A 52258-nucleotide genomic window follows, 5' to 3' on the forward strand; every position below is an offset into this window, starting at 1 on the left:
AATATACTGCTTTTTTTAATAACGCCTATGAGAAATAGTATTATAAAAGGATCAAAATGAGCTTATTTAGGTTTTTTATTGCAGCGGGGGGGGCGCTTTGTTTATGCGCGGCTACTTTAGCTGCACAGGATGATAGCGAAGGTGGCTCCCAAAATTTAGGGCAGATCAATGTTACGGGAAACGTAGAAAGCGACCCGCTTACCAAAAAAGTCGGCGAAACTAAAAAGAGCGCCAAGCAACTCGCCAAAGAGCAAGTTAGCGATAGCAGAGATATGGTTCGTCACGAAACCGGCGTTTCAGTTGTCGAAAGCGGAAGATTCGGTGCTAGTGGTTATTCGATCCGCGGAGTAGATGAAAACCGTGTAGATATAAGTATTGATGGACTTCGCCAAGCAGAAACGTTAAGCTCGTAAGGTTTTAAAGATCTATTTGAAGGATATGGAAACTTTAATAACACTAGAAACGGCGTTGAGGTTGAAAACGTAAGACAGGTAGATATCACTAAAGGTGCAGATTCGGTAAAAAGAGGCTCGGGCGCGCTAGGTGGCTCAGTAGCGTTTGAGACAAAGGATGCGAGAGATTATCTAACGGAGAAGGATTGGTATTACGGGTTTAAGCGCGGGTATCAAAGTGCGGATAGACAAAACTGGCAAAGCCACGCAGCTGCAGTTCGGTTTAAATGGTTTGATCTCTTGGCTATTCACACCGATAGAGAAGGACATGAACTAAAAAACTGGGGATATAAAGACTATGACCCAACCGTCATCAGAAAGGTTAGAGAAAAACCTGATCCTTATAGAATTTACAAAAAAAGCACATTGGTAAAATTTGGCTTTCAGCCTACCGATACTGATAGATTTAGCCTAGGATACGATAAATCCAATATAAAATCGGAAGGAATAGATTGGTCAAATCAATTTGCTCTTTACAATACGCAAACTCCTTGGGGAGCATTGACTAACGATATACGACATACCAACGATAGGAGCGAAAGAAAAAACTATTCGTTCACTTACGAAAATTTCGACGAAACGCCTTTGTGGGATAGCTTAAAATTTAGCTATAACAAGCAACATATTAAGTTAAAAGCAAGAACAGATGAGTATTGCGAGGGTGATAATTGCGCGGGAAATTCAAATCCATCCGGTCTTCATATAAATGAAGACGGAAAAATGGTAGATAAATATGGAGGGGAAGTAAAGACATGGCTAAAGTGGGGATTTATGCCTACGTTAGTAGATAGCCAGTTTGATTTTTCGGATCCGGATAATCCAAAAAACGAATCCCATATATTAGATATGAATGCATATAGCAGTTATAAACCTAATGATGATGCCTATATCAATTGTGATGAATATGATTGCTCTAAAGGTATGACTCTTTTTGATACAAATAGTGGTACATATAAAACATATTCAATAAATAAAGTAACTACGCCTTATAGTAAAGGCAATTACGGCAAATTATCACCGGTTGGTTCGGATGAGATACTTTTACCTAGCCAAAACGGATACGTAGAAAATAACTGGAAGGATAGAGATTTAAACACCAATACTAAGCAGTTTAATCTTGATCTTACAAAAGACTTTCATATAAAAAGCACAGAACACTCTTTAAGTTATGGAGGGCTTTATAGTAAAAGCGATAAAAGTATGGTAAATAGGGCGGGTTATTCTCCTCAAAATAAACAATGGTGGGCTAAATACTTTGCAGGAGTTAGAAATACTAATCCTAAGTTTCCCATATTAGGCACTTGGTATCCAGATAAATGCCAATCATATACCAATACCTCTGCCTATAATAACGCTTGCGGTCACGAGGATGATCCTTTTAGCTTCCTTATTCCGGTTGAAACCAAAACCGGAGCGCTTTATGTGGGAGATGACTTTCGTATAAACGATGTTTTAGCCTTTGATCTTAATTATAGGTATGATAAGGTTAAACACAATCCATCATATACCCCAGGCGTTACGCCAAAAATTCCAACTGATCTATTTATCGGAATGTTTGTTCCTTATACTCCACTTCCCGGTACGCCGTCTAGTGATGAGATAAAGGCGCATAAGAATGCAAATGCAGAAGCCAACGCCGTATATTTAGCTTCTCAGAAGAGAAAATATTCGGCAAATTCATATTCTTTAGCTACAAGCATCGATCCACTTGATTTTTTCAGACTTCAACTTAAATATGCAAACGGATTTAGGGCGCCTACTTCGGACGAAATTTACTTCACTTTCCAGCACCCTGATTTTTCGATATATCCGAATTTGGATTTGAAAAAAGAAACGGCAAAGACTAAAGAGATTGCCTTTACGCTTCATAATTCTCCAAGCTTCGTTACATTGAATTTATTCCAAACGGATTATAGGAATTTTATAGATTTACAGTATAAGGGGGAATTCCAGCTTCCTTATGGAAACGGTGGAAGTACAATGCCTGCCTCTGTGTATCAAAACGTAAATCGTCCGAAAGCGAGGGTTAGAGGAATAGAGATCGAATCGAAGCTATTTTTGGATCAAATTTGGCAGCCTCTACAGGGCTTTCATATAGGATATAAGCTAAGTATTCAAAAAGGCAGAATGGATATAGGTCACGGCAAAACCGATACGCCGATGAATGCGATCCAGCCGCGAACGGCGGTTTATAGCGTAGGCTATCAAAGCCCGGGCGATAAATACGGCGCGGATCTGTTCGTAACTGCGGTAGCTGCGAAAAAGGCGAGAGATACCTACAATATGTATTGGTACGAGCAGTATCTAGGCGGCAAAATCGTAAACGGCAAACCCGTAAGAAATAGCGAGGTGGAATGGAGGAGCGGCGGATATACGACGCTCGATTTCGTAACCTACGCCAAGCCGATCAAATATCTGACGCTTCGAGCGGGCGTTTATAATATAACCGATCGCAAATATATCACTTGGGAAAGTGCCAGATCAATAAGGCCTTTTGGAACTAGCAATCTGATAGATCAAGAAACAGGACTTGGCATCAACCGCTTTTACTCGCCGGGTAGGAACTATAAACTCACATGGGAGTTTCAGTTTTAAAAATTTAACCAGGTGTTTGATGTCTTATTAAAACGAAAGCTTTTGGAATCAAAATTTATAGATTTATTAGTAAATTTAAAAAGGATGGCTATAGTAAATCATTTGGTATCATTTAGATTTCCGAATTTTATGTGGCGTGTAAATTTCAAATTTTACGTGACGCGGCAACCCAAAAGATTCTGTCTGTGATGATGTCAGCTTTATAATTTTGCAATGACGTTTGCGGTCTCTTTCAAAATCAAGATAGAGAATTTTAATTTTAACTGCGGTCTATATGAAGCCTTTAGCTCGCGAAATTTCTCTACCGTTAACTTGTAGAGCTCCGATCTCCGTCGCGCCATTTCGCGCAATGTAGTTTTAAAAAATTTTATTTAAATAATCCAGACTACTTAGCCGCCGAAAAACGAGTGATAAAAACCAAGCGCAGGCTTCAGGTAAAATTTGCGCGGAATTTAAAAATATTTTAAAATTTGAAAATTTATAGAATTGAAATTTAAAGATAAATTTTGACCGAACTGATCGGTCAAAATTTGATTAAATTTTAGCGCCGAGCGCGCAAAAAGGGATTATTTATAAGCCTTAATCGCTTTGTCTAGGATTTTCTCCGCTTCCGCGGCGCCTGCGAAATCCTTCACTTTGACCCATTTATTCGGCTCTAAAAGCTTGTAGGTTTCGAAGAAATTTTTGATCTTATCCAGCGTCGCTTTAGGCAGATCGGAGACCCCTTTGATGCCTTCATATCGCGGATCGATCTTGCTAACCGGCACGGCAAGCAGCTTCTCGTCTATTCCGCTTTCGTCCTCCATCATCAAAACGCCGATTAAGCGGCACGGGATCACACTACCGGCGGCAAGCGGGTATTCGTTTAGCACCAAAATATCCGCAGGATCGCCGTCATCTGCCAAGGTATTGGGCACGAAGCCGTAATTTGCGGGGTAAAACATCGCGCCGTAGAGCACGCGATCTACGCATAGCGCGCCGCTTGCTTTGTCGATCTCGTATTTGATGTTAGAGCCGTAAGGGATCTCGATTACCGCGTTGATTTTATCGGGGTTTGAGCCCACTTTTATCTTTGAAAGATCCATAGTTTTCCTTTATTTAGAATTTAAAATTTTAATATTTTTTACGTCTATCGTCGTTTTAGTAAAATCTTTGTCGATCTCGCCGCTAATTCGCACGAGCGTATTTTCATCCACGCTCACGCCGCGCCAAACGTCATCATCGATCTCAACCTCGATGCTATCGCCGTTTTGATCCACAAATCTATAATGCTCGTGTCTGAGTTGAGATTTTATCCTGCCGTCGATCGTGACAAAAGAATCATCTCTTAATTTAAGCGCTTCTTTGACGCTTGACGGTTGAGTTTGCGCCGCGGAGCCGCTTGGCACAAACCCGCCCGCGCCGAATGCAGCCGCACATAAAGCCATGCTAAGTAAAAATTTTCTAACCATATCTATCCTTAAATTTTAATCTCTGTATCCGCAAACAGATCTGAAATTTCATTAAATTTAAAAGCCGCTCATATTTAACGCTCGCATTAAATTTGCGGCGCGAGCTTTTAAATTTACGCTTAAAATTTGGCTATTTAGCGCGACGGCAAGCTATAAATTTAAAGGCGCACTCGTACTAAAAAGCGCGTCTTAAATTTAAGCCGCCATCCAAGCGCGCTAGCCTAATTTTTCGATCTGCGCAGCGATTATAGCGTTTATGTCCGCTACGATCTCCTCGACTGTGCGCTCGCCGTTTACGCTGTAAAATACGCCCGCGTCGCCGTAAAATTTACGGATATCCTCGATCGGCTCTGAAAATACCGCCATGCGGTTTTTAAAGACCTCCTCGTTATCGTCTGCTCCGCGAGCGCGTCCTAAAACACGCTCCTTGGCGATTTCCTCGCTAACGCACACTTCGATGACTGCGCTAAGATTTACATCATCGTCGCCTCGCAGCACCTCGTCTAGCTTATTCATCTGCTCGACACTCCTTGGATAGCCGTCGATGATGATGAAGTCTTTAGGCGAGCTTTTAATCGCGCTAACGATAGCATTTACGACGATATCAAGCGGCACGAGATTGCCTTTAGAAATGAAGCCATCTATCTGCCTGCCCAGAGCGCTGCCGCTTGCTACCTCGGCGCGTAGCAGATCGCCCGTGGAGTAGTGCTCGATGCTTTGATTCATCTGAGCGATCATACTCGCATCGGTCGTTTTGCCGCTGCCAGGAGCGCCGATGATTAAAAAAAGGCTTTTCATTTTTGCTCCTTCTTATGAAGCCTAAGACCTAGCTCGCGAAGCTGCTCGTCTGTAACGACGCTAGGGGCTTTGGTGAGCGGACACTGCGCGCGCTGCGTTTTAGGAAACGCGATAACCTCGCGAATACTGCTTGAGCCGGTAACCAGCATCATCAGCCTGTCAAAGCCGATCGCGATACCTCCGTGCGGAGGCGCGCCGAAGCTTAGCGCATCGAGCAGGAAGCCAAATTTCTCCCTCTGCTCCGCAGGCTCGATCTTAAGCAGCCTAAAGACCTTTTCTTGAATGTCCGCCTTATGGATCCTGATACTGCCGCCGCCAAGTTCGATGCCGTTTAGCACGACGTCGTAGGCAATCGAGGTAATATCCTCCAAATCTGGCTCGTCGGGATTGTTCGGCATCGTGAAAGGATGGTGCATCGCAGAGTAGCTGCCGTCGTCGTTTTGCTCAAACATAGGGAAATTTACGACCCACAAAAACTCAAGCCTGTTCGGATCTATGAGACCGAGCTCGTTTGCAAGGAAAATTCTAAATCTGCCCATATAATCAAGCACGATTTTCTTTTTACCCGCGCCGAAAAATACGACGTCGCCGACCTTTAGCTCGCAGCGCTTGATGAGCTCGTCCAGCTCGCTTTTTTCAAAGAATTTTACCAGCGGCCCCTTTAGACCGTCCTCTTTTACTTGAATGAACGCAAGTCCCTGCGCGCCGAATTTTTTCACGTATTCTTCAAAACCCTGCATCTGGCGCTTGCTAAATTTCAGATCGCCGCCCTCGACTTTGAGCGCTTTTACGCGGTTGGCTTTGCGGTCTTTGGCTAAATTTGAAAAAATTTCATTGCTCGATTTTTCAAAAATATCGGCTACGTCGATGAAAGGCATATCGTAGCGCAGATCGGGTTTATCGCTGCCGTAAAGCTCCATCGCGTCCTTATACTCCATATGTCTAAAAGGGGTAACGATCTCGCGGCCGCAGGATTTAAAAATATCCTTTAAAACCTCCTCGGCTACGCTCATTACGTCGTACTGGGTATTAAAGCTCATCTCGATATCGATCTGCGTAAATTCCGGCTGGCGGTCGGCGCGCAGGTCCTCATCGCGAAAGCAGCGCGCGATCTGGAAGTATTTATCAAAGCCCGAGCACATCAAAAGCTGCTTGAAAAGCTGCGGACTTTGCGGAAGCGCGTAGAAGCTACCCGGATATACGCGGCTAGGCACCAGATAATCCCTAGCGCCCTCAGGCGTCGCGCGCGTTAAGATCGGCGTTTCGACCTCCACAAAGCCTAGCCTATCAAGAGCATTTCGCGCGGCGATCGCAGCCTTGGAGCGCATCTTAAATTTATCGAAGCTTCCCTCGGCGCGTAGATCCAAAAAGCGGTATTTCAGCTTCGTTTCTTCATTGACGCTTTTATCGCCGATTACGAAAGGAAGCGGCTTGCTCGGATTTTCGATCTCTAAGCTTTCTACTACGACTTCGATGTCGCCGGTTTTTAAATTTGGATTTTCCAGCCCTTCGCCGCGAGCTCGGATCTTGCCGACGGCTTTTAGGACGAATTCGTTTCGCACGGTATTTGCTACCTCGTATGCCGAGTGGCTATCTTTGGGATCACAGACTAGCTGTAAAAGCCCGCTTCGGTCGCGCAAATCTATAAAAATCACGCCGCCGTGGTCGCGGTAAGAATTTACCCAGCCGCACACGGTTACACTTTTGCCGATATCGTTTTTACTCAAATCGGCGCAATAATGACTTCGCAAATTTACTCCTTTAAAATTATTTGTAAAACGCAAGTATAGTTAAATTTTGCTTTTACAAAGCTAATTTTTTATAAAATAAAACTATGGAAAACAAAATTCATAAAAACCTTAAATTCGCGGGGCTAATAGCCAAAAAATCAGAAGAGATTAGCCCCGTCGTGGAGCAAATTTGCGAAATTTTAAAAGCGCAAGGCATCGAGCCTTTGATGCAGCAGGATAGCGCCGAATTTTTCGGTTTTAAGCCGTATATGCTTGCAGAAATTTTAAAAAAGACCAATTTTTTAATCAGCCTCGGCGGCGACGGCACGCTCATCGGGCTTGCGAGGCTGCTGAGCGATAAAAACGCCTTTATTTTGGGCATCAACGCAGGCACTCTCGGGTTTTTAACGGACGTGCAGCCTAGCGAATTCGCAAAATTTTTAAAGGAATTTTTGCGCGGCGAATACGAGATCGAGCGCCCGTTTTTACTCGAAGTGATACTGGAAAACGGCAGCGGTAAAATCGTCCGCAAGACGGCATTTAACGACGTCGTAATCACCCGCAGCCACATATCCTCGATGGCGAAGATCGATGCGTTTTTAAATAGAAAATATTTCAACACCTACTACGGCGACGGCGTGATCGTAAGCTCCGCCGTAGGCTCGACCGCGTATAATATGAGCGCGAACGGATCTATCGTCTATCCGCTGTGCGACGTGTTTTGCGTCACGCCAATCTGCTCGCATAGCCTGACGCAGCGGCCTTTGATCCTTCCAAAAGAGTATCTCGTAAGTTTCAAAAACGCCGGAAGCTCCGAAGTTAGCGTCGTCATCGACGGACAAGACGTTTTTGATATGGCGGAATTTCACAGCGTAAGCGCTAAAATTTCACACGCCAAGGTAAATTTAATAAAACGCAGAAGCTACGATTATTTCGACGTTTTAAAAGCCAAACTCAGATGGGGGCACGGCGGATGCTAGAAAGAATTTATATTAAAAATAATCTGGGTTTTTGCGAGAGCGAGCTTAGTTTTGGCCCAGGACTTAGCGTATTTACAGGTATCAGCGGCGCGGGTAAATCGGTATTAATAGGCGCGATTTTAGCGGTGTTCGGTCTTAACGAATGCGAGGCTGAGCTCATAGAAGCGGACGTAGAGCATCAATTTGATATGGAAAATTTCGGCTTGATAAACGATACGCCAAATATTTTTCGCGTCCTAAAAGAGCGTAACTTGCGATACTTTATAAATTCCCAATCGGTCTCGAAAAAAAATCTAAGCACGATCGCCGGCGAATACGTGAAATTTTTAGGCGCGAAAAACGCCGGCGAAATGAGTAGCGACAGCTTGCTAAAACTACTTGATTTTATCGCCGCGAAAAAAGATGCGGTGCACGCGCAAAGCCTATCGGAGCTTCAAAGCGCCTTTGCGGAATTTATCCGTACAAAAAAGCAGCTGGATGAAATTTTAGATCAAGAGCGCAAGATTGAGGAGTTAAAGGAATTTGCTCGCTTCGAGATTGAAAAAATCGAGCGCGTATCGCCTAAGATCGGCGAATATGAGAAGCTTTTGCAGATCAAAAAAAAGCTTAGCAAAAAAGATAAGATCGAGGAGCTTTGGGCTAGGGCACAGGGCGTTTTTGAGCTGGAACGCAGCGTCATCGAAGCGCTAAGCCTCAGTGGACTGGATAGCGCGTTTTTTGAGGATGCGATGAACGAGCTGCGGCTAAAGCAAGAAAGTTTAAATTTAGATGAGCTCGAAAACATCGACATAGAGAAAATTTTAGATCGTATCGAGGCTCTTAGTGCGCTAAATAGGCGCTACGGAAGCGTAGAAGAGGCTTTAGCTACGCTTGAAGCGCGCAAGAAAGAGCTTGAGCATTACGAGCAATTAAGCTTTGAAAAAACCAAGCTACAGGCGGAATTTAAACGCCTTAGTGAAAGCACCGCTACCCTTGCTGAAAAAATCAGCGAGGCCCGCAAAGGCGCAAAAAAACGGCTCGAGGATCTGATAAATTCCTATCTAAAGCAGCTTTATATGGACGGAGTGGAGCTTAGTTTTAAACCCGCGGTTCTTAGTGAGCGCGGCACGGACGAAATTTGCGTCAGCTTGTGCAAGACGGAATTTAAAAATTTAAGCTCAGGCGAGACGAACCGCCTACGCCTTGCTTTCATCGCGGCAAGCTTGGAGCTTACAAATAACGGCGAGGGAATTTTAATCTTAGACGAGATTGATTCAAATTTAAGCGGAAAAGAGGCGATGAGTATCGCAAACGTGCTGGTAAAAATTTCAAAATTTTATCAAATTTTTGCGATCTCTCACCAGCCGCAGCTTAGCTCAAAGGCTGCGTCACACTTTTTAGTAAGCAAAACGAACGGCAAATCTAGCGTGAGATTATTAAGCGAAAATGAGAAAATAACAGAGCTAGCTCGTATGATAAGCGGCGAGACGATTACTGCAGAAGCCCTGGAATTCGCTAAAAAGCTAAGGCAAAGCTGAAGAAATTTTAAGCTTAAGTTTAAATCTGAAATTTTTCGCTACAATACCGCGTTTAATTTAAATTTAAGTGTGATTTTGCAAAACGACGTAAAATCCGCTTCGAAAAATTTTATCAAGTGAGTTTTATGATTATAGATACACATTGCCATTTAGACGATGCTAGTTTCGACGCTGATTTGGACGCGGTGATTGAGCGCGCCACGATTGCAGGCGTGCGCAGCATCATCATTCCCGGTGCCGATGTAGCAGACCTAGATAAGGCATGTAAAATTTCGCATGCACGGGATAATGTGTATTTTGCCGTAGGGGTGCATCCATACGAGATAGATTCTTTCGATATGGAGGTGCTGAAGCGGTATGCTGACGATCCCAAATGCGTGGGCGTTGGCGAATGCGGTCTTGATTACTTCAGACTTAAGCAGCAAGAGAGCAAGGAAACCAAAGCCTTAGAAATCTCCCGCCAAAAAGACGCCTTCATCTCACAAATCGATCTAGCAACACAACTTCAAAAACCACTTATAGTCCATATCCGAGAAGCAAACGAAGATAGCTTCGGAATTCTAAAAGATCGTGCCGGCGATTTATGCGGCGGTGTTTTGCACTGCTTCAATGCCAGCAAGCTTTTGCTAGGTCTTAGCGAATACGGATTTTACTTCGGTATCGGCGGAGTTTTGACATTCAAAAATGCAAAAAACTTAGCTGAGATCTTACCGCAAATTCCGCAAGAGCGCCTTTTAATCGAGACGGATGCACCATATCTAACCCCGCATCCGCATCGCGGCGAGCGCAATGAGCCTGCATTTACGAGACTCGTGGTAGAAAAAGTCGCGGAAATTTTAAGCCTAAGCGTAGAAGAGGTCGAAGCAATAACGACTCAAAACGCCTGTAGGCTTTTTGGCGATAAAATCAAAGGAGAGATATGAAAGCCATAAAATTTATACTGCTAGCCCTACTTTTAGTGGGCGAAGCGTTTGCGAGCCAGCCCGGTCTGATGCGCGCAAATCACGACTATATTTTAAATCAATTCGGCATCGAAAATAACGAATCGAGCAAAAACGTAGTCGCGGGCATATTCCGTGCGATCAATGCAAGCGATCGCAAGCAGTTTAAGCATATCGTGACTTCGCAGTCGCACAATGCCTACTTAGTCAAATCCGAGGTCGATAACATCGAAGCTCCGGAATTCTTATTGTATTTGGCAATGGTAGAATCTCATCTTAAAAACACCGTAACTTCGGGCGCTAGCGCAGGTGGTATGTGGCAGCTGATGCCGGCAACTGCGAAAAATTTCGGTCTTAGAGTAGATAGCGCCGTAGATGAGCGTCGCGATCCCGCAGCCTCTACGGATGCTGCGTTTTCGTATATTTTGCATCTGAAGCAAAATTTTGGCAAGTGGTATTTAGCGCTAATGGCGTATAATTGTGGCGATCAAAAGCTTAAAAATGCGATTGCAGCTACTGGCAGCGATGATCTGGATCGCTTGCTAAAAAGTCCCGCACTTCCTAATGAGACTAAGAATTTTATCAAGCGCATTATTAAATACGCTTACATTGCTCAAAATGAAAATATGCGTAAAATTCTGCTTTTTGAAAGCGAGCCGTGGGGGCTAAAGCGTATCGCAGTAGCTCCGGGCACAAAGCTAAGCGCGGTTGCAAAACAGATCGGAATTTCGCCGTCACAAATGCAGGATTACAACGCGCATATTAAAAACGGAATTTCGCCGCTTAACGGCAAGTACTTTTTTTATATCCCACAAAGCAAATATGCAGAATTTGTCGTAAATCAAGGCGCGTTTCAAGCGTATGAACCACGTCTGAAACAGTGCAAGCCAGGACGCGTGTTAGCAGGTTTGGCGAACGAGCTTAGCCTCAAAGACAAAAACGAAATAGCGCTAAATAATATAAAATTCAACAAATAAGATCGGATCGCAGGTGTCGTACCAGAAAATCGCTCTTTTTAGTGCGCTTTTTGCGCTGATTCTTGCCGGTTGCTCGTTTCGCACCGCACCGTCGTCTAGATCGTCTGCGGGCGGTGCGGGCAAGATCGGCAAAAACTCTCCTGCCACCATGCGCCCTTATAAAATCAACGGCAAAACCTACTATCCAGAGCAAGTAAGCGTCGGTGACACTCAAATCGGCATCGCCAGCTGGTATGGGCCGAATTTTCATGGTAAATACACCTCAAACGGCGAAATTTACGATATGAATGGCATGACCGCCGCGCACAAAACCTATCCAATGAATACTATGGTAAAGGTCACGAATCGCGACACCGGCGCTACTGCAACCGTGCGCATCAACGATCGCGGCCCATTCGTGGATGGTCGCATCATCGATCTTAGCAAAACAGCTGCCAATTTAGTAGGCGTATTTGCCAAAGGTACGGCGCCTGTAAAGCTCGAAGTAGTGGGTTTTTATGGGCGCACTATTGCTAAAGGCTCGCCGAAAGCAACCATCGTCGGCGGAAATTTTATGGTGCAAATCGGTGCGTTTAGAAACAGAAGTGGCGCACAAATTTATCAGCGCGATTACCACGGCACAGCGGGATATCCTGCGATCATCAAAGAATTTAGCATAGATGGCGCGCCGATTTATCGCGTCTTTTTAAGTGGATTTAAGAGTGAGGATGAGGCGAGAGATTTCGCGCATAATGGCAAGTTTACTGGAGCTTTCATCGTAAGGGAGTAGCAGTTTTATTTGACGGCTTTTACTTTCGTTTTTTTGCTTGATAAGGGCTTTGTTAAATTTATTTGTGAGCTACTTGCAGTAAAATTTCCCGTCATCTAATAGTTATCTGCTTTAGCTGCGGCGAAGTGCGAACTACTTGCAAGCTATTCGTAGCAAAAAGTGCGCCTGCCCGCTTGAGCTTTGTTTTTTAATAGGACGCCGCAGCTGATAAAATTTTATATTGCTAGGGGATAAAGCATGCAAAAATATCCGGAAGTTTATAGTTTAGAAAAGAGTTTGGCTATACTTGACAAATATAAAGACGAGCTGAGCGTAGAACAATACGAGCAAAACGATCTATCATCTGCAACCACGCGATAGAGGGTATGTTTGCAAACGAGCAAGATATAATCGATCTTATCAAGGTCGATAAGGGAGAAAAAACGCCCGATGAGATAATAAACGAATATAAAAAAGAGTGGGGCGTTTTATAGCGCAGTAGAAAATATTAAATTTGGATGGCGAAATATCAGAGGTATTTTGACGCAGCTCATCGTCTGCTTGAATTTTAATCGTGCAGAAAAGTTACAACTTCATGCTCTTTTGGTAAATTCTCTCTACCTCTAATACCGCGATTACCATATTCCGTTAGAGCTTCCTTTAAAATTTTATAAAGCTCGTCCAATGGAATTCCGTCAATACTAGAATTTATATTTTCTAGCTTATATTTGATAAAAAATGGATTATCGACTAGCATTTTACTTGTGGTTTCGTCATAAATTCGCCTTATATCAAGCTCGATATTTTTATCTTTATAATGAAGCAACCAAATATCTTCACCCTTGTAGCCATCTCGCGGATCCGGCATAGATGCCAAACATACATGAATAAGCCAAGCATCTCTTTGCCTATCGATAACCCAATTCATCCAATCGGTATCATTATCCTGGATTGGGTATGTGTAATTGTGTTTCATCAGTAGCTCGTTCATATTGCTTAAAATATCATATTGCTTCAAGTCCTCTTTCGAAATATATTCTGCTACAAACGCCATCTAGCCCTCCTTGAGAAATTCTATAATTTAAATTTAATCACTCGTATACAGACCGAACAAAGACGAGAGCTCAAATTTAACGTCTTTGTCGCTCAACAATTTATTATTCGGCACTGCAATAATGCCCGATTTAAACCTATACAATATATACTTTTTAAATTTAAATCCGTTGAGCGCCAAGAAAATGAAATGATGTAGCATGGTGATTAAAAAGAATATTGGACTTACCAAATACCTAACCATTCTCTTTCTCCTATTTTTTATATCTTTGATCCATATATTCACGTCTTGCTCATTGTATGGTATCAACGCCCAAGTTACCGATACTAGATCATCTTTTTGCATAATTTCGGTCTTAAATTTCATATGTTCGTCTATATGGTCGAATGAAATTTTATCATCATAAAATTTTGTAAAAAACTTATTACAAAATTCTTGATAGGCTATTTTTATCTCCCAAAAAATACTAAATAAAATTCCGAAAATCCCTAGCGTTAATGACGCCCTTCTCATCATCTCTTTATGCTGATCCAGCTCCGGCGTTAAATTTAGCAAGACAAAAGACAAGAATATAAGCACGCCCATGATTTTATTTGATATAGTAAGCCTAAAAAAGTAGTCGTTTTCTATGATTATCGGCTCTTTGTCGAAGTCTTTCATAATATCCCCCTGTTTTAAAATCGCGCATAATTTTATCTTAACGGCGCTTTGCGAGGGATTAAAATTCCAGCCTTGCCGCACCTCATTAAATTTTTAAAATTATATTTCTTATGCATATGCCGATTATTCAAAGACAAACTTCCCGCCCGTTTTCGATAGAATTTTAAAATTTCGATTTAAATTTCTAGCCCATGCAGAAAATGCGCTTTAATCCAAAAAGCATAGAAAAACGCAGCCTTGCACAGAAATTCAGGCACTTTGGCGCTCGTCGCCTCTTTTAAATTTAGCGTCCAAAAATACGCAGAATTTCACGCCGTATAGGTAGAAAATCCAGCTTATGTAGATCCACAGAAAGAAAAATAGCGCGACCGAAAACGAGCCGTAGATGCTAAGATAGGTTTTGTTATAAAAGACGTATTGCGCAAAAACCAGTCTTGAAAGCCACCATAAAATCGATGCTACGAGCGATGAGGCAAGCACCGCTTTTGCGCGGATCTCTCGGTTGATCGCCGTAGCATAAGTAATCGCAAAGATCCCCCAAACGATTAAGTAGGGTAGAATTTTAAGCAAATTTATCCAGCTCGTAAACTCGGTTTTATTTAGTAGCTCCTGGAGCTCGCCGCTGATATAAAACGACGCTCCAAGCCCCACAGGAGCGAGCGTCATCAGCGTCCAGTAGGTGCTTAGGCTCTTAAAAAAGCTTCGCTCGGGCGAATGCGAAATGCGCGCAATTATCGCTTCAAAGTCCCCGAAAAACAGCACCGACGTAACTAACACTGCGCAAAAGCCGGTTACGCCAAGGCTTAGCCCGTTTGCCATAAATTCCTCGATATAGTGTGCCATGCTCGCTTGATTTGCAGGCAGGAAGTTTGAAAAGATAAAGCCCATAATCTTATCGTAGTAGCCTTTGAAGCTTGGTAGCTGCATAAAGACGCTAAGCGAGACCATCAGCACCGGCAGTAGCGCCAAAATCGTGTGAAAGCTAAGACTTGATGCATGGTGCATGAGCTCGGTATCGTAGAGGCGGAAGAAATTTTTGAGTCGGTTTTGCACTTGCATAAGCGCGGGTATTAGTTTTTTCATACGGGTGATTTTACATTAAAATTTTAGAATTTCATATAAATTTGCGCAATTTTTCTTTTGTATCGCGGTATATCGTCTATGAAATTTAAAGCTAAAAAATGCGACTACAAATATATAAATTTATATCTCGAATTTAGTCTAAATTTAGGAAAATTTTTCTAATATGCCGAAAAATAATATTAAATACATCCATAACGAAAGGAAAATAATGGAACGAAGGAAAACGATGAAATTTAAAATTTCATTAGCGGCATGTATGTGCCTACTATGCAGCAGTTTGGCTGCAGCGCAAAGTGGCGGTAATTCTGCGCCTGAAAAGTCGCAGAATATGGGCGTAATCGAGGTAAATTCCGTCGGCGATAATATCAGCGAGAGCGGTATCGACGAGGGCTTTTTGAGCAAAAACGTGCAACAAGGCCTGCTTGCGGGCAAGCGCGCACTTGATCTTCCCTATCAGATCAACACGATCAGTAAGGAGATCATAAATCACCAAGGCGTCACCGGCTACGAGGAGGCGGTCAAATACTTCCCCTCCGCGCAGATTCAGATGCGCGGCGGCGCTACGGTCGGACGCCCGCAGACACGCGGCTTTGAAGGCAGCGTCGTAGGCAACAGCTTCTGGGACGGCTTTTATACGGTTTCGACGACGGCGATTCCGATGGCGATGTTTGAGAGCTTTCAGGTGCAAAACGGCGTCGCAGGCTCGCTCTACGGCGCACAAAACCCGGTTGGCATTTTCAGCTACACGCGCAAGCGCCCGGTAAAAGATCAATACATAATTTGGAGCGATTATATGTCGCGAAGCAACCTAGGTCTTGGTCTTGATCTATCCGATAAATTTGAAAAATTCGGCTACCGCGCGGTATTTTACGGATCAAACGGCGACAGACAGCCAAAGGGTTCAAATTTACAGCGCCGCTTAGCCAGCGTCACGATGGAATTTTATCCGACGGGCGATCTAACGTTTGAAACCGCAGCGAGCTATTACGAGCACAATACCAAGGGCTTTGCAGGGCAGTTTGCTCTGGGCGTGCGAGACGGCAAGATCGTAGACGGCATGGAGCTTCCAAAGGCGGTGGATTCCTCAAAACGCGGTCTTGGGCAGAGCTTTGGAGGAATGCATCTAAAAACCACTACCGCAAGCGCGAAATTTAAATACTCACCGACGGATAGGCTATATTTCGAGGGCGGCTTTCAGTTTCAGCGTGCCGATCGTGATACTCACGGCGTCGTAAACTACATCTTGCCTAGCACGCATCCGCAATATACGAAGCCGGGTGATTATTATACTCAACACAGCGGCGGTGCTACGGCGGCATATAGATTTGACCTACCGAGCGGCTATCTCAAGGCAAACACGCAGTTTAATACGGGCGATATTGAGCATGATCTTAGCGTACAGACCAACGGATACCACTGGACGCAGGATAGATATAAAAACGCGAGCACCAACTACACCTCGCCTACCATCGGCAATATCTACGATCCTAAAATTCTAAATTACACCGGTGCTAAGCGCGGAAGCGGGCTATATCACTACGCTGTTTTGGATATGTATAACGTCTCGGTGCTAGATGATATCACGATAAACGATAAATTTGACGTGATGTTGAGCGCATCTAAGGCGTGGATGAGGCAGGAATCCTACAATACCCGCCAACAAAGACTTGTTAAAGCCTACAGCGATTCGGGCTATAGTTGGGCGGGCAGCTTGATCTTTCATCCGATAGAGGATGCCAGCATCTATTACACCTACGCAGATAGCTTACAGCAGGGCTCTACCTATGTTTATAAGAGTGGCCCGCATAACGGCGAGGTCGCCTCTACATCTCCGTATCGCTCCAAGCAGCACGAGATCGGCGCTAAAATTCGCGTAGCCGATATGATCGATTTTAGCGTAGCGTATTTCGATATCCGCAGACCTATCGCGTATCTAAATAGCTCTACGGGGATTTATGGCATAAACGGCGAGCAGCGCAACCGCGGATTTGAGTTTATGAGCGGCGGACGAATTACGCAAAATTTAAGCGTGCTGGGCGGCTTTACCTACATCGATCCAAAGATGCATAACGTAAGCATCGCGGGTGCTAACCGCAAGGTCGCAAACGGCATCCCTAAGCTCAACGCAAATTTGATGTTTGATTACGTGATCCCGGGCACCGATAAGCTTGCGATCAGTACGAATTTCCACTACACCGGCAAGATGTATCTAGACGATCTAAATACCCAGCACACGCCTAGCTTTTTCGTTACCGATCTTGGTATCAGATATACGAGCGAGCATCTTTTGGGCGATAAGACCACGCTGCGCTTCAACGTAAATAACGTATTTAATAAAAAATACTGGGCGGGAATGTATCCTGCGAGTGCTGACGGTGCGGGCGGACTTAACGTAACTAGCGTACTAGGCTCGGCAAACGGCGTAACGCTGGGCGAGAGCAGAAGCTTTATGCTCTCTGCGGAGGTGAAATTTTAAAATCTAGCGGGTTTAAAATTTCTACTTCGGCGGCGCGAATGGTTATAGCGCCGCTTTTAAATTTATGAAATTTTATCGCCCTAAGCGGCGAGATTAAATTTAACGAGGCTTGGTTTTAATTCATTTTAAAATTTAAGCCTCGCTTTTGGAATTTTAAACCTTGATTTTAAAATTTCGATCTTAAAATTTTAAGTCGCCGCGCCTCAGCTTGCCTGCAAAAATTTATCCGCGCGCGGTTTAAAATTTAGCCGTTTTTGGTTATAATCTTTGCAAAACCACGAAACGGAGAGCAATGAAACAAGTTTTAATCATCGCAAGCGGAAAGTTTGCGCGCCATTTTTTATCCAAAGTTTGTAAAATCAAAGATGTCATCAGATCATATCGCGTCATAGCTAAAAATACGGATGCTGTGCCCGCAGAGCTTGAAAACGAGTCAAATTTTTCGGTCGAAATTTTTGATCCTACTAGCATTGAGCGGTTGCGCGTGGTGCTAGCAGAAGAGGAATTTGACCGCTGCATAGTGATAATGGAGGATGAATTTGACACTAAAGTAACGCTTGAAAATTTAAAGACGCTCGCTCCGGATTTAGAGCTTTATGTGGCCGATTTTTGGGGACTTTTGCGCGAAAATAAAAATGAAGCTCACGTAAAAATCGTAAATACCCTCGCGCTAAATTCCTCGCGCTTCATCGGTTTTTTGCCTGATAGTCCCGTTTTTGCTGATAATATCGGGCTTGGACGCGGAGAGATAATGGAGGTAAAAGTGCCCGTAGGAAGCTCGTTTGCGTATAAAAAAATCAGCACGCTTTCTAATGCCAAATATCAAATTCCGATGATCTACCGCCACAATAATTACATCGTAACGACGCCCGGCTCGCGAATATATCCGAATGATACGATCTTAGTCGTTGGTGAGCCTAGCGCGCTGCGAGCGGTATTTGCTGAAGTAAAAAAGCAAAGCGGGCAATTTCCATCGCCGTTTGGGCTAAATATTTTCGCGCTAATCGATATGAAAAAAATGAGCGGCGACGAGATAGCTAGGACGGTTAGGGCGCTTGAGTTTTTGGATTTGCATATTAGAAATCATAAAATTTATCTGCGAATTTTAAATCCTCTGCTAAACGACGCTTTTGGCGAGCTTAAAGCTCTGTGTGAGCGGGATAAATTTGAAATTCTCATCGATTACTCGGGCGAGCTAAATTTAAAGCGCGACGTGAGCGAAAATAAAGCGGGTTTGGTAGTTTGCTCAAGCGGAGTTTTCGAGGCGAAAAAAGCAGCACTTAAAGCGCTTGAAATTCCGGTGTTAAGCCTTGGAGAGGGCGAGCTAAAAGATGTGCGTAAAAGCGTCGTGCTAAGTGCCGGCGAGCGGCTTCGCGAAGAATCAAGTATCGTCTTTGACATCAGCTCGCAGCTAGGGCTAGACGTGTATTTGTATCTTTTCGGCGAGAGCGAAAAGGGCGAGTTTGCGCAAAGCTACGTGAGCTTATCGAAGCTTTTTAAGCAGAGTTTATTCGTGATTTCTTGCGAGCGACAAAATCCGATTTTAGCGTTAGGCAGCGAGCGAGATCTGCTGCAGTTCGTGCCATTTAATGATAGAATTTTGGCGCGCAAGCTCACATCTATTTTCAATCAGGATTTGGATCAGATGTATTTTAAACTCGGCAAAAATCATCAAATTTTCGTTCCGAGCGATTACGGGTATGAAAAGTAATCGAAATTTATGTTACAATTACCCAAAAATCAAAGGCTAGCGTATGAAAATCGATCTTAATTTATGTAAAAAATACAGCGTTTTTATCGACGAATTGCATAGTTTAAAACTTAGCGGCAAGGTCGCTATCGTGACAAATCCCAAAGTAGGCGGGCTGTGGCTTGATTTCTTACTGCAGCGGCTAGATTGCGAGCAAAAATTTATCATCACGATCCCAGACGGCGAAGAGTATAAAAATACCGCGAGCGTAGAGCAAATCTTAGAGCAGCTTTTTAGCTCCAAGCTTGATCGCAAAAGCACGCTCATCGCTCTTGGCGGTGGTGTCATTAGCGATATAACGGGCTTTTGCGCGAGCATTTATGAGCGCGGCATCGATTTTATCAATATTCCGACGACCCTGCTAGCGCAAGTAGATGCGAGCGTCGGTGGTAAGACGGGCGTAAATAATCGCTTCGGCAAAAATTTAATCGGCTCGTTTTATCAGCCGCGCGCGGTTTATTGCGAGAGCAAATTTTTATCGACGCTTCCTGCGCGAGAGTTTGCCGCAGGCGTCGCAGAGGCGGTAAAGATGGCGGTATGCTTTGATGTCGAACTATTTAAATTTTTCGAGACGCACGATCTAAAAAGCGCCGATGAAATTTCGCACGTAATCGCTCGCTGTGTGGAGATTAAAGCGGGCGTCGTAGAGCGTGATGAGCGCGAAAGCGGCGTGCGCGCGGTGTTAAACTACGGACACACCTTCGCTCACGCTATCGAAAAAATTACTGATTATAAAAAATTTTTGCACGGCGAGGCTGTGGCGATCGGCATGGTGATGGCAAATACGCTAGCGCGTCGCCTAGGTAAACTAAGCGGCGAACAGGAGGAACAGATCCGTAAAGTGCTTCAAAAATTCGCACTTCCAATAAAATTTCACGTAGAGGATGCAGCGGAATTTTACGAGCTGTTTTTCCTCGATAAAAAAAGCGAAAACGGCAAGATAAAATTTATCCTGCCCGACGGCATCGGTAAATTCTACACTTCCAAAGAGATCGCAAAAGATGAAGTAATCGCAACGCTGAAAGAGTTTGAATGAGAGCGCTTGCAGCTATTTTTTTGATTTTTAATCTTGTATTTTGCGAGGCAAATTCTACGCTCTCCGCCGCGCATACGCGCTTAGAATCCAATGCTAGCTCCGCCGCTAGTGAGAAGAAAGATGAAAATTCCAAGCTATCCGCGTCGCTAAAAGATCAGATCCGTGTTATTGACGATGAGATTAAAAATAATATCTGGATCTCTCGCTTTTCAAATTTCATCGGCTATCAAAATTTACAAAAGCAATCCGGCCAGCTCGAAGCGGAGCTAAAAAAGAGCGCCGGCACCGATAAGATCGCGGAGATTCAGAAAAAACTTCGCGCCGTAAAAGAGCAGTTAATTCTGCTAAAAGAGTATGAAAAATCCCCGTTTTTAGATATCATAGCGATGCCTGAAACTCCCGAGCCTGCGCGCATTACAAATCCTTTTTCGATAATTTCCGGTTTTTCTACGATTAGAAATTTGCAAGCTCAAAAGATGGAGCAGAAAAATGCTATCGAAAATATCAAAGCTTTAATCGATAAACTTGAAGCAAAAAGGGCGCTATATGAGCGTTTGATGCAGATCGATGCGGACGCAAGCGCTGTGGCGGAGCTTAAAAGCTTAGATTACGAGCTCGGAGAGTTCAGCTCCGCATATGAGATCGCACAGACTACATACGACGTTTACGAAAAGAAGATCAACTCGCAAATCGCCGTGCAGACCGCCGATATAAAAGCTCAAATCAAGCGCGCGGGAAATATCGCCGTATGGATACTCGTAGTCATCGCGCTGTCGTTTTTATGCAAGGTAGTGGCGAAAAAATATATCAAAAACGACGAGAATTTTTATATCGTAAATAAAGCTATCAACGTTTTAAATTTCACGCTGATTGCGCTGATACTGCTCTTTTCTTACATCGAGAATATGACGCATTTCGTGACGGTTCTTGGCTTTGCCTCGGCAGGTCTTGCGATTGCGATGAAAGATATGTTTATGAGCTCCTTAGGCTGGCTTACGATCGTGCTTGGCGGCAGCTTTCGCGTGGGCGATCGCATCAGGGTGCATAAAAACGGCGAGACCTACGTAGGCGATATCATCGATATTTCGGTGCTTAGGATGACGATTTTTGAGGACGTTACTATGACTACATGGAGAGAAAATAAACGCGCAGGTAGGGTAATTTTCATACCGAATAATTATATTTTTACCGATCTTATCTCAAACTACACCCATAGCGGGCTTAAGACCGTCTGGGACGGCATCAGCATACTTTTAACCTTTGATAGCAACCATAAAAAGGCGATGTATCTTATAAAAAACATCGTGCGGAAGTATTCCAAAGGCTACACCGACATCGCCAAAAAGCAGATGGGCAAGCTGCGCTCGCAATACAGCATCAAAAATCCAAATGTCGAGCCTAGAATTTTTAGCTTTTTTGAGCCATACGGCATTGAAATTTCGGTTTGGTATATGACGAACTCTTACGCGACGCTCGGGCTTCGTAGCAACATCTCGGCTGAAATTTTAGACGCCCTAAGAAGCGAGCCCGACATCAAGATCGCCTATCCTGCATACACGCTTTTTAACGGCAAAAATTATGCGGCTGCGGGCGGAAATTTCATGGCGCAAGATCTCGGTTCCGAGCAGCAAGGCTCACAAAATTTAAACGCAGCGGCACAGGGCGCCGGCTTTGCCACAGGAAGCGGATCCGGGAGCGAAATTTGAAAATTTATTTTAAAACGTTTGGATGCCGCACAAATATCTACGACACGCAGCTTATCAAAAGCAACCTCAAATCGGGCGAGATCACGCACGACGAGCAGGGCGCGGACGTCGTCGTGATAAACTCCTGCACCGTTACGAACGGCGCCGACGCAGACGTGCGAAATTACGTAAATAAGATGAACCGCCTCGGTAAAAAGATATTGCTAACCGGCTGCGGCGCGGTTTCGCGCGGTGAGGAGCTGTATAAAAACGGCGCGGTCTTCGGGGTGTTTGGGATGTCGCAAAAGGAAAAAATCGACGAGTTTTTGGGCTCGGAGTCGAAATTTTACGATATCGGCGATCTAAGTAGTGTCGAAAAAAGCTTAGTAAGCGACTACGAGGATCACACCAAAGCCTTTATTAAAATTCAAGAGGGGTGCGATTTTAACTGTAGCTACTGCATAATCCCCTCGGTACGCGGCCGCTCGCGAAGCAGCTCTGAAGACGCGATCTTAAAAGAGGCGGAAAGCCTTGCCGCAAACTGCTTTAGCGAGATCGTGCTAACCGGCACCAACATCGGCAGCTACGGCAAAGCCGCAGGTACGAGCCTGGGCGCGCTGCTTCAAAAGCTGGGCGCGATCCGCGGAATTCGCCGCATTCGCCTAGGCAGCATCGAGCCCTCGCAGATCGATGAGAGCTTTCGCGAAATTTTATCCGAGCCGTGGCTGGAGCGGCATCTGCACATCGCGCTTCAGCACACTTCGCAAAAGATGCTTAGCATAATGCGCCGCCGAAATTCCGCGCTAAGGGATTTGGAGCTTTTTTGCGAGCTTGCAGAGCGCGGATTTGCGCTGGGGACGGACTTTATCGTCGCGCATCCGGGCGAGAGCGAAGAGCTTTGGCTCGAAGCGGTGGAAAATTTCAAAAAATTTCCGCTCACGCATCTGCATGCCTTTATCTTTTCGCCGCGGCAAGGAACCGCTTCGGCGTCGCTAAAAGGCCGCATAGACGGCAAAACGGCAAAGGCGCGGCTAAAGATGCTGCAAAACATAACGGCGCTGAATAATTATAAATTTCGTCTTTCGCACAAGGTGCCCTTAAATGTGCTGATCGAGCGGAAAAACGGAGAGTTTTATGAAGGATATGATCAATTTTATGATAAAATTTGGATCAAAAGCGATGAGGATTTGTCGAAAAAATGGATGGAGATAAGAGATTATGAGGTTAAATTTGATGGAAATTTTGCATAAAATCAAAAAAAGCAAGCTAAATATAATTCTGATTTTTTTAGTGCTGCTTATCGTTTTGCTCTCGATCGTTTATTTTAAAGACGATTCGCGATACATCACCGAGCGCGAATTTAGCGAGCTAGTCCGCGCGGATCAGATCAAACGCGCGCATATCGAGGACGGCAATTTAAATTTTACCTACGACGGCAAACGCTATAAAATTTTAGTCGATCTCGTAGATCTTAAGGAGCTATCAAATCACGCTCTAATCAGCAAAGAAAAGGATGATGGCACGAGCGGTATCAGCGCGATTTCGGTAATTTTTACGTTCGCATTTTTTCTCTTCGTATATTATTTTGAAACCGTTTTGGCGCGTCGCCGCAGGCTGGACGGCGTAGGCGCTGCGCGTCAAGGCGGCGGCGCAAACGCGGAGCTCGGCGATCTTTCGCCAAGCGTTAGTGACGTGAGATTTAGCGACGTCGCGGGCATCAGCGAGGTTAAGGACGAGCTCATAGAGATCGTGGATTTTTTAAAAAATCCCGCAAAATACCGAAATTTCGGCATCAAGCTGCCGAAAGGAATTTTAATGATCGGCGAGCCGGGCGTCGGTAAAACGCTAATTGCAAAAGCCGTAGCCGGCGAGGCGGACGTGCCGTTTTTTTACCAAAGCGGCGCAAGTTTCGCCGAGGTCTTTGTGGGCGTCGGCGCTAGGCGGGTCCGCGAGCTGTTTGCGAAAGCCAAATCCTGCGCGCCCGCGATAATTTTTATCGACGAGATCGATGCAGTCGGCGGCAAGCGCGGCATCGGACGCAACGACGAGCGGGAAGCGACGCTAAATCAGCTGCTGACCGAGATGGACGGATTTGAGGAAAACAGCGGCGTGATGGTAATCGGCGCGACTAACAAAATAAATTTGATCGACGATGCGTTATTGCGCTCGGGGCGCTTCGATAGGCGCGTTTTTATCGGGCTTCCGAACTACAAAGACCGCATCGAAATTTTAAAAATTTATTTAGAGGGCAAAAGATGCAGCGCAAATATCAACAAAGTAAGCCGCCTTTGCGTGGGCTTTAGTGGCGCGGGAGTAGCGACGCTGGTAAATGAAGCCGCGATCAACGCTCTTAAGCGCGGCAGCGATACGATCGAGCTTAGCGATTTTGAAAACGTGCGAATGAGGGTCTTTTACGGCGTGCAAAAAAGTAGAATTCTAACCGAATACGAAAAGGAGATCCAGGCGTTCTATCAGGGCGCAAAGGCGCTTAGCGCGTATTGGTATTCGTTTGATTTCGAAAAGATCGAGCTTTTAAACGATAAATTTTTAAACGAGGATTTCGAGATCGAATCCAAAACGCAAATTTTAAATCAAATCAAAGTGCTTTTAAGCGGTATGGCGGCGCTACAGATCCATAAAAACGACGCCTTTTCAAATTCCGCTAGCGACGTAAAGCAGGCTATCGCGCTGGCGCAAAAGATGGTTTTCGAGCTCGCGATGGGCGATAGCTTCACCCCTAGCGCGCAGAGCGTGAATAAAATTTTGCAAGATTGCTACGACGAGGTAAGCGAGATAATCCGCACGATGCAGGATAAGCTAAATCAAATTTCAAAGCAAATTTTCGTCTATGAGTTCATAACTTTCGAGGATGTTCAAAAAATCTGCGAATCTGATGGTGTGGAGCAAGAAGGCGTCTCCGCGCAAGAGCAAAATTTGCAAAAGCTGGAAAAAGATATGGAAAGCTCTGAAGAAAAGCCGCAAGACGGCACGCTAAATTTCGATTAAATTTTAAAATTCCAATAAAGGAGAGGAAAATGGTAAAAATAGGTGTTTTAACAATAAGTGATCGCGCTAGCGGTGGCGTTTACGAGGATTTAGGAGGCAAAGAGATAATTGCCGTGATGGATGATTGGCTAACTTGCGAGAAAGAGTATTTTTATGAAATTGTCCCCGATGAGCTGGAGCTGATCAAAGATAAGCTGATTTATCTTTGCGACGAAGCGGGTTGTGATTTAGTGCTAACTACGGGCGGTACGGGTCCTGCTCCGCGCGATGTAACGCCTGAAGCGACCGAAGCGGTAAGTGAGAAATTAATGCCAGGCTTTGGCGAACTAATGCGCGCAGAAAGCCAAAAGATCGTGCCTACGGCAATTTTATCGCGTCAGATAGCAGCGATCCGCAAAAAATCTCTGATTATAAACTTACCGGGCAATCCAAAAGCGATTAAAGAGTGCCTTCTACCAGTGTTTCCTGCCGTGCCGTATTGTATTGATCTAATGGGAGGAAATTACATAACAGCGGATGAAAATAAGATAAAAATATTCCGTCCTAAACGCAAATAATTCGCAAAATTTAGCAGGAATTAAATGATTTATGATATTATTTAGGTGCAAATTTAAGGAAAAATATGAAAATAAATCACAACGATATTTTGGAATTTCATAAATATTTTAGCAAAATCAGCCACAGCAAAGGTCGTATTCGTATCCGCGTAAGTCCTAAAATTAGAGAGTTGCGAGATAGCGTGAGCGAAGAGAGCCTAAAGGCTAAAATAGCTGCAATTCGCGGGATAAAAGAGTATAAATTTAACTCTCTAATCGGCTCGCTGACGATTCATTATGATGAAAGCGTTTTTCCGATGCACCTTTGGGAGCAGTTTTTAAGCGGCATCAGTTCGCCGGAGCTAGTAGCGCTTGTAAATTCCAATATAGAGGCGATTTCTTGAGCGAAGAAGCATTGCGTAGCACCAAAAAATCGCGTAGAATTTCTGATAAATCTCGGAATTTAAATGAGGCGCAAATTGCAGATATTGCTCTTTTGCTCGAAAAAGAGGCACAAATTTTTCAGTTTTATTCGCTGGGCGCAGTTAAATTTCAAGATAAAAAGCTAGGAGAAATTCTATCTTTACGAGCTGGATTACTTGAGCGGATGCTAGATTTTGCAAATTCTTGCGGGCTTGGCGCCACACCTCCTGAAAATAGCAGTGAGGCACTGGCTGCAAAAGGTCTAAATGAGTTTTTGGCTTCGGCACTTTTGATAGAAAAAAGCTCTATGATGTTTTATGACGATCTAATTAATTCGTTCAAGAACGCGCAATTTAAAGAGCTGCTGTATAAGGCGCAGGCGGTTTCGTATAATGAAATTTTGCCGATTTTAAAAGAATTAAATTCTAAATACGAGGCTGATTTAAATTCTTTGAATTTCACTGATTTATTAAACGAAATTTTTAAAAATCCACAGGAATTAGAGCGGATATTTCAAAAATACGATTTGCAAAATATCTTAAATAGCGCATTTTCTAATTTAATTAAAGGAATTTTGCAGAAAAATTAAATTAGGATTGCAAAAATCTAAAAAAGTCGCTATAATATCAAAATCTATGTAAAGTTGATAAAATGACTTTATAATCTTAACACAAGGAGAATGAAATGCCGATCCCATTTCTAGCAGGTTTTGCGCTTGGTTGCGCGGCGGTTTACGCTTATAACAATCGAGATAAAATCAAAGAAGGTGCGAATAAAATCGTTAGCAGTAAAAGCGTCGAGGAGCTAAAAAATAGCGTCAAAGGCGGAGCAGAAAAATTAAGTAAAAAATCAAAAGAAATTTTTGCGGAAGCCAAAGAGGGCTTAGACGATGTCGCCGAGGCGGTAAAAAATAAAAGAAAGTCTGGTAGCAAAAAAGCTGCGACAAGTAGCACTAGTACTGAAACTAGCACTGCAAAAAAAACCAGAAAAAAGCCGGGACCAAAACCTGGATTTAAAAGAACTAAAAAATCCACCGCGAGCGCTAAGACTGGCGCAACACCGGTAGGTGAGACATCCGCAGCATCTACTACTCCGCTTAATATCCCGCAGATCGTAAAAATGGACGATAATTCTTCGGCTAAATTTACGTCCGCAGACGATAAATCAGAAAAATAGAGGCCTAAATGAATAGATCACTTACGACACAGCGTTCGCCGCTGGATCACGTTTTAAGCGGCGCTATAGCAGGGGCGATCGGCGGTTGCGCCGTAGAACTCGTTAAAGCCAAAGAAGGCAAGAGCAAATCTAAAGCGATTCGCGATGCGCTGGATATTGCGCTAAGCGGCGGTATCATCGGCGGCGGCGCGATTTACAGTGCAAATAAGCTCGTACAAGGCGAGTATCTACGCGCAGCGGCAGGCGTCGCAGTATGCGTAGGTGCGCTCATTGCGGGTAGAAATTTTATTCTTAAGGTAGGCAATGAGTAATCCCTATATCACAAAAAAAGATTTGAAAGAAATTCTAGACGATTACAATTTTGGTGACAACAAATATTCTAGCGGCTCTGCGGGTAGCTTTGCCGGTGACGAAAAGCTCGGCGGTTGGGCTAAATGGATAAACGAGCGGGTAAATTCTGCACCTTTTAATAGTTCTGCTTCCAGCAATAACTCGGATAATAAAGATTCCGCCGCTCAAAGCTCAAGCGATGTAAATTCTACTCAGGGCTCCGCTTTCGGTGGAATTTTTAATTCCTTGGGTGGTAGACAAAACGCGAACGGCTTATTCGGTAGCAACTCATTTATCACAGGTATCGTTCTAGGTGCCGCAGCGACCTATTTTCTAACCGACGAAAACGCGCAAAAAAAGCTTTTTAAGCTCATCGCAAAGGGTACCGAGATGTTTCAGATGGGCATCGAAGAGATGAAGGAGCGCTTCGAAGACGCCAAGGCAGAGATGCAAGAGTAGTCGATGCAAAATTTTAAAATTTTACATGAGACTAAAACTAGACTGCGCATAAAGGTCGCGGGCTTTAAAGGGCTTGATACGAGCGCACTACAAAAATCAGCTGCGAGGCTTGAAGGCGTAACGGAAGCTAGATTTAACGCTAAAATTGGCTCTTTGATCCTTAGGCTTGACGCTGGTGCGAATAAGGCAGGAATTCTAAGGCAACTTGCGGCTTTAAATTTAAGCGAGCTAAAATCAATTATCCCCGCTAGCCATAAAAATTTACCGAGCAAAAACGAATTTATCTTAGCACTTCTTGCGTTGGGGGGAAATTTAATCTTTCGCACTTCGCCTTTAGCGCGCGCATTTAGCATCGTAGCGTGCGTGCCTATCTTAAAAGAGGGTATTAAAGAAAGCTTCCGTCACGGGCTTACTTCAAAGGGCTTGGAGGCTGCTGCTGTCGGAATTTCTCTCGCGCGCGGAGATATCTTTGCCGCAAACAGCACCAACACAATGCTTGCTCTGGGCGAATACATGGAAGAAAGCACCGTTTATAAAAGCGACGATCTGATCCGCGAGCTCGCCCGCCCGGACATCGCGGAGGCTTGGGTAGAGATAGATCAGAACGGCAAAAAGACTGAAGTCAAAATCGCAACTTCTAAGCTAAAGGTAGGCGATATCGTGGTCGTGGGCGCAGGCGACGTCATAGCCGTGGACGGACACGTCGTAAGCGGCGAAGCGATGATAAATCAAGCCAATATGACGGGCGAATCGGTCGCGGTGAAAAAATCTCGCGGCGATAGCGTGCTAAGCGGCACGATCGTGGAGGAGGGCAGGATCCGTATCTGGGCGGAAAACGTCGGCGAAAACACCTCCACGCAGCGTATCAAACACTACATCACGGCATCTCTTAACGAGCGCTCCAGCATCGGCATGCATACGACCCACCTAGCCGACAAGCTCGTGCCGGTAACCTTCGGGCTTGCGGGCGTGTCCTATCTGATAAATCGAAATTTTATGAACGTAGCTTCGGTGTTGCAGGCGGACTACTCGTGCGCGCTTAAGTTGCCTACGCCGGTTGCTTTTAAGTCAAGCATCTCAAAGGCGGGCAAGAACGGGATTTTGATCAAAGGCGCCAAGGCTCTTGAGTCGCTTGCGAGCGCCGATACCTTCGTATTTGATAAGACGGGCACGCTTACGTACGGCAATCTGGAGGTCGCCGAGATCATATCGTTTGACGAGCGCTTTAGCAAAAACGATATTTTAAATTTAACCGCGAGCGCCGAGGAACATTACTTTCACCCCGTAGCCGAGGCGATCGTGGATGCTGCCAAAAAGCACGGCTTTATCCACAAACACCACGACGAGGTGGAATTCGTCGTCGCTCACGGCGTTAAAACAAGCATCGAGGGCAAAAAGCTCATCATCGGCTCGCGTCACTTCCTCGAAGACGACGAGATGATCTCGTTTGCGGCGCACGAAGAGACCATCGATCTTGCGATGCAAAAGGGGCTCGCGCTGCTTTACATCGCATTTGACGGCAGACTTTTGGGGCTCATCGGACTTAGAGACGAGGTGCGCGCAAACGCTCGCGCCCTCATCGTTAGGCTCCGCGAGCTGGGCGTTAAACAGATCGTCATGTTAAGCGGCGACGTGAAATCAAAAGCCCGCGCCGTAGCCAAAAAGCTCGGCGTAGATCGTTATTACGGCGAGCTGTTGCCGACGCAAAAGACCGAAATTTTAGAGCAGTTAAAAGCCGAGGGGCGGAAGGTGGTCTTCGTGGGCGACGGTATAAACGACGCGCCGAGCCTGATGAAGGCGGACATCGGCATCAGCATGCTAAACGGCGCAGAGATCGCCAAGGCTTCCGCGCAGATCGGGCTTTTGAAAAATGACATCGAGGGCGTCGCGCAGGTAAAGGCGCTGGCTAACGACACGCTGCGGCTTGTGAATCGAAATTTCAACGCTACCGTGGGGATAAATTCGATCATTTTATTTTTGGCTACGTTCGGCGTGCTAAGTCCCGTAGCTACGGCATTGCTGCACAACGGCACGACGATAGGCCTTCTACTAAATTCCATTAAAGGGGTAAAATTTGAAGATTGAAGATAAAATTTTGGATCTAAACTTTCAGCGCAAAGTGGCTAAAACGGCGCTGGGAGTGAGTATGGGCATCACGGCTCTAACGGCGCTAGATATGAATGCGCGCGCGTCGCGACTGCATAAAATTTCCGGGCTAGTGATGCTGGGGTGCGCGATCTGGCACGCCGGTCTTTACGGCTCGCCGTACAGCGAGTTTTTGAAAAACAGAAAGGCCAAAGCGCTAGCCTTAAGAAACGAGGATTTTGATTTAAATTTCACCGAAGATGATGCGATAGATGCTTCAAGTGCGGCGAGCGGCGGAAGCGTATCGACAAACTCTACAGCGACTAGCGCGGCCAAGACTGCACCAAAAAGACGCCGTCGTATACGCAAAAGCGCTTAGGTGTGTTGGGCAGTAGGACTTTGCACAAGTTCTACTGCCGATAAGGAATTTTTGTCAACTTATTTGAGAAAACCCGTTTTGCATAAATCATTTTCATTAATTCCAGCCTCTTTTATAAGTTCCTGAATATCTCGTCTATTATATAGGCTAATATACTCCGTTTTGTCATCACTTAATAGCTTTATGCTAGTCAAAATTCCGTTCTCATTGCATTCCATAAATTCTTCTTTGCCATCGTTATTTGTTTTCGATACTCTTCGTATATAACCATTTTCATACCAATAACGTAATATCTTATTGCTATCTAGCTCGCTTTTTTGTTGGCCGCTTTCATACCAGCTACGCATAGTTCCATCACTATTGTATTCTTTTTCTTGTTCGCCGTTTTCATACCAAGATTTAGTATTCCCTGCACCATCATCTTGAAAACGTATTTGGCCATTTTCATAATAAAATTCTCTACTACCGCCGTGATTTTCTTCGCTTTTTTTCTGTCCGTTATCATACCAAGATATAGTTTTTAAAAGCGTTCCTTTATCGTCATATATATCTTCCTCGCTGAGTGTTCCATTTTCATTATGTGTTTTAACAGAACCTACAAGTTTATTGTCTTTAAAATTTCCCTCAGTTATTGTTTTAACAAAACTTTTATCTTTCAAAAAAACGCTATACCACTTAAATGCCCCATCTTTTTTACCGTTTTTGTACGTTATCTCTGAAGTAATGTCTCCACGTGAGTCCCATTCTCTTACAATTCCATGAATTTGCCCTGCTTCATTATAGGGGACTTCTCTCACTAGCGCTCCATTAGCGTCATGAAATTGTCTAACTTCCTTTACTCCGCTGCCTTGTCCCTCTATATCACCATCACAACCGCACACAAAAATCAGCAGGCAAGAGATGAACATAAATTTTTTCATTTTCAATCCTTTAAATTTTTAAAGTATTTTATGGCTTCTTCTATATTTTCGCTTTTGCATATCACTTGTCCGCTTGGATTTTTATTTACTAAAATCGTTTGTAAAAAACCTTCGCTAAAATACCAGGGTAATCTTACATATCTTTCATATGGATATCCTTTAGGGTTTTTATCGCCTTTCTTATCTATAATCCATCTTATGCCGATAGATTTTTTATTCATATCTTCGGCTGTCCCGAAAACTACGCAAAACCAGTCATCTTGGTATAGCAGTTCCAACTCCTCGTCATTCTTATATGGAAAGAACCTCTCGCATTCTATTGTATTGTCTCTTTTCATTTTTTGCTCCTACGAAAATTTTGATTAAAATTATATTAAATATAATATAAATATAAACTTATAAAGCATAATATTTATGTTTTATAATTCTAAAAAGAGTAAATATTATGCTGTTGGAAATTTAACCTCTTTTTTATAGTCTATCGTTTAAAAAATGGGGCAAAAATGACAAAAAGAGATATAGCAGGATACTTGGGCGTAGATGTGCAAACACTAAGAAATTGGAAAAAAACGCGTCCAAATTTGTATCGCGTTATCATGCAAGGTCTTGCGATAGATGATGCCATCGAGCATATGCGAAAAAGCTACGAAAAGCTTTTAGAATTTTCAAACGAAACTAAAGATAAAAATACGAAAACTCTTTAATCTTATTGACGTTGTGTTGCGTGTTTGCACAGCATTCTTTAAAATTCTGACTTTAATACTATAAAATTCCTTAATTTACCTGCCGCAAATTTAAATTTCGCTACAATCGCTTTTTAAAATTTCGCGCCGAGTGCGCGCAAGAAGCAAAATTTAAAGGATCAAGATGGATTTTAAGATAGACGCCGCAGACGGCGCGGCGCGCGCCTGCACGATCCGCACGGCGCATAGCACGATCCGCACCCCCGTTTTTATGCCGGTCGGCACCGTGGGCGCGGTCAAGGCGCTCGATGCGACGGACGTAGAGCAGCTCCTGGGCGCGCAAATCATCCTTGCTAATACCTATCACATGTATCTGCGCCCGGGCTCGCGGGTGGTGGCGGAGTTTGGCGGGCTGCACGGATTTACGAAATTTCCTCGCAGCTTTTTGACCGACAGCGGCGGCTTTCAGGCCTTCAGTCTGCGCGCAAACACCAAAAACGACGAGGACGGCATAAAATTTAAAAGCCACATCGACGGCAGTATGCATTATTTCACACCGCGCTCGGTGCTCGATACGCAGTATGAGCTAAACTCCGATATTATGATGATTTTGGACGATTTAGTGGAGTTGCCGCGTGAGCCTGGCGCATTGAGCTGCGATGATAGATCGCGGCTCAAAAAGCGTATCGATCTAAGCGTCGCGCGCACGATAAAATGGGCTCGCGAAGCGATAGATTATCACGAGGTCATGAAATCTCGCGGCCTACACGCGCATCAAAACATCTTCGGTATCATACAAGGCGGCACCGATGCGCAGGCGCGCAAATTTTGCGCCGAAGCACTGTGCGAGATGAGCTTCGACGGGCTTGCGATCGGAGGGCTTAGCGTGGGCGAGAAAAACGAGCTGATGTACGACACGGTAGAGGCCATGATGCCCTTCGTCGATGCGGCGCGCCCGCGATATTTGATGGGGGTTGGCACGCCCGAGGATCTCGTCGAAAATGTCGCTCGCGGCGTGGATATGTTTGACTGCGTGATGCCTACGCGCAATGCCCGCAACGGCACGCTATTTACGAGCTTCGGCAAGATCGGCATCAAAAACGCGGGCTTTATCAGCGATCACGATCCGATCGATCCGCACTGCGACTGCTACACGTGCAAGCGCTTCAGCCGCGGCTATCTAAATCATCTATTTCGCGCGCGCGAGCTTAGCTTTTACCGCCTCGCGAGCATTCACAATCTACACTATTACCTGCGCCTTGCCGCGGATATGAGAGAGGCGATCGTGCACGGGCGGTTTGCGGAGTTTAGGCGTGAATTCTACGCCGCACGAAGCGGGGCGCGAGATTAAATTTCAGCAGGCGAGGGCGCGGATTTAGCGCGATAGTTAAATTTAGCCGCGGTAGTGGGGCGGAATTTTAATACGGCGCGCGGGCGATTAAATTTAAACACGACAAAATTCGGGCAGCGAAATTTTAAGAGCTGTGTAGCGTGGAGCTTGTAGCTTTAAATTTGATTTAAATCCGCGCTTAGGCTTTCGTATCGATTAGAATTTTATTTCGGCAAAATTTTATTATGATAGAGCTATGTATTGGAATTTCGCCGTAGAATATGAGATAAAATTTAGTTTTGAAGTTTTGCGCTGAATCCGTGAATAAAATTCTGCGTCGATATGTGCTGAGCGCGCGAGATTTAAAGATGGAATTTAGCGGTAGGATTTTACAGACGCGATGTCAAATTGCCACGGCTTTTGTCAAATAAGGGGGAACATTGCATCGAAATTTCGCAGGCATTGGTGTATTTTTGTAAGCGTGCGTTAACGCGTATAAAAGACATATATTGCTTTAGGGCGTGCGATCTGCGCCTACAATTGCGGAATTTTATTGCGATAAAATTTCAATGCGGTAGAATTTTACTTTGATAAAGTTCAAATTTCCGCTAAATTCTGTCGTCGCGCTAAATTTTGCGATGAAATTTTGAGTGGAATTCTATCGTAGTAAAATTTCATCGCAGCCAAATCTGCGGCAAAATTTTGTAGAATTTATTTTTTAATCCGCCTTAGCATACAAAATCCAAGGAAATAAAGCGGCGACATAACGATAAAAATTATGATGTACCTCCACGCCGTGCTCGCAAAAAATAGTCCCGTAAGCTCCATAAATTTCATCGACGCGCCAGTATAGCGGTCGCCGATGCCGATGAAAATAATAGCCGCGAGCTCTACGAGCAGCGCAGGAGCAAATAGGATCGAGCCTGCAGTTTTGAAAAACATAAACGCAAACGCCTTGAGCTTATAATAAAACGAAATGAGCCCAAGTCCGATCACGCCGCAGATGAAAATCTGCTCGAACTCATCCAGCCCCAGGCTCTTATCCTGCAGGATCGTAGAGATGACGCACAGGATGATAAAGACGTTATAATTCGCCATTTGACGCATCGGGTATTGATCGTGCGTCGCTATGGATAGTAGGTTTATCGCGCGGTTAAGCGGCAACAGATAAAATAGTGCAAAACTGAGGAAAATCAGCAGGTCCATCACCATATAAACCGTATCTTGATTGACATAAGCTTCGATCTGTGAAAAAGATAGAAATATGCTTGCGATTTGCGAGCGGAATATCAAAATAATGACTATCGGCACTATGGGCAGGATTATGGATTTAAGTCCTTCCTTGCGGATAGATGAAGTATAAATTTTACTCTCGACACTTTGCGTAGTGCGCAGATCATCGGTTTGGACGAACTCAAATCCAAAGAATTTCGGCTTTTTTGCACTCGTAGGCTTAGCTTTGCGGTTAAATTTAAAATTCTTAAATTTTTTTGCGACCTTCGTTTCTTTTATGGTAGATATATCGTTTGCAATATTTTCGGTAGAGCTTTGAAAGGAAGGTGCTTCTGATATATTATTTTCTGCAGAATTCTTATCGCCAAAAATTTCATCGTTTTGCTTTGCAGATTCTTTTGGCTGTGGGGCTACTTTTTGCGCTACGCGGTCTTTGGATTTAGAGCCCTCGACGCGCTTTATATTTATCGCGCTGGATGCTAGCGTGTCGAAGCTTACTTCATCGCCGTCGGTTAGGCTAGGATCGCGTTCGCCAAGCATTTCGTAGCTATACTCGACCCCGCCCGTGGCGACTATGACATTTTCACCTCTAATAAATCCGATAAGTCTCATATACTAACATTCCCCGATTTTTTAATGAGAAATATTAGTCAAAATGAACTTAAAAAACGATTATTCTACGGTGACGCTTTTGGCTAAATTTCTTGGCATATCCACGTCGTTGCCGAGCCGCACGGAAATTTCAAGAGCTAAAATTTGCAAAATCAGCATCATCTCAAAAAACTCGCTCATCGCGTGGCTCTGCTCGCTCGTTTTGATAAAATCGTCCGCGACCTCGGGCTCTTCGGGACTGATCGCCAAAATATACGCATCGCGCGCGGCAAGCTCTTCGACATTGCTTTTTGTTTTTTCGTAGAGCAAATGCTTTGGCATCAGCGCAACCGTAAAGAGATTAGAATCGGCAAGAGCGATCGGTCCGTGCTTCATCTCGCCGCTTGGATAGCCCTCCGCGTGCAGATAGGAGATCTCTTTGAGCTTGAGTGCGCCCTCAAGAGCGAGCGGATAGAAAATATCGCGCCCGATGAAGAAAAAGCCGTGTCCGTGCAGATAGTGCTTACTCATGCGGTAAATTTTATCCTGCAAGCCGTCTTTGATCTTTAAAATTTGCGGGATATGAAGCATCGCCGAAATTTCAGCGGAATTCATGCGCACCGAGATGACTTCGCGCAGATTTGCAAGATACACCACAAACATCCATAGCACCATAACCTGTGTCGCAAAAGCCTTCGTAGATGCCACACCCTTTTCGATGCCTGCGCGGGTGAGGATCACGCTGCCTGCCATGCGCACGATCGAGCTGTTATCGACGTTGCAGATCGCAAGCGTTCTAAGACCGGCTTTTTTAGCGATATGCAGCGCCTCTAATGTATCGGCGGTCTCGCCACTTTGCGAGATCACGATAAATAAGGAATTCTTGTTTAAAAACGGCTCCTTGTAGCGGAATTCGCTGGCGACTTCTACTTTTGTGCGAATTTTAGCGATGCGCTCGAAAAGATACGAGCTTACGAGCGCGGCGTGATAGCTTGTGCCGCAGGCACATAGCACGACCTCGTCGATACCCTCAAACATCGCCGCATCAAGCTCGTCAAATTTTATCTTGCCGCCCTTTATTACGCGCCCCATCATTGCTTCGGTTACGACTTGCGCTTGCTCGTAAATTTCTTTTTCCATAAAAAATCTAAAGCCCTCTTTTTGCGCATAGCCTTTATCTTTCGGAAGCTCACTAAAGGCGCAATTATGCGGTTTAGAGTTTTTAAAAACGTCGATTTGTCCAAGCTTGGCAACGCCGTAAATTTGATCGTCCAGATACGCAGCCGTATTCGCAAGCCCGATGAGCGGAGCATCCGAGGAGCTAAAGAAAATTTCGTTTTTATCGTTTTTCGCGACGATGAGCGGAGCTGCGTTTTTAGCAAAGAAAATTTCGCCGGGTGCTGCCTTCGTGATTAAAAGCGTTGCGTATGCGCCTTTTAGCCGTTTAATTGTGGCTTCATATGCCTTAAATGCGTCGTTGCTAGCCTTGAAATTTTTCTCGAAAAGATGCACGATCACTTCGGTATCGGTCTGGCTTAAAAATTTCACGCCGTCCGCTTCAAGCTCATCTTTTAGCTCGATGTAGTTTTCGATGATACCGTTATGCACGACGAAGCTAAAATCTCCAAAATGCGGATGCGCGTTAAGCTCGGTGGGCTTTCCGTGCGTCGCCCAGCGGGTATGTCCGATCGCAACGCCAAAGCCTTGCGAAGTGAAATCTTTCATCTTTTCTTCGAGATTATTAAGCTTGCCGACCGCTTTGAAATACTTTATATTTGCGCTCTGATCCATTACGGCGATCCCCGCGCTGTCGTATCCTCGATATTCGAGTTCTTTCAGTCCGTTTATTATGATTTTTTTCTTTTCGGCGTTTCCTATGTAGCCTACGATTCCACACATTTTGCTTTCCTTGTTTAAAATTTAGTGCCCATTTTACTACGCTATTTTAAATTAACGAAATTCGGCTCTAAATTTAGTCCGCTTATCCGTTTTGTAAGCAAAAAATTATATAATAGCTTTAAAATTTGGCTTGGGAAATCGATGGAAATTTTAGAAAAACTACAAAGCGGCGAGAGATTAAATTACGAAGACGGCGTGAAATTATGGGATTTGGATCTTTTCGATCTGGGCAAATTCGCCTTTAAAATTCGCAAAGAAAAAAACGGCAAAAACGTCTATTTCAACGCAAATCGTCATATCAATCCTTCGAATTTATGCGCAGATACCTGTAAATTTTGCGCATTTTCGGCGCACCGCAAGAACGGAAACGCTTACACGATGAGCGATGATGAGATCATGCGTATCGTGGATGAGACGGTAGCGCGCGGCACGAAGGAGATTCATATCGTAAGCTCGCACAATCCATTCGTTACGCCGCAGCAATATTTGGGAATTTTTAAAGCGATAAAGCAAAAATATCCGCTTCTGCACATCAAGGCGATGACCGCGGCGGAAATCGATTACTGGCGGCGAAAGTGGAAGATGAGCTACGAGGAGACGATAGAGCTGATGATGCAAAGCGGCGTGGATTCGATGCCCGGCGGCGGCGCCGAAATTTTTGACGAACGGATCAGGGATAAAATTTGCAAAGGTAAGGTCTCAAGCGAGCAGTGGCTACGTATCCACTCGCTGTGGCATGCACGCGGGCGTCAGAGCAACGCCACGATGCTCTTTGGCCATATCGAAAGCCGCGCTCACCGCATAGATCACATCTTGCGCATCCGCACGTTGCAAGATGAGAGCCTAGCGCGCGCTAACGGCGGCGGCTTCAACGCCTTCATCCCGCTCGTGTATCAGCGCGAAAACAACTATCTGGATGTGAAGGGCTTTTTGGGTTCGGTCGAAATTTTAAAAACGATCGCGATTAGTAGAATTTTACTCGACAACGTCGCGCATATCAAGGCGTATTGGGCGACCTCGACGTTAAGCTTAGCCCTTGTAGCACAGGATTTCGGCGCGGACGATCTTGACGGCACGATCGAGAACGAAAGCATTCAAAGCAGCGCCGGCGCCGGCAGCAAAAAAGGGCAGAGTAAGCGCGATTTTATCGATATGATCGGCACGGCGGGCTTTGTGCCCGTAGAGCGCGACAGCTTGTATAATCAGATCGAAATTTACGAATAAATTCTAAAGGAGGAGCAAGTGGAGAAATTCTTTCATCTCGCCGCGGCAAAAACGTCGGTAAGGCAGGAACTTATCGCGGGACTCACTACGTTTTTGGCGATGATTTACATCGTGCCGGTAAACGCTAACATTATGAGCATCGCAGGTATGCCGTTTGATGCGCTGGTTACGGCAACCGCGCTTATTACGATAATCGCGACGTTATTTAATGGGCTCTTTGCAAATACCCCCGTTGCGCTTAGCGTCGGCATGGGACTAAATGCGTATTTTACCTTTGCGTTGTGCGTGGATGCGAAGATGCCGTGGCAGAGTGCACTTGGCATCGTAGCGATAAGCGGGGCGCTTTTTACCGTACTTTCGTTTACGAACTTTCGCGTTTGGGTTATCAAATCTATCCCACTTGATCTGCGTCGCGCCATAAGCGCGGGTATCGGCGCCTTTATCTGCTTTATCGGACTTAAGCAGATGGGCGTCATCGCGCCTAGTCAGGCGACGCTAGTAACTTTAGGAAATTTAAAAGATCTAAACGTTTTGCTTGGGATTTTAGGCTTAGCGGTCGTGCTGGTGCTTTTTGTGCTTAGAATCAAGGCGGCGTTTATCTTAAGCATTTTGATTACTTCGTGCGTTGCGTGGGTGGCTGGAATTTCGCCCGCACCTCATGGCATAGTAAGTGCGCCAAGCGGCATAATGCCGATATTTGCTAAGCTAGATATCCCCGGAGCGCTAAAACTTGCGTTCGTGCCTTTTATAATCACATTTTTCGTCACGCATCTATTCGATAGTATCGGCACACTCACCGGCGTGGGAAACCGCGCGGGGCTTTTTGGAGAGAATAGCAAAGACGGCATGAAAAAACTATCTAGAAATTTAACCTCCGATGCAATAGGTAGCGTCGCAGGCGCCGTTATAGGAACGAGCACGGTTACTGCATTTGCTGAAAGCGCGAGCGGAGTAGAAGCGGGCGGCCGCACGGGGCTTACCGCGGTATTTTGCGCTATATTTTTTGTACTGACACTGTTTATGTTGCCGCTATTTAAGGCGATCCCCGCAAATGCAATCTATCCGATCCTCGTAATGGTCGGGGTTTTGATGTTTAGTGAGCTTGGTAAGATCGATTATAGCGACGCGGGAATTCTAATCCCTGCGTTTTTTATAGTATTTTTGATGCCTTTTACCTACTCGATCACCAATGGCTTAAGCTTCGGCTTTATCGCTTATATCGTAGTTAGGCTCGCTCAGCGCAGGATAAAAGATTTAAATTTCGGCGTTTTGACGCTTGGCGCGATTAGCGTTTTAGTATTTTTAATGCATTAAATTTTTAAGGAAAGATATGAGATTTTATAGTTTTGACGAGATGGATCGCGACGCAAGAGTTATAGCAAAGCAGGTTAGGGACGAATTTATGCCCGATGCAATCGTGGCGATCGCTAGAGGCGGGCTCACATTCGGTCATGCGCTAGCCAATGCGCTTGATATGCGGACGATATTTTCGATAAATTCCATCCACTACGCGGATACTAAAAAGCTCGACACCATCGACGTTTTCAACGTGCCCGATCTAGAGCTTTACAAACGCGTGCTGCTGGTGGACGATATCATCGACAGCGGCGACAGCATGGTCGAGATCAAGCGCGTGTTGCTGGAGAAATTTCCGCAAATAGAGCTTAAAACGGCGGTAATTTTTTACAAACCCAAGGCGCTTATCCAGCCCGATTTTAAAATTTCAAAGACGGATGAGTGGATAAATTTCTTTTGGGAAAATTATACGATAGAGGAATGAAGCGGCGCGCGGTTAAATTTAGCGGCTAAATTTTAAATGATTCGGCGACTTAAATTTTATAAAATTCCGGCCGTAAAATTTAGGCCATGAATTTAAAGTGCCCGCAGCAAGGATGAGAGTGAAGAAGCTTTATCAAAACGAAATTTTCGTAATCTCCATGATGTGCCTGTTTCAGGGCATATTTCTGCTTTATGCGATCTCAAATTTAAGCATCAGCTACTACGAGGCTGAAATTTTTTACGATAAAAAATCCCTCGTTTCGCTAATCGCAAATTTAAGCTGCGAAATTTTCGGGCGCAACGACTATGCCCTGCGCATACCGTTTATTTTGATCCACTTCGCAAATGCCGCGATGATCTATAAAATTTCAAAATTTATTCTAAAGCGTCGCTTCGATAGGGTGGTCGCTACGGCGCTATTTATGGCGCTTCCTGCATCGATGAGTAGCGCGATCTTGCTAAATCCCGCGGGCATCATCGTTTTTTTCACGCTGCTAGCGATCTATTTTGCAAAGAGCGAATACAATATCGCGCTTTTCGTGCTTCTATCCGCTTGCGCTTTGATCGACCGCGCGTTTTTTATGCTCTACGTAGGCTTTGGAATTTGGGCGCTTTATACGCGTAAAAAGGAGCTTTTGCTGCTTTGCATAGCGCTATTTAGCTTCAGCGTGATCTTTTACGACGTAAGCTCCGAGGGCAAGCCGAAGGGGTATTTTCTGGACACCGTGGGCGTTTTTGCGGGCGCGTTTTCGCCTTTAGTGTTTTTATTTTTCATCTACACGATCTATAGAATTTGGATCAAAGAGGAAAAGAGCCTGCTTTGGTTCATCGCTACGAGCGCGCTTTGTCTGACGATGCTTTTTTCGCTAAGACAGCGCGTGGCGCTTGAGATGATGCTGCCGTATTGCGTCATCGCTACGCCTTTGATCATTCGGGTTCTGTTTAATTCGTACCGCGTTAGATTGCCCAAATTTCGCACCTTTCACAAGATCGCCGTGGGTGTGACATTAGTAAGCTTAGCGGTGAGTTATTTTGCAGTGATTTTTAGTGACGTGATGTATGAGGCGATGTTCGCAAACAAACCGCAGCGGCATTTTATCTATAAATTTGACGTAGCTAGGCAGCTGGCAAGTGAGCTAAAAAATCGCGGAGTAAAAAATGTAAGCTGCGAAGACGAGAGGCTCTGCCTGCGCCTGAAATTTTACGGACTGCCTAGCGGGGATAGCGCTTTTATCTATGCGGATAAGCCGGAATATGTCTCGGATCATAAAAATTCGATACAAAATATAGATATTTACAAGCGAGGCATGCGAATTGCGAAATTTTATGTTAAAATATAAACAAAATTTTTATGAAAGGTAAAAATTATGAAAAAAGCATTTACTATGATAGAGCTGATTTTCATCATCGTGGTGGTTGGAATTCTAGCGGCGGTGGCGGTGCCTCAAATCAATCGAAATAGCCTTGTGGAGGCGGCAGATCAAGTAGCTGCTCATATTCGTTACACGCAGCAGCTTGCGATGAATGATAACAAATTCGATCCTAATGACCCGGATTGGTTTAAAAAACTTTGGAGAATTCAATTTAGTTATACCAACGCCAAAGGAAGTGCGGAGGGCTGGACTTACACGGTGTATTATGATAGCACTATGAGCGGTAATCCTAACGGCAGTGCGGATCTGTCTGATCTATCAAGAGTCGATTTTGCTACGGATCCACAAAATCCAAATAAAATTTTGAGTGCCGGCTTTCAAAATCAGGCGATGAATAGAAATGCCGAAAGAATCAATAAGAAGCTGAATTTAAGCAAAACCTACGATATTAGAAATGTCGAATTTACTAATTGTGGAGACCGGGCAAATCAAACTATAGTCTTTGATTCTTATGGGCGTCCTATGGGGCAGGTAGCGAACTCTAACGTGCCATATGATAAGCTTTTTGTAGGACAAAATCCATGCGTTATCAGACTTACTAACGCCGCGGGCGAGATCGCCGATATTTTTATCCAGCCCGAGACCGGATATGTAAATTATACTTTGGCTTCCAATACCGGTTCAGCATTGCAATAAAATTACGGTAGAAACGCTTAAGGAGAATAATGAAAAAATACATAATGACGCCGATTTATTACGTAAACGACGTCCCGCACATCGGTCACGCATACACGACGATCATCGCCGATACGATGGCTAGATTTTACCGCCTGCAAGGGCACGAGGTCTTTTTTAAAACGGGCACCGACGAGCACGGCCAAAAGATCGAGGAGGCCGCGGCCAAACATGCTCAGAGCCCAAAGCAGTACGCAGACGGCGTGAGCGCTAAATTTAAAGACCTGTGGGACGAGTTTGACATCAGCTACGATATGTTTTCGCGCACTACCGATGCCGCGCACGAGGCGGCAGTGCAAAACGTATTTCGCAAGATGTATGAAAAGGGCGACATTTATAAGGGCGAATACGAGGGCAACTACTGCGTAAGCTGCGAGAGTTTTTTCCCTTCCGCTCAGCTCATCGACGGCGAGTATTGCCCCGATTGTGGCAAAAAGACTAAAATTTTAAAAGAGGAGAGCTATTTTTTCAGACTTAGCGCCTATGCAGACAGACTTTTAAAATGGTACGAGGATGAAAAGTGCATCCTTCCCCTAGGCAAAAAAAACGAGGTGATAAGCTTCGTAAAAAGCGGACTGAAGGATCTTTCGATCACGCGAACGGGCTTTGATTGGGGCGTTAAAATTCCGCCTGAACTAAACGATCCAAAGCATGTGATTTACGTTTGGCTGGACGCGCTGATGGATTATCTCAGCTCACTCGGGTTTTGTGCGGGCGGCGAGCGGATGGAGTATTGGAGCGACGCGCTGCACATCGTGGGCAAGGATATTTTGCGCTTTCACGCCGTTTATTGGCCTGCGTTTTTGATGAGCCTGGGGCTAAATATGCCGCGCAGCGTCGCAGCTCACGGCTGGTGGACGCGCGATGGCAAAAAGATGAGCAAGAGCCTGGGCAACGTCGTGGATCCGCGTGAGGTCGCAAATGCCTACGGGCTGGAGCAGTTTAGGTATTTCTTATTGCGCGAGGTGCCGTTCGGTCAAGACGGCGATTTTTCGCAAAAAGCGATCATAAACCGCGTAAATTCCGAGCTTGCCAATGAGCTTGGAAATCTCCTCAGCCGCATCGTCGGCATGAGCGCGAAATACTCGGACTACGCCATAAATTCCAAAGACGTGATGAAATTTTTCACCGCCGAGATCGAGGAAGCAAACTCCTATATGAGCGCCGCACTTAGCGCACTTGAGGAGGTCGCTACCAATAGATACTTGGAGGAGCTTTGGAGGGCGCTTGCTCTTGCGAACGCTTCGATCGCAAAATACGAGCCGTGGAATTTGATGAAAAACGGCGAGCAGGCCAAGGCGCTGGCTCTCGTCGCATTGGTTGCAAATATTTTGGCTAGCGTTGCCGTGCTGCTAAGCCCTGCGATGCCGAAGACGGCAGCACGTATCGCGGACACGCTCGGCTTTGAAATATCCACTCCGCTTTATGAGAAGCTAGTACTTCGCGGCGAAATTTTAGATTTTAAGGCCAAGCCGTGCGAGCCGCTTTTTACCAAGATTGATCACGAGCTAATGCCGAAGGCGGACTACGATAGACTGGACGGCGCTGTAAATTCTGCAAGCTGTTCGGGCGCAGACGCCACGGTAAAAGGCGCACCAAATTTAAACGCAAACGCTTCCAGCTCGAACGCTACGGCGCAAGAAGCCCAAGGCGCGACATCTGAAGCGCAGATTAAAATCGATGATTTTAAAAAGTGCGTTATCAAAGTCGGTACGGTTTTGGAGTGCGAAAACATTGAGGGCAGCGAGAAGTTGTTGCGATTTATGATCGATTTGGGCGAGGAGAGACCGCGTCAAATCATCAGCGGTATCGCGAAATTTTACGATCCCGCCGCGCTTGTCGGCAAGCAGATCTGCGTACTGGCAAATTTAAAACCCGCTAAAATTTTTAAACATAGCAGCGAGGGCATGATTTTAAGCGCCGAGGACGGCAGCCTTACACTGCTTAGCACCCTCGCGCCCGTAAAAAACGGCGCGATCGTAGGTTAGCGATGAGGGCTCTAGCGCGCAAGGCTTCGAAGCTCGCTATCTACGGCGCGGCTGGGCTCTGCGCGCAAAAAAGCGGCGCTTCGGATAAAATTTTAAAGCTTTGCCGCGATTCCTCCCTTGCCGCAAAGATCGGCGCGGGCGGGCTTGTATGCGCCACGCCTTTGGTGCTAAAACTCGGCGCAGGAGTTGCTTTAAAATTTGCGGCGCGTAAAATTTTAACGCTAGGCATTTGCGAGCTGTCGAAGTCTGCCGCTTTAAAATGTGCAAAGTTCGGCGCGCGCGCGGTCGCGCGCTCATTTTCACGCACCGATAAATTTACGGACGAGTGCACGAAAAAATATGCGAGCGCGGATGGCGAGAGCTCTAAAGCAAGCGCCGCGTCGCGCAGAAAGCGCACGGCAAGCGTTTCTAGCGAGAGCATTAAAAAGGACGCCTCGCTTTCCAAATTCGATTCCGCTAAAAAAAATACAGCAACAAAAAGCGCGCCCGCTAAAAAATCCGCACCTAGCGCAAAATCTGCATCGACCGCTAAAAGTGTCGCGCCCGCTGCAGCTTCCGTATCTGTCGCAAAATCAGCGTCCGTAAAAAGCGCCGCGCAAAATAAAATTTCCGCAGCTAGCGTAAAATCGGCAGCGGCTAAAAATGCCTCTCGGAGGGCAAAATCTCGCCGCATCGCAAAAGATACTACTATGCTTGCTGTAATCGCCGCAAAAGAAGCCGCCGCGTCCGGCGCAACCTCCGCATCTACCGCAAAGCAGCCGCGCCGCGCCGCAAAGAGCGCGCCTGCCAAAAGCTCCGTCGCAGGAAAGTCGTAATGGTAAATTTATTAAATTTAACCCGCATCGTAAACGGAACGATGCTAAATAATCCCGCAATCTCGGCTGTCGAGAGCTTTGCAATTGAGCCCGCAAAGGTCGCGAAAAAGGGCGCTTTCATTGCACTCGGCGCAAACGAGCGCGACGTGCGCACCGCGATCGATAACGGCGCGTACGCGGTCATTTTCGATAACAATTTCAAGCCGCTTAACGACGAGATCGCCTTTATCAAGGTCGAAAATTTATGCTCGGCGCTCGTGCGACTGATAAAATTTTTAGGCGAGACGTGGCGGCACGGCTTCGTGCTGATAAACGAAGTGCAAAGCGAAATCCTGCGCTACACGAGCGTGCCGAAAAATTTGATGTTTGCGCCACGCAGCAAGGGCGAGCTTTTCATCAGCCTGATGAATGCCAAAGAGAAAAATACCTACTTCACCACCGACGGCGAGCTTTTGCAAAGTCTCGGTATCTCGCCCGTCACTATCCCTGCGAGCGACGATTTTAGGCTACTTTACGGCGGCTCGATATTTTACAGCAGCTTTGTTTTCGGCGGGCTTTATTATTCAAATTTAGTCTTTCCGCAGCTGTTTTTGCCCGAGCTGTGCGGCGTGATCGAGTATCTCTCGCGCAAAAATATACCCTTTAAATTTCAAAATTTAAGCGCATTCGGCCATTTCGAGCCGATTTTTGTGGATCGATTTTTTAACGTAAGCTTGCTTGGCGGCAGCTACCGCGCTTTTATCGCCGAAAGCGATCCTGAGCTTTTTGCGCGCGAGGCGGAGTTTTTGCGGGCAAAATTCCGCGAAAAAATTATCGTCTGCGCCAGCTGGGAGGATCGCTTGGACGGCACTAAGATCGACTTTCGCTTCAATAAGCTAAGCGCGCTAAAGAGCCTGCCCGAGTTTCACTACGCGCTGGTTTTTGCGGAAAAGAGCGCGATTTTGCAGCTTCTAAATCAAAAACCGCAAGAAAAAAATCTATTTTTTTAAAGGTAGCGGATGCAGAGCTTTGATGAAATTTTAAACGGAAATTTTTGGATAAAGAGGCTTTACGAAAATGGACTTTTGCGCGAGGTAAAGGAGCAGATCGGCACCGAGCTTGAGATAGCGCACGCAAGCTATATCGAGGTTAAGCGCGAGCACTCGCAAGCGCTGCTTTTTACGAACGTACGAAATGCGCAGGGCAAACGGATGCCGCCTGTGCTAACCAATATTTTCGGCTCCTTCAAGGCGTTAAATTTAATCCTCGGCCACAAGCCCGACGAAATTGCCGCCGAGATTGAGAGTCTGCTAAAGCCGAAGCGTCCGCAAAGTTTCAGCGAAAAGCTTGATTTCTTGGCGCACTTAATCTCGCTACGTAAAATTTTTGTAAAGCGCCTTAACGGTCGCGGCGAGTGCCAGCAGGTCGCGCATCTGGGCGCTGACGTCGATTTGGGCGAGCTTCCAGTTCTTAAGACCTGGGAGGGTGACGGCGGCGCATTCATCACGATGGGGCAGGTCTATACGAAGGATCTAAACTCGCAAACGCAAAATCTCGGTATGTATCGCCTGCAAATTTACGGGCGCGACCGCTTGGGGATGCACTGGCAGATACACAAAGACGGCGCGGGCTTTTTCGACGAATACCGCAAAGCGGGGCGCAAGATGCCCGTATCCGTGGCGATCGGCGGCGATCCGCTCTATATCTGGTGCGGCCAGGCGCCGCTGCCGAAGGGGGTTTTTGAGCTGCTGCTTTACGGCTTCATCCGCCGCAGCCCCGCTCGCCTCGTAAAATCGCTTACGAATGAAATTTACGTTCCAGAGGGTGCGGACTACGTGATCGAGGGCTTTGTCGATCCCGCCGTAAGCGAGCCTGAGGGGCCTTTCGGCGATCACACGGGATATTACACGCCGGTAGAGCCCTTTCCTGTAATGGAGGTTAGCGCGATCACGCACAAGCGCGCGCCCGTATTTCACGCCACCGTCGTAGGTAAGCCGCCGCTTGAGGATAAATTTATGGGGTACGCGACCGAGCGGATCTTTTTGCCGCTGTTTCGCACGAGCGCGCCCGATCTGATCGATTATAAAATGCCCGAAAACGGCGTATTTCACAATCTGATTTTGGCCAAGATCGCCGTGCGCTACCCAGCTGCTGCCAAACAGATCATGCATGCGTTTTGGGGCGTGGGGCAGATGAGCTTCGTAAAACACGCCGTTTTCGTGCCGCAAGACGCGCCGAGCTTAGATGAGTATGAGGCGCTTACGAAGTATGTCCTAAACCGCATAGGTGCGCGCAGCCTCGTTTTTAGCGAGGGGGTGTGCGATCAGCTCGATCACGCAAGCCCGAACTCCTGCTTCGGCGGCAAGCTCGGCATTGATGCGACGGTTGATCTAAGCTCGCAGGCGCCGCAAATTTTAAGCGACGAGGAGCTGCTTGCAAAATTTCAAAGCGAGGAGCCCGCTATTTTGGCGCTTAAGCAGCACTTTTGCGATACGAAAAACCCGCTCGTGCTGATAAACATAGACAAAAAAGAGCTCGTGGAGCGGAGCTGGCGGCGGCTTTTGAAATTTAGCGAGAATTTTAAAATTTTGATTTTTACAGACGCGGGGAATGACGCGAGCAACCTCTATATGAGCGTTTGGCGCATCGTAAATAGCATCGATGCGCTACGCGACGTGTTCGTGACGCAGGACGATCGCATCTGCATCGACGCTACGAGCAAGCACGAATGGGAGGGTTATACGCGCAGGTGGCCGCAGGAGACGCTTTGCAGCCGCGAAGTCGTAGCAAGCCTCATAGAGCGCGGCATCGTGCAGGATGAACCTGAGCTATTTAAGAAATTTGAAATTTTTTGAGGGCGCGGGGCGGAATTTCGCACGGATTTGAAATTTTAAAATTTAGCTTTGGTTTTAAGGGCTGCACATTAAATTTAAAATAAATTTATTTGAATTTATGTGTTTAAGCGGTGAAATTTTGTAAAATTTTCAATGGTAGAAATAGCAAAATTTTTAAAATCTTTATAAAATTTGCAATAGCTAGATTTAGGAAGTATAAACGTATTGCGTATTTAGGATATGCCACAAATCCGAAGTCGGACGGGTTCGTGCGCCAAAGCAAAGTAAGCCAGCAGCTTAAAAGCTTTGAAATTTTAAAAATTTAAGGATCGTATAAATTTAATGAAAGTAAGATCGTCGATTTTTTACACCATCACGTTCATCTTCGCGCTCGCTGCCGTGGGCGTTTCGCTCGCTCTACTCTGGCTCATTGGCTACGATCAGCAAAACTACACCCGCGAGCTAAACTCCAAATACTCCATCGTTGCGCGCGCGAACCTATATCAGATGAGTAAGCTCATCAGCGATGTCGAATACGAACGGCAGGTCGCGAATTTCGAGTTTTCGACTATCCGCGATGAAGCCAAGCGCGATGAGATCATCAAAGGCGCTGAAATTTTAGATAGCATCTCCGCAGACATCGGCTCTGCTGATATCCTGCTTTTTAAACGTAAGCACTACCTAAAGATTACTCACGCTGGCGAGACGCGGCTTTTAAACGACAAGGATTATCAGCCTTACCGCTACGATATTTTCAAAGCGATCTACGGCGTCATTTTGGCGATCATCCTGCTTGCGTATATATTTATCATCCGCAAAATTCGCCCTCTTCGCAAGCTTAAGCGCCAGATCGATAAATTTGCTAAAGGCGATCTTCAGATCAAGGACGTAAGCGTAGGAAACGACGAAATTTCCGAGGTTTCGCACGCATTTTATGAGGCGGTCACGCAGATAAATAAGCTTAACGAATCGCGCCATCTGTTTTTGCGAAACATAATGCACGAGCTCAAAACCCCCATCACAAAGGGTCGCATCGCCGTTGAGATGATCGAGCACGGCAAAAATCAAGAGCGCCTCATCTCGGTCTTTGAGCGGCTAGAGAGCCTAATCAACGAATTTGCGGCGGTCGAGCGCGCGACTGCGGGCACGGCGCTAATCGAACGCGGAATTTTTTCAATGGATGAAATTTTAAAAGAAGCGCTTAGTATCGCAATGATCGAGCCCGGCTGCGTCACGCTGCAAAATCCGCTAGGCCTGAGCTTAAACGTCGATCTGAAGCTATTTTGCGTCGCGGTGAAAAATTTAATCGACAATGCCGTCAAATACGCCTCAGACGGTAAAATTTTAATCCGCCTAAACGCCGAAACGATGGACTTCGTAACGCTAGGCGAACCGCTACAGAAGGATTTTAGCTACTACAAAGAGGCCTTCGTCAAGGGCACGAACGCTAAGCAAAGCTTCGGCCTAGGGCTTTACATCGTCGATAATATCGCCAAGGCGCACGGGCTAAAATTTACGTACTATCACAAGGATGGTAAAAATATTTTTAGCTTTTTAAATTTAGAAAAGGTTATCGCGATGTAAGCCAGTCTTCACGAAATTATCACTTTCTACAAAGAATTTCGCCTCTCATAAGAATTCTTGTTTACATGGAATAATCTGTTTCGCTTTAAAATTTCACTTCTTGCTCTTAAAATCATGTTGCTAACTCACACCACGGAATTTATCCATATTACAGAAGTCGCCATGCTAAATTTATAGACATAAAAAATTCTATTTTTTAAGCATTCCCAAAAATTAATAGAAAATCTTGTTCATTTGCTATACTAAGCGCTAACAATGAAATTCATTTTTTCTAAATTTAAGCTTATTTATAGCGAATATAAGGAACATCGCGAACCCATAAGATTTAATGTTAAAGAAAACTAGCCAGGTCAATACGTAAATGCAACGGTAAGATCCAGTGTAGTGAGCCTAAATACTGAAGTCGAGACAGAACGACAGCTTTTTAATCGGGCAAAGTGTTATTAAACTCAAATACGTGATAGTCGTGATCAGTTATTGCGCCGTAAGCGATAAAGTAAATTCGAACACAATCAATAATATGGGCGGCAGTGGATAAAACATACAGTCTACAACAAGGATGGCACGATTCGTGGCGGATTCAGTGAAGGTGGTAGCGTGAGGCTATAGTAAAATATCATATTGGTAGCATAGTTTATGCGAACGCCGCTGGTAATACCGCAAGCGGCTTGGTTATAAAAATGCCATAAATATTATACCTGGAAGTGGAAGGTATCGGTGAGGGAGATGGCGATTGATTACACTATCATAGGTGGTATTATACTCATAATTTAGGTGTAAGCGTAGATGGAAACACTTTCCGTTTAATACAATGAGTGGTATTATGGGAATGTTTATCTACGAGATGCAAATTTCGTTGTGAGATAATCAAATTGGTAGCCCTATCAATAATTTTACGTCTATGGTGATATCGTCGTAAGCAAATACACACATCATCATAAACTTTATTTCGGGTGAGGCAAATTATAACGAGGTCTTTTAATGGTAGTGCAATTACGATTTTTTTCAGCAGGCAAGCAGGCGCGGGTTAAATATACTCAACTATAATAAAATTTCCATTAATACAGGCTTTGTTGTTAGAGTATACGGCACACTTATGGATAAATTATATACTATACGAGTGCTATGTAATATAAGATTAACGCGGCTAAAATTTACGTCGATACCACAAGTGATTCATATGGTCTACTAATAAAAAGAAACAGGATCGCTAATATTATTTGGCGACAATTACCTTGATAGCACGGAGCTAACCAAGAATCAAGCTAATAATGCTGCCCAAGCAGGTGCTCATAAGCTATTCGGTAATAAAAATAACACCGTAAACGTATCTCAAAGCGCAGGAGATCTAAACGGTAAGAATATAAGCTCCGGTAGAGCAGATATCAAAGATAGCGTAACTCCAAATACCGTCTATAACAATAAAACCATAGTTAAGGGCGGAACAAATTTCGGTAACGTAAATGCAGGTTACGGCGATAGCGGAACCCAAGAGGTTCACCACAACGAGCTAAGCTTTGAAGATAGCTCAAAAGGTGCTGTGGTAAACGGAAACATAAGTGCAGGCTACTCCCTAAACGGAAACGTTCATGATAATACCGTAACTACAAACGATACCACCATTAACGGAAACGCTTACGGCGGTGAAGCAGCAAATGGTAATGCGGATGCCAACACCATAACTCTAAATGACGGTAAGGTTACCCACGACGTAAAAGGTGCAAAAGCTAGCGGTAGTGCAAGCAATAACAGCGTAAATTTAAAAGGTGCTGCTAGAGTCGACGGTAACGTCTACGCAGCAGATGCAAGCAGCGGTAGCGGTAACAGCGTAAATTTCCATAGCGGAAGCGTAGGAGGAACGATATATGGTCTATCTAATATAGGCGGCACCAATAATAGCCTAAACGTATATAACGCCTCTACTCAAAAAACCGCAGGAGATATAGCAAATCTAAACGTATTAAACTTCGATGGAATTTCAAACGCTAACGGTAGCGCCGCAACTGCAGCTTTAAATTTAACCACTACCGGCAACACCAATATCAATAATGCTAAATTCCAACTAAACGGAATAGATTACGATCCAAGCAGCGACAGCTACGGTTCTTTAAATATAGAGGAGGGTAAGGAGTATTATCTTATCCGCAATACCGGTAATACCTTTACGAGCTTTACAGAGAAGGCTAAGCAAACGACCAATGAGTTTACGCTTAAAAACTCTACCACCTACGATATAATGCTAAAAGGCCTAATTAAGAGCAGCGACGATCAATCTATCTTGATTCAAGGAAATAAGCTTACTTCAAGAAAAATTTCCAATGACGGCAAATTCGACGGCGGAGAGATCAATAAATACGGAAATATCCCAAATCCTGTAATAAACGTAGTTAACGAAAATCCTTCTAATCCTACAGATTTTAACGGCTTAGATATCGACGGCGGCAACAACTCTACCGTAAATTTAACCGGCGGCAATAATATCGGAAATATCACCGGCGGAGCTGGAAGCACTCTAAATGTAGGTAAAGATACTACCAATCCGGCAGCTCCTAATTCGATCACCGCCAAGAATATCGGAGGATTTGACGATATCAATATCTTTATGCCTCCTACCGTTAAAGACGGCGATTCGATGATTAAGCTTACCGATCCTACGGCTAATACTGATCTAAGCAATATGAGAGGCAAGATCACCGCTTACATTAGCGGCAATACCGACGTAGGAGATACCAGCACTATCCACCTAATCGATAAGCAAGGAAGCGGACGATTACTACTTCCTGATCCTTCGCATCTACAAACAAGAGTCCAACAAGGAGCTACCATAGAGTATGAGACCTACGGTATGGTAGATGCAAACGGAAGAGCATTGGATCTTAGATTTAGCGGTAAAAGAAGGGTAAAAGACGATACCAAATCCTTCGCCGAAACCCGTGCCGCAAGCTTAGCCAGCTTAAAGAGCGG

General features: G+C 45.1%; 44 protein-coding genes and 2 pseudogenes. 35 read left to right on the plus strand and 11 right to left on the minus strand.

Going from position 1 to position 52258, the window contains the following annotated elements; all coding sequences use genetic code 11:
* Window positions 1–56 precede the first annotated feature (56 nt).
* Together Q0144_RS05125 and Q0144_RS05130 are read left to right on the plus strand one after the other, a co-directional pair.
* Window positions 57–413 (plus strand): TonB-dependent receptor plug domain-containing protein, encoded by a 357-nt coding sequence (locus tag Q0144_RS05125; protein ID WP_298062318.1) that lies wholly within the window; start codon window positions 57–59, stop codon window positions 411–413.
* 42 nt (window positions 414–455) lie between these two features.
* Window positions 456–3047, plus strand: a pseudogene (locus tag Q0144_RS05130) (TonB-dependent hemoglobin/transferrin/lactoferrin family receptor); the annotation flags it as partial.
* Between the two features lie 566 nt (window positions 3048–3613).
* Here the strand turns inward: Q0144_RS05130 and ppa are convergent.
* From ppa to aspS, 4 genes are all read right to left on the minus strand, one after another.
* Window positions 3614–4132 carry an inorganic diphosphatase gene (gene ppa / locus Q0144_RS05135; RefSeq protein WP_298062320.1) on the minus strand — a complete coding sequence of 173 codons (519 nt, stop codon included), beginning with the start codon at window positions 4130–4132 and terminating at the stop codon, window positions 3614–3616.
* Between the two features lie 9 nt (window positions 4133–4141).
* Window positions 4142–4498, minus strand: a complete 357-nt coding sequence (locus Q0144_RS05140) for a NirD/YgiW/YdeI family stress tolerance protein (protein ID WP_298062322.1) — start codon at window positions 4496–4498, stop codon at window positions 4142–4144.
* Between the two features lie 216 nt (window positions 4499–4714).
* The gene (locus Q0144_RS05145) at window positions 4715–5296 is read right to left on the minus strand and encodes an adenylate kinase (RefSeq protein WP_298062324.1); all 582 of its coding nucleotides are present in this window, start codon (window positions 5294–5296) and stop codon (window positions 4715–4717) included.
* Entirely contained in the window at window positions 5293–7047 is a 1755-nt protein-coding gene (aspS, locus tag Q0144_RS05150) for an aspartate--tRNA ligase (protein WP_298062326.1), read from the minus strand. Before aspS ends, Q0144_RS05145 begins: the two co-directional genes overlap by 4 nt.
* 83 nt (window positions 7048–7130) lie before the next feature.
* Here aspS and Q0144_RS05155 point away from each other — a divergent pair, with 83 nt between their 5' ends.
* From Q0144_RS05155 to Q0144_RS05180, 6 genes and pseudogenes are all read left to right on the plus strand, one after another.
* Entirely contained in the window at window positions 7131–8006 is an 876-nt protein-coding gene (locus Q0144_RS05155; RefSeq protein WP_298062328.1) for an NAD(+) kinase, read from the plus strand.
* Entirely contained in the window at window positions 8000–9523 is a 1524-nt protein-coding gene (locus tag Q0144_RS05160; protein WP_298062330.1) for an AAA family ATPase, read from the plus strand. Before Q0144_RS05155 ends, Q0144_RS05160 begins: the two co-directional genes overlap by 7 nt.
* Before the next feature lie 125 nt (window positions 9524–9648).
* Window positions 9649–10446, plus strand: coding sequence for a TatD family hydrolase (locus Q0144_RS05165; protein ID WP_295151491.1), 798 nt, complete (start codon window positions 9649–9651; stop codon window positions 10444–10446).
* Window positions 10443–11441, plus strand: a complete 999-nt coding sequence (locus tag Q0144_RS05170) for a lytic transglycosylase domain-containing protein (RefSeq protein WP_298062332.1) — start codon at window positions 10443–10445, stop codon at window positions 11439–11441. The genes Q0144_RS05165 and Q0144_RS05170 overlap by 4 nt, the downstream gene beginning before the upstream one ends.
* Window positions 11442–11454: 13 nt before the next feature.
* Entirely contained in the window at window positions 11455–12210 is a 756-nt protein-coding gene (locus Q0144_RS05175) for a septal ring lytic transglycosylase RlpA family protein (protein ID WP_291936757.1), read from the plus strand.
* Between the two features lie 237 nt (window positions 12211–12447).
* Window positions 12448–12683: pseudogene (locus Q0144_RS05180) on the plus strand (hypothetical protein).
* Between the two features lie 74 nt (window positions 12684–12757).
* Here the strand turns inward: Q0144_RS05180 and Q0144_RS05185 are convergent.
* The 3 genes from Q0144_RS05185 to Q0144_RS05195 all read right to left on the minus strand — a co-directional run bounded on the left by Q0144_RS05185 (window position 12758) and on the right by Q0144_RS05195 (window position 14986).
* Window positions 12758–13243 (minus strand): hypothetical protein, encoded by a 486-nt coding sequence (locus Q0144_RS05185; protein ID WP_298062335.1) that lies wholly within the window; start codon window positions 13241–13243, stop codon window positions 12758–12760.
* A gap of 33 nt (window positions 13244–13276) precedes the next feature.
* Window positions 13277–13903 carry a hypothetical protein gene (locus Q0144_RS05190; protein WP_298062337.1) on the minus strand — a complete coding sequence of 209 codons (627 nt, stop codon included), beginning with the start codon at window positions 13901–13903 and terminating at the stop codon, window positions 13277–13279.
* Window positions 13904–14152: 249 nt separating this feature from the next.
* A complete protein-coding gene (locus tag Q0144_RS05195; protein WP_298062339.1) occupies window positions 14153–14986 on the minus strand; it encodes a YihY family inner membrane protein in 834 nt (277 codons plus the stop codon).
* 226 nt (window positions 14987–15212) lie between these two features.
* On the opposite strand from Q0144_RS05195, the gene Q0144_RS05200 reads away from it, so the two are divergent.
* The 14 genes from Q0144_RS05200 (at window position 15213) to Q0144_RS05265 (ending at window position 30327) form a co-directional block, all read left to right on the plus strand.
* Window positions 15213–17462, plus strand: a complete 2250-nt coding sequence (locus Q0144_RS05200; RefSeq protein WP_298062391.1) for a TonB-dependent receptor — start codon at window positions 15213–15215, stop codon at window positions 17460–17462.
* A 292-nt stretch (window positions 17463–17754) separates the two neighbouring features.
* On the plus strand, window positions 17755–19173 hold the full coding sequence (locus tag Q0144_RS05205; RefSeq protein WP_298062341.1) for a TrkA C-terminal domain-containing protein: 1419 nt from the start codon (window positions 17755–17757) through the stop codon (window positions 19171–19173).
* A 43-nt stretch (window positions 19174–19216) separates the two neighbouring features.
* Window positions 19217–20248 carry a 3-dehydroquinate synthase gene (gene aroB / locus Q0144_RS05210; RefSeq protein WP_298062343.1) on the plus strand — a complete coding sequence of 344 codons (1032 nt, stop codon included), beginning with the start codon at window positions 19217–19219 and terminating at the stop codon, window positions 20246–20248.
* A complete protein-coding gene (locus Q0144_RS05215; RefSeq protein WP_298062345.1) occupies window positions 20245–21954 on the plus strand; it encodes a mechanosensitive ion channel family protein in 1710 nt (569 codons plus the stop codon). The genes aroB and Q0144_RS05215 overlap by 4 nt, the downstream gene beginning before the upstream one ends.
* The gene (gene mtaB / locus Q0144_RS05220) at window positions 21951–23183 is read left to right on the plus strand and encodes a tRNA (N(6)-L-threonylcarbamoyladenosine(37)-C(2))-methylthiotransferase MtaB (RefSeq protein WP_298062347.1); all 1233 of its coding nucleotides are present in this window, start codon (window positions 21951–21953) and stop codon (window positions 23181–23183) included. The genes Q0144_RS05215 and mtaB overlap by 4 nt, the downstream gene beginning before the upstream one ends.
* Entirely contained in the window at window positions 23152–24939 is a 1788-nt protein-coding gene (locus Q0144_RS05225) for an AAA family ATPase (protein ID WP_298062349.1), read from the plus strand. The genes mtaB and Q0144_RS05225 overlap by 32 nt, the downstream gene beginning before the upstream one ends.
* A 29-nt stretch (window positions 24940–24968) precedes the next feature.
* Complete coding sequence (gene mog / locus Q0144_RS05230; RefSeq protein ID WP_297894536.1) at window positions 24969–25496, plus strand: molybdopterin adenylyltransferase; 528 nt, start codon at window positions 24969–24971, stop codon at window positions 25494–25496.
* Between the two features lie 65 nt (window positions 25497–25561).
* Window positions 25562–25879, plus strand: a complete 318-nt coding sequence (locus tag Q0144_RS05235; RefSeq protein WP_291936786.1) for an HMA2 domain-containing protein — start codon at window positions 25562–25564, stop codon at window positions 25877–25879.
* Entirely contained in the window at window positions 25876–26487 is a 612-nt protein-coding gene (locus Q0144_RS05240) for a hypothetical protein (protein ID WP_298062351.1), read from the plus strand. Before Q0144_RS05235 ends, Q0144_RS05240 begins: the two co-directional genes overlap by 4 nt.
* 95 nt (window positions 26488–26582) lie before the next feature.
* A complete protein-coding gene (locus Q0144_RS05245) occupies window positions 26583–27074 on the plus strand; it encodes a hypothetical protein (protein ID WP_298062352.1) in 492 nt (163 codons plus the stop codon).
* A gap of 8 nt (window positions 27075–27082) precedes the next feature.
* Entirely contained in the window at window positions 27083–27385 is a 303-nt protein-coding gene (locus Q0144_RS05250) for a Cys/Met metabolism pyridoxal-phosphate-dependent enzyme (protein ID WP_177386687.1), read from the plus strand.
* On the plus strand, window positions 27378–27863 hold the full coding sequence (locus Q0144_RS05255) for a hypothetical protein (protein ID WP_298062355.1): 486 nt from the start codon (window positions 27378–27380) through the stop codon (window positions 27861–27863). The genes Q0144_RS05250 and Q0144_RS05255 overlap by 8 nt, the downstream gene beginning before the upstream one ends.
* A gap of 3 nt (window positions 27864–27866) precedes the next feature.
* Window positions 27867–29948 carry a heavy metal translocating P-type ATPase gene (locus tag Q0144_RS05260; RefSeq protein ID WP_298062356.1) on the plus strand — a complete coding sequence of 694 codons (2082 nt, stop codon included), beginning with the start codon at window positions 27867–27869 and terminating at the stop codon, window positions 29946–29948.
* Entirely contained in the window at window positions 29938–30327 is a 390-nt protein-coding gene (locus Q0144_RS05265) for a hypothetical protein (protein ID WP_298062358.1), read from the plus strand. The genes Q0144_RS05260 and Q0144_RS05265 overlap by 11 nt, the downstream gene beginning before the upstream one ends.
* A 59-nt stretch (window positions 30328–30386) precedes the next feature.
* Here the strand turns inward: Q0144_RS05265 and Q0144_RS05270 are convergent, their stop codons facing one another.
* On the minus strand, window positions 30387–31247 hold the full coding sequence (locus Q0144_RS05270; protein ID WP_298062359.1) for a hypothetical protein: 861 nt from the start codon (window positions 31245–31247) through the stop codon (window positions 30387–30389).
* A 2-nt stretch (window positions 31248–31249) separates the two neighbouring features.
* On the minus strand, window positions 31250–31585 hold the full coding sequence (locus Q0144_RS05275; protein WP_298062361.1) for a hypothetical protein: 336 nt from the start codon (window positions 31583–31585) through the stop codon (window positions 31250–31252).
* 165 nt (window positions 31586–31750) lie between these two features.
* On the opposite strand from Q0144_RS05275, the gene Q0144_RS05280 reads away from it, so the two are divergent.
* Together Q0144_RS05280 and tgt are read left to right on the plus strand one after the other, a co-directional pair.
* A complete protein-coding gene (locus Q0144_RS05280) occupies window positions 31751–31951 on the plus strand; it encodes a transcriptional regulator (RefSeq protein WP_298062363.1) in 201 nt (66 codons plus the stop codon).
* A gap of 163 nt (window positions 31952–32114) precedes the next feature.
* The gene (gene tgt, locus Q0144_RS05285) at window positions 32115–33281 is read left to right on the plus strand and encodes a tRNA guanosine(34) transglycosylase Tgt (RefSeq protein ID WP_298062365.1); all 1167 of its coding nucleotides are present in this window, start codon (window positions 32115–32117) and stop codon (window positions 33279–33281) included.
* A 690-nt stretch (window positions 33282–33971) separates the two neighbouring features.
* Here the strand turns inward: tgt and Q0144_RS05290 are convergent.
* Together Q0144_RS05290 and glmS are read right to left on the minus strand one after the other, a co-directional pair.
* Complete coding sequence (locus Q0144_RS05290; protein ID WP_298062367.1) at window positions 33972–35105, minus strand: hypothetical protein; 1134 nt, start codon at window positions 35103–35105, stop codon at window positions 33972–33974.
* A 60-nt stretch (window positions 35106–35165) separates the two neighbouring features.
* A complete protein-coding gene (gene glmS, locus Q0144_RS05295; RefSeq protein WP_298062369.1) occupies window positions 35166–36983 on the minus strand; it encodes a glutamine--fructose-6-phosphate transaminase (isomerizing) in 1818 nt (605 codons plus the stop codon).
* A 141-nt stretch (window positions 36984–37124) separates the two neighbouring features.
* Between glmS and mqnE the strand changes: the two genes are divergently transcribed.
* The 11 genes from mqnE to Q0144_RS05350 form a co-directional block, all read left to right on the plus strand.
* A complete protein-coding gene (gene mqnE / locus Q0144_RS05300; RefSeq protein WP_298062371.1) occupies window positions 37125–38207 on the plus strand; it encodes an aminofutalosine synthase MqnE in 1083 nt (360 codons plus the stop codon).
* Between the two features lie 18 nt (window positions 38208–38225).
* Window positions 38226–39521, plus strand: coding sequence for an NCS2 family permease (locus Q0144_RS05305; protein WP_298062373.1), 1296 nt, complete (start codon window positions 38226–38228; stop codon window positions 39519–39521).
* 16 nt (window positions 39522–39537) lie between these two features.
* Window positions 39538–39987, plus strand: coding sequence for a phosphoribosyltransferase family protein (locus tag Q0144_RS05310; RefSeq protein WP_005871628.1), 450 nt, complete (start codon window positions 39538–39540; stop codon window positions 39985–39987).
* A 112-nt stretch (window positions 39988–40099) separates the two neighbouring features.
* Window positions 40100–41326, plus strand: coding sequence for a hypothetical protein (locus tag Q0144_RS05315; protein ID WP_298062376.1), 1227 nt, complete (start codon window positions 40100–40102; stop codon window positions 41324–41326).
* A 27-nt stretch (window positions 41327–41353) separates the two neighbouring features.
* Window positions 41354–42055, plus strand: a complete 702-nt coding sequence (locus Q0144_RS05320; RefSeq protein ID WP_297944906.1) for a type II secretion system protein — start codon at window positions 41354–41356, stop codon at window positions 42053–42055.
* A gap of 29 nt (window positions 42056–42084) precedes the next feature.
* Window positions 42085–44082: a methionine--tRNA ligase gene (metG, locus tag Q0144_RS05325; protein ID WP_298062379.1), complete on the plus strand. Its 1998-nt coding sequence runs from the start codon at window positions 42085–42087 to the stop codon at window positions 44080–44082.
* Window positions 44083–44084: 2 nt separating this feature from the next.
* Window positions 44085–44897 carry a hypothetical protein gene (locus Q0144_RS05330; RefSeq protein WP_298062381.1) on the plus strand — a complete coding sequence of 271 codons (813 nt, stop codon included), beginning with the start codon at window positions 44085–44087 and terminating at the stop codon, window positions 44895–44897.
* Window positions 44897–45886: a hypothetical protein gene (locus Q0144_RS05335; protein ID WP_298062383.1), complete on the plus strand. Its 990-nt coding sequence runs from the start codon at window positions 44897–44899 to the stop codon at window positions 45884–45886. The genes Q0144_RS05330 and Q0144_RS05335 overlap by 1 nt, the downstream gene beginning before the upstream one ends.
* Window positions 45887–45895: 9 nt before the next feature.
* On the plus strand, window positions 45896–47731 hold the full coding sequence (locus tag Q0144_RS05340; RefSeq protein WP_298062385.1) for a menaquinone biosynthesis decarboxylase: 1836 nt from the start codon (window positions 45896–45898) through the stop codon (window positions 47729–47731).
* 321 nt (window positions 47732–48052) lie between these two features.
* Complete coding sequence (locus Q0144_RS05345) at window positions 48053–49294, plus strand: ArsS family sensor histidine kinase (protein ID WP_298062387.1); 1242 nt, start codon at window positions 48053–48055, stop codon at window positions 49292–49294.
* Window positions 49295–50834: 1540 nt separating this feature from the next.
* Window positions 50835–52258 (plus strand): hypothetical protein (locus tag Q0144_RS05350; protein ID WP_298062389.1); only part of this gene is annotated, 1424 nt, incomplete at its 3' end.

The organism is uncultured Campylobacter sp., assembly GCF_938045345.1.
Lineage (GTDB): Bacteria > Campylobacterota > Campylobacteria > Campylobacterales > Campylobacteraceae > Campylobacter_B.

What these genes read in the sequence shown, in the direction of transcription:
- Q0144_RS05215 (WP_298062345.1), top strand. Translation starts at nt 20,245, where the DNA reads ATGAGAGCGCTTGCAGCTATTTTTTTGATTTTTAATCTTGTATTTTGC.
- Q0144_RS05170 (WP_298062332.1), top strand. Translation starts at nt 10,443, where the DNA reads ATGAAAGCCATAAAATTTATACTGCTAGCCCTACTTTTAGTGGGCGAA.
- Q0144_RS05140 (WP_298062322.1), bottom strand. Translation starts at nt 4,498, where the DNA reads ATGGTTAGAAAATTTTTACTTAGCATGGCTTTATGTGCGGCTGCATTC.
- Q0144_RS05185 (WP_298062335.1), bottom strand. Translation starts at nt 13,243, where the DNA reads ATGGCGTTTGTAGCAGAATATATTTCGAAAGAGGACTTGAAGCAATAT.
- metG (WP_298062379.1), top strand. Translation starts at nt 42,085, where the DNA reads ATGAAAAAATACATAATGACGCCGATTTATTACGTAAACGACGTCCCG.
- Q0144_RS05145 (WP_298062324.1), bottom strand. Translation starts at nt 5,296, where the DNA reads ATGAAAAGCCTTTTTTTAATCATCGGCGCTCCTGGCAGCGGCAAAACG.
- Q0144_RS05315 (WP_298062376.1), top strand. Translation starts at nt 40,100, where the DNA reads ATGAGAGTGAAGAAGCTTTATCAAAACGAAATTTTCGTAATCTCCATG.
- tgt (WP_298062365.1), top strand. Translation starts at nt 32,115, where the DNA reads ATGGATTTTAAGATAGACGCCGCAGACGGCGCGGCGCGCGCCTGCACG.
- Q0144_RS05235 (WP_291936786.1), top strand. Translation starts at nt 25,562, where the DNA reads ATGAAAATAAATCACAACGATATTTTGGAATTTCATAAATATTTTAGC.
- mog (WP_297894536.1), top strand. Translation starts at nt 24,969, where the DNA reads ATGGTAAAAATAGGTGTTTTAACAATAAGTGATCGCGCTAGCGGTGGC.
- Q0144_RS05225 (WP_298062349.1), top strand. Translation starts at nt 23,152, where the DNA reads ATGAGGTTAAATTTGATGGAAATTTTGCATAAAATCAAAAAAAGCAAG.
- Q0144_RS05340 (WP_298062385.1), top strand. Translation starts at nt 45,896, where the DNA reads ATGCAGAGCTTTGATGAAATTTTAAACGGAAATTTTTGGATAAAGAGG.
- Q0144_RS05255 (WP_298062355.1), top strand. Translation starts at nt 27,378, where the DNA reads ATGAGTAATCCCTATATCACAAAAAAAGATTTGAAAGAAATTCTAGAC.
- glmS (WP_298062369.1), bottom strand. Translation starts at nt 36,983, where the DNA reads ATGTGTGGAATCGTAGGCTACATAGGAAACGCCGAAAAGAAAAAAATC.
- Q0144_RS05165 (WP_295151491.1), top strand. Translation starts at nt 9,649, where the DNA reads ATGATTATAGATACACATTGCCATTTAGACGATGCTAGTTTCGACGCT.
- Q0144_RS05205 (WP_298062341.1), top strand. Translation starts at nt 17,755, where the DNA reads ATGAAACAAGTTTTAATCATCGCAAGCGGAAAGTTTGCGCGCCATTTT.
- Q0144_RS05245 (WP_298062352.1), top strand. Translation starts at nt 26,583, where the DNA reads ATGCCGATCCCATTTCTAGCAGGTTTTGCGCTTGGTTGCGCGGCGGTT.
- Q0144_RS05155 (WP_298062328.1), top strand. Translation starts at nt 7,131, where the DNA reads ATGGAAAACAAAATTCATAAAAACCTTAAATTCGCGGGGCTAATAGCC.
- Q0144_RS05260 (WP_298062356.1), top strand. Translation starts at nt 27,867, where the DNA reads ATGCAAAATTTTAAAATTTTACATGAGACTAAAACTAGACTGCGCATA.
- Q0144_RS05290 (WP_298062367.1), bottom strand. Translation starts at nt 35,105, where the DNA reads ATGAGACTTATCGGATTTATTAGAGGTGAAAATGTCATAGTCGCCACG.
- Q0144_RS05275 (WP_298062361.1), bottom strand. Translation starts at nt 31,585, where the DNA reads ATGAAAAGAGACAATACAATAGAATGCGAGAGGTTCTTTCCATATAAG.
- Q0144_RS05310 (WP_005871628.1), top strand. Translation starts at nt 39,538, where the DNA reads ATGAGATTTTATAGTTTTGACGAGATGGATCGCGACGCAAGAGTTATA.
- Q0144_RS05330 (WP_298062381.1), top strand. Translation starts at nt 44,085, where the DNA reads ATGAGGGCTCTAGCGCGCAAGGCTTCGAAGCTCGCTATCTACGGCGCG.
- Q0144_RS05250 (WP_177386687.1), top strand. Translation starts at nt 27,083, where the DNA reads ATGAATAGATCACTTACGACACAGCGTTCGCCGCTGGATCACGTTTTA.
- Q0144_RS05335 (WP_298062383.1), top strand. Translation starts at nt 44,897, where the DNA reads ATGGTAAATTTATTAAATTTAACCCGCATCGTAAACGGAACGATGCTA.
- mqnE (WP_298062371.1), top strand. Translation starts at nt 37,125, where the DNA reads ATGGAAATTTTAGAAAAACTACAAAGCGGCGAGAGATTAAATTACGAA.
- Q0144_RS05190 (WP_298062337.1), bottom strand. Translation starts at nt 13,903, where the DNA reads ATGAAAGACTTCGACAAAGAGCCGATAATCATAGAAAACGACTACTTT.
- ppa (WP_298062320.1), bottom strand. Translation starts at nt 4,132, where the DNA reads ATGGATCTTTCAAAGATAAAAGTGGGCTCAAACCCCGATAAAATCAAC.
- Q0144_RS05280 (WP_298062363.1), top strand. Translation starts at nt 31,751, where the DNA reads ATGACAAAAAGAGATATAGCAGGATACTTGGGCGTAGATGTGCAAACA.
- Q0144_RS05125 (WP_298062318.1), top strand. Translation starts at nt 57, where the DNA reads ATGAGCTTATTTAGGTTTTTTATTGCAGCGGGGGGGGCGCTTTGTTTA.
- Q0144_RS05200 (WP_298062391.1), top strand. Translation starts at nt 15,213, where the DNA reads ATGAAATTTAAAATTTCATTAGCGGCATGTATGTGCCTACTATGCAGC.
- Q0144_RS05160 (WP_298062330.1), top strand. Translation starts at nt 8,000, where the DNA reads ATGCTAGAAAGAATTTATATTAAAAATAATCTGGGTTTTTGCGAGAGC.
- aroB (WP_298062343.1), top strand. Translation starts at nt 19,217, where the DNA reads ATGAAAATCGATCTTAATTTATGTAAAAAATACAGCGTTTTTATCGAC.
- Q0144_RS05345 (WP_298062387.1), top strand. Translation starts at nt 48,053, where the DNA reads ATGAAAGTAAGATCGTCGATTTTTTACACCATCACGTTCATCTTCGCG.
- Q0144_RS05320 (WP_297944906.1), top strand. Translation starts at nt 41,354, where the DNA reads ATGAAAAAAGCATTTACTATGATAGAGCTGATTTTCATCATCGTGGTG.
- Q0144_RS05270 (WP_298062359.1), bottom strand. Translation starts at nt 31,247, where the DNA reads ATGAAAAAATTTATGTTCATCTCTTGCCTGCTGATTTTTGTGTGCGGT.
- Q0144_RS05195 (WP_298062339.1), bottom strand. Translation starts at nt 14,986, where the DNA reads ATGAAAAAACTAATACCCGCGCTTATGCAAGTGCAAAACCGACTCAAA.